Source organism: Streptomyces sp. NPDC053513, from assembly GCF_044544765.1.
Lineage (GTDB): Bacteria > Actinomycetota > Actinomycetes > Streptomycetales > Streptomycetaceae > Streptomyces > Streptomyces litmocidini.
Window position 1 is genome coordinate 110,625 of the sequence record NZ_JBITXP010000015.1, and the last position, 55,443, is coordinate 166,067.

Consider the following 55,443-nt stretch of genomic DNA (forward strand, 5'->3'; position numbering starts at 1 on the left):
CCACCGGTACCACGACGTGCCGCTCGGCCACCACTTCATCTTCAAGGCGCTGTCGCTGCGCATCAGCGACCCGGCCGCCCTCCGGGTCGGCTGCGGCCCGCTCGCGGTCGTCCTCGACGTGAAGGTCGTGACGCCCGCCGGCGGCCGCAACCCGCGCCGCTTCGACGCCCGCTTCGACATGGTGATCGAGGTCGGCGGCCGGGAGTGCGCCCGCGCCTCCGCCGGAGTCGTCGTGATCGACGGCGTCCGGTACGGACGGCTCCGGCAGCGCGGCCGGGCCGCCGGGACCGCGGCCGCGCCGCCCGGGACCTCCACGTACGGGACCTCCGCGTACGAGACCTCTCCGTACGAGACCTCCCCGTACGGGACTTCCGCGCACGGGACGGCCGCGGGCGCCGACGACGACCGGTACGTCCTGCGCCCCGTACCCGCCGCGGAGGAGCGGGCCAGGCCCGCCGGCGTCCGGGAATGGCGACTGCACGTCGACCCCGCGCACCCCGGCTACTTCGAGCACCCCTCGGACCACGTGCCCGGGATGCTGCTCCTGGAGGCCTTCCGGCAGGCCGCCCGGGAGACGGCGGGAGGCGCCGCGCTGACCACGCTGGACGCCGACTTCGCCGTCTTCGGCGAGCTGGCCGAGGCCGTGGCCGTCGAGGCAGCGCCGACGGAGGACGGCCGGGTGCGCCTCTCCGCCACCCAGGGCGGACGCGTCCTCGCCACCGCCGTCGCCCGCTGCGCCTGACGGCACGGCACCCCGTGCGGCCGCACGTCCCGCCGCCGCACGTTCCAGGCAAGAACGGACGAGCGTAGAAAGGCAGAAGGATGGAACTCCAGCACTTACGGGCCTTCCGCGAAGTGGCCCGGGAACTCAGCTTCACCCGTGCGGCCCACAACCTGCACTACTCCCAGCCCGCGGTGACCGCGCAGATCAAGGGCCTGGAAGAGGACATGGGGGCCTCGCTCTTCCAGCGGCGCGGCAACCGCTCCGTGGAACTCACGCCGGCCGGCGCGCGGCTGCGCCCGCTGGCGGAGCGGATCCTCGAACTCGTCGAGACGGCGCAGTACGAGATCGCCGACCCCGCTCCCTCCGCGGCGGCCCGCCGGACGGCCCCGCAGGCCGCCATGACCGGCCGTTTCGCCACCGACCGCCTCGCCACCGACCGCCTCGTCGACAGAGGAGGCAGAGCATGAGCATCGCCCCGGCCCGGGCCGCGTTCTTCGACGTGGACGAGACCCTGATCACCTGCAAGAGCATGGCCTGCGTCCTCGCCCGGTACTGGGGGCGCGGCGAGGTGGCCGCCCGCAGGCTCGCCGCGGCGCGCGCCTCCCTCCAGCGCCAGATCCGCGAGGGCGTGCCCCGCGAGCAGGTGAACCGCTCCTTCTTCCGCTTCCTCGCCGGCAGCCACCTCGACGACCTGGAGGCCAGCGGCCGGGAGTGGTACGAGAAGGCCCGCGCCGGCGGCCTGCTCCACCGCCCCGTGCACGAGGCGCTGCGCCGCCACCGGGACGCCGGCGACCTGGTCGTCCTCGTCTCCGGAGCCTTCTCCGCCTGCCTCGACCCGCTGGCCCGGGAGGTCGGAGCCGACCTCGTGGTGTGCACCGTGCCCGAGGTGACCTCGGCGGGCGTGCTCACCGGGGAGCTGACCGGCCCGCCCATGATCGGCGAGGCCAAGGCCGAGGCCGCCCGGCGGATCATGTCGGTCTTCGGCCTCGCCGCCGAGGAGTGCTTCGTCTACGCCGACGACGAGAGCGACCTGCCGCTGCTGCGCTCCGTCGGCCACCCGGTCCTGGTCGGCGACGGGCCGATCTCCGCCCCGCCGTCCGAGACGGCGTCCTGGTCCCGGCTGCCGGGCCCCGCGCCGGTGATCCCACCCGCCGCGCCGGCCGGCTCCCCGACCGGCCTCCCGGCGGCCGCGCGCCCCGCGCACGCCCCGGCGACGCGGGCGGCCTGAGGCCCCGTACCGGGGCGCGGACCCCTCCGCCGCCGCGGCCCACCACGGAAGCCCCGCCCACGGACCCGGTCCCGGTTCCGGCTCGGGCCCGCACGGAAGCCCCGCCCGTACGAGGGTTCCGCCCGTACGAGAGTCCCGACGCCACGGCGACTCCTGGGACCTGGGGAAGCGCCTGTCACGCGCGTGACTTCCCGTAACTTCCGTGACGTGCGTACTCCCCGCACTCCCCGCACTCTTGCGCATCCCCCACAGGCGCAAGCCCCGCCTGCGCAGCCCCACGTGCGCGACCCACCCGCGCGACCCCACCTGCGCAGACCCCACCCGCGCGACCCCGCTCGTGCGGCTCCATCTGCGCGACTCCACTCGAGTGCGACCCCACCCGCGCGACCCCACCCGTGCAGCCCACCCGCGCAACCCCGCTTGTGCAGCCCCACCTGCGCAATCCTGCTTGTGCGAGCTCCTCCGCGCAGCCCCACCTGTGCGAGCTCCCGCCGTGCGGCCCCACCCGCGCAGCCCCGCGCCGCCCTCGCCTCGCCTTGCCCCGCCCCCGCCCGGCTCAGCCGCTGCGGGAGCCCGACAACGCGGGCTCCAGGATGTCCCAGACCTCGCTCACCAGCTCGGCGGGACCCGTCGCGTCCGTCTCCGTCACCACGGCAGGCGCACCGACGAGGAGGGCGACGACGAGCCGGGCCAACAGGTCGGCCGGATGGGCGGTGCGGACCGAGCCCTCTCCCTGCCCCTTGCGGATCAGGCGCGCCACGATGTCGCAGAGCCTGCCGATGGGGGCGGGCGTGGTCCCCTCGGCGCGGGCGGCGTCCAGGACCAGGCGCAGGCCGGCGGCGAAGGGGAGGTCCTCGTGCACCCGGTGGGCGAGGTCGAGGAGCAGCCTCCGCAGGGTGGGCAGGGCCGCGCCGCTCTCCTCCGCCTCGCCGACGGCGGTGGCGAGGGCGTCGGTCCAGGCCGTCTCGAAGGAGCGGGTCAGTTCGCCGGCGAGGTCGGCCTTCGAGGAGAAGTGTCCGTAGAGAGCTCCCTTGGTCAGTCCGGTGCGGGCCGTGATGTCGGCCAGGTTCGTCCCCGCGAATCCGTGCAGGGCGAACTCGGCCGCTGCCGCGCCGAGCACCAGGTCATAGGTCATGCGGGCCCTGTCCTGTTGCCTCACCGAGCGTCCGCCTTCCTTCCGCTGTAGCGGCCCTCCATGTCTCTCATGACGGCCTCTCAGAAAATACCTTCCAGACAGAATCTTTTTCTACTCGCATCAGCACCACCACTGAACCTCCACGCAAGGAGTACGAGTCATGACTGTCGTCGACGCCCCGGTCGCCCTCGCCGCCGCCCCCTCCCTCACCCCCTCCTCCCTCACCCCCTACTCCACCACTCTCTCCTCCGCCCCCCTCGCCCATGCCCGGCTCCGGGCCGCCGCCGCGCGCCACGCCGAGGAGGCGGAGCGGACCGGCCTGCTCCACCCCGAGGCCGTCGAGGCGATGACCGCCGCCGGCCTCGCCCGGCACTTCGTGCCCCGCCGCTGGGGCGGCAGAGCCGGGGGCTTCGCCGAACTCCTCGACACGGTCGCCGAGACCGGCACGGCCTGCGCCTCCACCGCCTGGTGCGCGGTGCTGCTCGCCGCCCACGGCCGCCTCGCCGCGCACCTGCCGACCGAGGGGCAGCGCGAGCTGTGGGGCGACTCGCCCGACGTGCGCGTCGCGGCGGCGATCGTGCCCCCCGCCGGCCGGCTCGCCCGGGTGCCCGGCGGCTGGACCCTGTCGGGGGAGTGGGCCTTCGCCAGCGGGATCGAGCACGCCGACTGGGTGCTCCTCGCCTCCCTCGACCACTCGGGGGGCGGCGCCCCGGCGTACCGGGTCCTCGCGGTGCCGCGCGAGGTGGTCCGGATCCGTGAGACCTGGGACGCGGTCGGGCTCCGCGCCACCGGCAGTCACGGCGTCGCGGTCGACGGCGTCTTCGTGCCCGAGCACCGCACCTTCCTCCGCGAGGCCCTGGTGGCCGGCGTCGCCGACGCCGACGCGGCCCCCTGCCACCGGGTGCCCTACCAGCTGGTCGCCGCGCTCCTCTTCGCCGCACCCGCCCTCGGCGCGGCACGCGGGGCCCTGGAGGCCTGGACCCTGCTCGTCGGCATGCGCCGCCTGCCCGACGGGCGGCCGCTCACCGACGACCCGGCGGTCCAGCAGACCCTGGCCCGCTGCTCCGCCGAGATCGACGCGGCCCGCCTGCTCCTGGAGGCGGCCGCCGCCCGCGCCGACGGCCCGGCCCCGGGCCCGGCCGCCGTCGCCCTCAACCAGCGCGACGCGGCCCTCGCCGTCGACCTCCTCACCGGCGCGGTGGAACGCCTCCTGCGCACCGGCGGCGCCCGTGGTCTCGTCGCGGGCGGGGCCCTGGCGCGCGCCTGGCGCGACATCCACGCGATCGCCGCCCACGCCGCCCTCCAGCCCGCCCCGGCGGCCGCGGCCTACGCGGCGACGGTCTTCCCCTCGGGCGCCTGAGGCCGGGCGCCCTGCTTCCCGTACGGCCCCTCCCGTACGACCCTTCCCGTACGGCGTCGGCGTGGTGACGAACGGTGAGGCGGCGGGGCCGGAATGCTGGGGGCGTGGAAGAGCGGCAGCGGTACGACGTGTGGTCGGCCGGAGCGGCCTACGACCGGTACATGGGGCGCTGGAGCCGTCGTGTCGCCGAGCGGTTCGTCGACCGGCTCGGCGTCACCGAGGGGCTGCGGTGGCTGGACGTGGGCTGCGGCACGGGCCTCGTGACGGCCGTGGTGGCCGCCCGCTGCCGGCCCCGCACGGTGGTGGGGGTCGACCGTTCGGAGGCGTTCGTCGCCGAGGCGCGGGCCTCCGCCTCCCCGCCCGCGTGCTTCGTCGTGGCCGACGCGATGGCGCTGCCCGTACGCGACGAGGCGTGCGACGTGACCGTCAGCGGCCTGGCCCTGAACTTCCTGCCCTCGCCCGTCGAGGCGTGCGCGCGGATGGCACGGGCGACCCGGCCGGGCGGCCTGGTCGCCGCCTACGTGTGGGACTACGCCGAGGGCATGGGCCTCCTGCGGAGTTTCTGGGACGCCGCCGTCGAGACGGACCCGGACGCGGCCGCGCTGGACGAGGGGCGCCGGTTCCCCGTCTGCCGCCCGGAGGCGCTGCGGGCGGTCTGGGCGGCGGCGGGACTCGTCGACGTGTCCGTCGTCCCGATCGAAGTCCCCACGGTCTTCGCCGACTTCGCCGACCTGTGGGATCCCTTCCTGGCGGGCCAGGGGCCCGCCCCCGGTTACGTCGCCGCCCTCGCCCCGGCCGCCCGGACGCGGCTCCGCGACGCCCTGAGCGCGAGGCTTCCCAGGGAGCCGGACGGCTCCCTGGCGCTCACGGCCCGCTCCTGGGCGGTACGGGGCCGCAGACCCGGCCCGGGATGACCCGGGCCCGGCCGGCGGGTCAATACACCTAGGCCGCCTGGAGCGCGTCCACGACCACCATCCGCCGGACCCGGCGGGCCGGCAGGACCGAGGCCGCGACGCCCGTGAGGACCGTGGCCGCGAGGATGGCGAGGACCGTCAGGGCCGTGCTGCCCGAGGAGGCGAGGGCCTCCAGGGGCGAGACGTGGCCCGCCAGGACGGCGCGGGCCGCCAGCGTCCCGTAGACCAGGCCGAGGAGCGTCCCGGCGAGCGCCCCGGAGAGCGCGAGCAGTACCGACTCCAGGGTCAGCATCCGGCGTAGCTGCTCGCCCGCGAGGCCGATCGCGCGGAGCATCCCGAACTCGCGGGTGCGCTCCTCCACCGCCAGCATCAGGGTGGCGGCGACGCCGAGCGCGGCGATCGCGATCGAGAAGCCGAGCAGGACGGTGACCACGAGCATCATCCGGTCCAGCGTCGAGCGGATCAGGTCGGCGTCGGCACCGGTGTCCGCGATCCGGATCTCCGGGTGCGCGGCGAGCGCCCGGTCCACCGCCGCGCGGGCCGCGTCGTGGCCGGTGTCGCCGGCGGGGTCGAGGAGCACGGTGGAGACGGCGGCGGCGCCCGGCGCCAGCCGGTCGAGGGTGGCGCCGGTGACGTACACCGTGGCGTCCGGGGACAGGGAGGAGGGCAGTGCGGCCGCGCCGGGCACGGTCGTGAGCCGGGTGCCGGCGACGGTCAGCGAGGACCGCCCGGTGAGGGCGATCGCCTCGCCGTCCCGGAGCGCGCGGGCCGCGCCGACGCCCTCGGCGGCCGGGTTGAGTCCGGCCGGGTCGGCGGCGGCGACGACCTTCCTCCGGCCGTCGACGGTGAGGGTCGCGGTACGGACCGGGGTGACGGTCAGGCCGGGTTCGGCGCGCAGCGCGGCGATCGCGTCGGCGGGCACCCGGCCGGCGTCCGTGTCGAGGGCGAAGACGGCCGGCATGCGGTCCGCGAGCATGCTGTCCAGGCCGCCCTTCGCCGCCCCGATCGCGGTCACGGCGGACACGGCGACGGTCACGCCGACGAGCATCGCGGACGAAGCGGCCGCGGTACGGCGGGCGTTGGCCCGCAGCTGTTGCACGGACAGCCTGCCGACCGTCCCGAACGGGCGGCGCAGCGCGAGCCCGAGGAACCCGACGAGCGGCGGCAACAGATGCCGGGCGTACCGCAGTACGGCGAAGAACGTGAGGATCGCGCCGAGCGTCACGGCGAGCAGGGAGAGCGCCGAACCGCCGAACGCCCCGAGGCCGAGCAGCCCCGCACCGGCGACGAGCATCAGCACCGACACCGCCTCGCGGACGGCCCGGCTGCCCGGCTCCGGGAGGTTCGCCGCCCCGCTCGCGGCGAGCGCGGCGACCGGCGGCACCGCCGCCGCGGCCCGTGCCGGCTTGCGGACGGCCCACAGGGTGAGCAGGACGCCGAAGACTCCGGCGAGCCCGAAGGTCCAGGGGCCCGGCACGAGGGAGACCTCGATCGGCCCGAGGTCGGCGAACCCGTCCAGCGCGACCGTGCCGAGCGCGCAGGTCGCCGCGCCCGCCGCGAGCCCGGCGGCCGAGGCGAGCGCGCCGAGCAGGAGGCCCTGGCGGCGGATGATCCGGAGGAGCTGGTCGCGGTCGGTGCCGACGCAGCGCAACAGGGCGAGCTGGCGGGCGCGTTGGGAGAGGACGACGGAGAAGGTGTTGGTGACGACCATGCGGGCCACGGCCATCGCGATGAGGACGAAGGACAGCGCGGCGGTCATGACGATCGCGTACATGGTCCTGCCGCCCTGAGCGGCGTTGTCGACGGCGCCGGCGTGTGTGTACGCGGCCGCCTTTCCGCCCAGGGCCGCCCCGGCCGCCTTCGCCACCGCGAGCGCGTCGGCGCCCGGCGCGACGGAGAGGTCGAGGTGGGTGGCCCGTACCCCCGTGGCGTACGTCCTCACCTGCGCGTACGGAACGCCGATCGCGGGCTGCGAGCCGAGCGTCTGCGACCCGGAGGTGTCGAGCAGCCCGGTGAGCCGCACCTCCGTCGCGGCGCCGTCGGCCTTCGTCAGCCGCACGGTCCCGCCGGGCTCCGCGCCCACGCGCCCCGCGCTCTCCCGGTCGAGGACGACCTCGCCGGGGCCCTCGGGCCAGCGTCCGGCGGCGAGCCGCTGCCAGCGCAGAGCGGGGTCGGCGGCGATCGAGGTGACCAGGGCCCGGTCGTCGAGGGGACGCCCGGAAGGGGCGATCACGTTGGCGTGGCCCGCCAGGCGCTCCGCCACCGACGTCACCCCCGGCACCCGGGCGGCGCGCGCCGCCGCGTCGGCGGGCAGCTCGCCGCCGACCTGGACCGCGGCGTCGCCGACGTCGACGGCGGCGGACTGCTCGTACGACTGGACGAGCGCGCCCGCGCCGCCGACGGAGAGCACGAGGAACGCCACGCCGACGGCGACGGCCGAACCGGTCAGCACGAGGCGGCGCAGCTGGGCGCGGAAGTCCTTGAGGGTGAAGGCGAACAGCGATGGCGACATGACGTCCACGCTAGGAGGGGGAACGGCCCCGTCACGGCCCCACGAAGCAGGATCCGAACTCATCCCGAAGGGCTCACGCCCGCCCCCGCCCGTACCTCTCGGGTATGACCCCGGACATCGGAGGGGCGTGCGGCGACGACGAGGGCCCAGAAACTAAAGCAAGCACGCTTGATTGTTTCTGGTCCCGCTGGCATGCTCCTCCGCGAAGGCCCGTGACCGCCCGTCCCCCGAGGGGAGCGCACCGTGTCCGACCCCGTCGTCGTCCTCGACGACCTGCGCGACGAGAGCGATGAACTCGACCGTCTCGTCGGAGAGTTGAGCGGGGACCGGTGGGCCGCGCCCACCCCCGCGCAAGGCTGGACGATCGCCCACCAGATCGCCCACCTCGCCTGGACCGACCACGCCGCCCTCCTCGCCGTCACCGACCCCGACGCCTTCGCCGCCGAGACCGAGAAGGCCCTCGGCGCCCCCGACCGCTTCGTCGACGAGGGCGCCGAGGAGGGCGCGAAGCTGCCGCCCGCCGAGCTCCTCGCCCGCTGGCGCACCGGCCGCGAGCGGCTCCAGGAGGCCCTGCGCGCGGTCCCGCCCGGGGCCCGGTTCCCCTGGTACGGGCCGCCGATGAGCGCCTCCGCCATGGCCACCGCCCGGCTGATGGAGACCTGGGCGCACGGCCAGGACGTCGCCGATGCCCTCGGCGCGGTCCGGACGCCCACGGCCCGTCTCCGGCACGTCGCCTGGATCGGCCACCGCGCCCGCGACTACGCCTACCTCGTACGGGGCGTCCCGGCGCCCGCCGAGCCGTTCCGGGTCGAACTCGTGGCGCCGGACGGCGCGTTGTGGACGTACGGCCCCGAGGGTGCCGCCCAGCGCGTCACCGGCCCCGCCCTCGACTTCTGCCTCCTCGTCACCCAGCGCGTCCACCGCGACGACACCGCCCTGGTCGCCGAGGGCGAGGACGCCGAGCGCTGGCTCGGCATCGCCCAGGCCTTCGCCGGCCCGGCGGGCAACGGCCGCGCCCCGCACGGCACCCCCGCCGCCGAGGGGGACGCATGAAGGACATCCTCCGCATCGGCAACGCCTCCGGCTTCTACGGCGACCGCTTCGACGCCGTCCGGGACATGCTGACGGGCGGTGAACTCGACGTCCTCACCGGCGACTACCTCGCCGAACTCACCATGCTCATCCTCGGCCGCGACCAGCTCAAGGACCCGTCCGCCGGCTACGCGAAGACCTTCCTGCGCCAGATGGAGGAGGGCCTCGGCCTCGCCCACGAGCGCGGGGTCCGGATCGTCGCCAACGCGGGCGGTCTCAACCCGGCCGGCCTCGCCGACGCCCTGCGCGCCCTCGCCGCGAAGCTCGGCCTGCCCACCCGGATCGCCCACGTCGAGGGCGACCGGCTGCCCGCCCGCGACGGCGCCCTCGCCGCCAACGCCTACCTCGGCGGCGCCGGCATCGCCGCCTGCCTCGCCGCCGGCGCCGACGTCGTCGTCACCGGCCGCGTCACCGACGCGGCCCTCGTCACCGGGCCCGCGCAATGGCACTTCGGCTGGGGCCCGGAGGCGTACGACGAGCTGGCGGGCGCGGTCGTCGCCGGCCACGTCCTGGAGTGCGGCACCCAGGCCACCGGCGGCAACTACGCCTTCTTCCGGGGCCACGACGTGCGCCGCCCCGGCTTCCCGGTCGCCGAACTCCACGCCGACGGCAGCGCCGTCGTCACCAAGCACCCCGGCACCGGCGGCCTCGTCGACACCGGCACGGTCACCGCCCAGCTCCTCTACGAGACGGCCGGCGCCCGCTACCCCGGCCCCGACGTGACGGCCCGGCTCGACACCGTCCGCCTCACCCAGGAGGGCCCCGACCGGGTCCGGATCTCGGGCGTACGGGGAGAGGCCCCGCCCCCGACGCTCAAGGTCGGGCTCAGCCGGCTCGGCGGCTTCCGCAACGAGGTCGTCTTCGTCCTCACCGGCCTCGACGTCGAGGCCAAGGCGGAGCTCCTCCAGGAGCAGATCGCCGACGCCCTGGCCGAGAACCCGCCCGCCGAACTCCGGTGGGAGCTGGCCCGCACCGACCGCCCCGACGCCCCCACCGAGGAGACCGCGAGCGCCCTGCTCCGCCTCGTCGTCCGCGACCGGGACCCCGAGAAGGTCGGCCGGACCGTCACGGGGGCCGCCGTCGAACTGGCCCTCGCCAGCTACCCCGGCTTCCACGTCACCGCCCCGCCCGGCAAGGGCGCCCCCTACGGGGTCTTCGAGACCGCGTACGTGCCGGCCGCCGACGTCCCGCACACGGCCGTGCTCCCCGACGGGACCCGCCGGGAGGTCCCCGTACCCCTGAAGACGCGCGACCTGGAACCCGTACCCGACCCGGACCTTCCGCCGCCCCTCCCCGAGGGGCCCGTCCGGAGGGCGCCCCTCGGCCGGATCGCCGGGGCCCGCAGCGGCGACAAGGGCGGCGACGCCAACGTCGGGGTGTGGGTGCGGACGGACGAGGAGTGGCGCTGGATCGCCCACGCCCTCACCGTGGAGAGGTTCAGGCGACTCCTCCCGGAGACCGCCGGCCTGGCCGTCACCCGGCACCTCCTCCCCCACCTCCGCGCCCTCAACTTCACCGTCGCCGGGATCCTCGGCGAGGGCGTCGCCTCGCAGGCCCGCTTCGACCCCCAGGCCAAGGCCCTCGGCGAGTGGCTCCGCTCCCGCCACCTCGACGTTCCGGAGGAACTGCTGTGACCGTCCTCGCCTCCGCCCTCGACACCGGCGGACCGGAGTACGCGGCCCACCGCGCCGCCATGCTCGACAAGCTCGCCGCCCTCGACGCCGAGCACGCCAAGGCCCTCGCCGGGGGCGGCGAGAAGTACACCGCCCGCCACAGGAAGCGCGGCAAGCTCCTCGCCCGTGAGCGGATCGAGCTGCTCGTCGACCCCGACAGCCCCTTCCTGGAGCTGTCGCCGCTCGCCGCCTGGGGCAGCGACCACACCGTCGGCGCCTCGCTCGTCACCGGCATCGGGGTCGTCGAGGGCGTGGAGTGCCTGATCACCGCCAACGACCCGACTGTGCGCGGCGGCGCCTCCAACCCGTGGACGCTGAAGAAGGCGCTGCGGGCCAACGAGATCGCGTACGCCAACCGGCTGCCCGTCGTCTCGCTCGTCGAGTCCGGCGGCGCCGACCTGCCCTCCCAGAAGGAGATCTTCATCCCGGGAGGGGCGCTCTTCCGCGACCTCACCCGCCTCTCCGCCGCCGGCATCCCGACCGTCGCCGTCGTCTTCGGGAACTCGACGGCGGGCGGCGCGTACGTCCCCGGCATGTCCGACCACGCCGTGATGATCAGGGAGCGGTCGAAGGTGTTCCTCGGCGGGCCGCCGCTGGTGAAGATGGCGACGGGCGAGGAGAGCGACGACGAGTCGCTCGGCGGGGCCGAGATGCACGCGCGCACGAGCGGTCTCGCCGACCACTACGCCGTCGACGAGGCCGACGCGATCCGCCAGGCCCGCCGGATCGTCGCCCGCCTCAACCACCGCAAGGCCCACGAGGACCCCGGGCCGGCCGAACCCCCGAAGTACGACCCGGAGGAGCTCCTCGGGATCGTCCCCGGCGACCTCAAGACGCCGTTCGACCCGCGCGAGGTGATCGCCCGGATCGTCGACGGCTCGGACTTCGACGAGTTCAAGCCGCTGTACGGGGCCTCGCTGGCCACCGGCTGGGCACGGCTGCACGGCTACCCGGTGGGCATCCTCGCCAACGCGCAGGGCGTCCTCTTCTCCGCCGAGTCGCAGAAGGCCGCGCAGTTCATCCAGCTCGCCAACCAGCGCGACATCCCGCTCGTCTTCCTCCACAACACCACCGGCTACATGGTCGGCAAGGAGTACGAGCAGGGCGGCATCATCAAGCACGGCGCCATGATGATCAACGCGGTGTCGAACTCGAAGGTCCCGCACCTCTCCGTCCTCATGGGGGCCTCGTACGGCGCCGGGCACTACGGCATGTGCGGCCGGGCCTACGACCCGCGCTTCCTCTTCGCCTGGCCGAGCGCGAAGTCCGCCGTCATGGGCCCGCAGCAGCTCGCCGGCGTCCTGTCGATCGTGGCGCGGGCCTCCGCCGCCGCGAAGGGACAGCCGTACGACGACGAGGCCGACGCCGGGCTGCGCGCCCTCGTCGAGGCGCAGATCGAGTCCGAGTCGCTGCCGATGTTCCTCTCCGGGCGGCTCTACGACGACGGGGTCATCGACCCCCGCGACACCCGCACGGTCCTCGGGCTGTGCCTCTCCGCGATCCACACGGCACCGGTCGAGGGCGCGCGCGGCGGCTTCGGCGTCTTCCGAATGTGAGGCATCAGGTGATCAGTACCGTCCTTGTGGCGAACCGGGGCGAGATCGCCTGCCGGGTCTTCCGCACCTGTCGTGACCTGGGCATCTCCACCGTCGCCGTGTACTCCGACGCGGACGCCGACGCCCTGCACGTCCGGGAGGCCGACGCGGCGGTACGACTGCCGGGGGCCGCGCCCTCGGAGACGTACCTGCGCGGCGACCTCGTCGTCGCGGCGGCGCTCGCGGCGGGCGCCGACGCCGTCCACCCCGGCTACGGCTTCCTCTCCGAGAACGCCGACTTCGCGCGGGCGGTCACCGACGCGGGCCTGGTGTGGATCGGGCCGCCGCCCGAGGCGATCGAGGCGATGGCGTCGAAGACCCGCGCGAAGGAGCTCCTGGGGATCGCGCCCCTGGGCGAGGTGACGGAGGCCGACCTGCCCGTCCTGGTGAAGGCGGCGGCGGGCGGCGGCGGCCGGGGGATGCGGATCGTACGCGAACTGGCCGCGCTGGAAGGAGAGTTGCGGGCGGCGTCGGCGGAGGCGGCGAGCGCCTTCGGGGACGGCGAGGTGTTCGTCGAGCCGTACGTGGAGAACGGCCGGCACGTCGAGGTGCAACTCCTCTGCGACGCCCACGGCACGGTCTGGGCGCTCGGCACCCGCGACTGCTCCCTCCAGCGCCGCCACCAGAAGGTCGTCGAGGAGGCCCCGGCGCCCGGCCTGCCCGCCGCCCTGGAGGCCTCCCTCCTCGACACGGCCGTCCGGGCCGCCAAGGCCGTCGGCTACGTCGGCGCGGGCACCGTCGAGTTCCTGGTCGCCGACGGCCCCCGAGCTCTCGGCTCCGCCCGAGCAGGGGGGACCCCCAAGGCGCACTTCCTGGAGATGAACACCCGCCTCCAGGTCGAGCACCCGGTCACCGAGGAGGTGTACGGCGTCGACCTCGTCGCCCTCCAGCTCGCCGTCGCCGAGGGCCGCGCCCTGCCCGCCGAGCCGCCGTCCCCGCGCGGCCACGCCGTCGAGGCCCGGCTCTACGCCGAGGACCCGGCGCGCGGCTGGGCCCCGCAGACCGGCGTCCTGCACCGCTTCGAGGTCCCCGGGGCCGTGCCCCGCACCGAGGTCCCCGGCGGCGCGCGCGACGGCACCGGACCCGCTTCCGGCGGCGTGCGCGTCGACACCGGCTACGTCTCCGGGGACACGATCGGCGTCCACTACGACCCGATGCTCGCCAAGGTGATCGTCCACGCCCCGACCCGGGAGCAGGCGCTCCGGAAGCTCGCCCACGCCCTGGAACGGGCCCGGATCCACGGTCCCGTCACCAACCGGGACCTGCTCGTCGCCTCCCTCCGCCACCCGGAGTACGCCGATCCCGCCGCCCTCGACACCGGCTTCTACGAGCGGAACCTCGACGCCCTGACCGCGCCTCCGCCGGGCGAGGAGCACGCGGCCGTGGCCGCCGCCCTGGCCTCGGCGGCCTCCCGCGAGGGCCGCTTCGGCGGCGGCTGGCGCAACGTCCGCTCGCAGGAGGAGACGAGGACGTACGGCGACCACGAGGTCCGCTACCGGCCGACCCGGACCGGCGGCTACGAGGTGGTGTCCCCGGAGGGCGTACGGGTGCTGTCGGCGGCCCCGGACTCCGTACGGCTCGAAGTGGCGGGCGTGGCGAGGACCTTCGAGGTCACGGCCTACGGGGACACCGTCCACGCCGGCCGCCACCGCCTCACCGCCCGCCCCCGCTTCACCGACCCGGCCGACCTGCGGGAACCCGGCTCCCTGCTCGCCCCCATGCCCGGCACCGTCGTCCGGGTCGCGGACGGCCTCGCCGTCGGCGACCGGGTCGCCGCCGGGCAGCCCCTGCTCTGGCTGGAGGCCATGAAGATGGAGCACCGCGTCTCCGCCCCCGCCTCCGGCACGCTCACCGCGCTCCACGCCGTCCCCGGCCGCCAGGTCGAGGTCGGTGCCCTGCTCGCCGTCGTACAGACCGATGCACAGGAGGAAGACCCCGTATGAGCACCGACATCGAGCCGCAGGAACACACCGCGCTCCGGGCCGCCGTCTCCGCCCTGGGCCACCGCCACGGCCCCGGCTTCGACCGCGCCGAGCTCTGGGCCGAGGCGGGCAAGCTCGGCTACCTGGGCGTGAACCTGCCCGAGGAGTACGGCGGCGGGGGCGGCGGCATGGCCGAGCTGTCCATCGTCCTGGAGGAGGCGGGCGCCGCCGGGGCCCCGATGCTGATGATGGTCGTGTCGCCCGCGATCTGCGGCACGGTCATCTCCCGCTTCGGCACCGACGAGCAGAAGCGGACCTGGCTGCCCGGCCTCGCGGACGGGTCGAGGACGATGGCCTTCGGCATCACCGAGCCCGACGCGGGCTCCAACTCGCACCGCATCACGACGACGGCGACCCGCACGGAGGAGGGCTGGGTCCTGAACGGCCGCAAGGTCTTCGTCTCGGGCGTCGACATCGCCGACGCCACCCTGATCGTGGGCCGCACCTCCGACGCCCGCACGGGGAACCTGAAGCCCTGCCTGTTCGTCGTCCCGCGCGACGCGCCCGGCTTCGGGCGCCGCCACATCGAGATGGAACTCGACGCGGACGAGAAGCAGTTCGAGCTGACCCTGGACGACGTCCACCTCCCCTTCGAGGCGCTCGTCGGAGACGAGGACGCGGGCCTTCTCCAGCTCTTCGCGGGCCTCAACCCCGAGCGGATCATGACGGCGGCGTTCGCGATCGGCATGGGCCGGTACGCCCTCGCGCAGGCGGTGAGGTACGCGAAGGAGCGCCAGGTCTGGAAGGCCCCGATCGGCGCCCACCAGGCCGTCGCCCACCCGCTCGCCCAGGCGCACATCGAGCTGGAACTGGCCCGGCTGATGATGCAGAAGGCGGCGCGGCTGTACGACGCGGGCGACGACATGGGGGCGGGGGAGGCCGCGAACATGGCGAAGTACGCGGCGGCCGAGGCCTGCGTGAAGGCCGTGGACACGTCCGTCCACACCCTCGGCGGCAACGGCCTCACCAAGGAGTTCGGCCTGGCCCGCCTGATCACGGCCGCCCGCGTGGCGCGGATCGCCCCGGTCAGCCGGGAGATGATCCTGAACTACGTCTCCCACCAGACGCTGGGGCTGCCCAAGTCGTACTGAGGTCTCCCCGGCCGTCCCGGGTGGTACCGGGGTACGACCCGGGGGTTGGCTCCGGGGCGTGACGACGGGGCCGCCGAGGGGCCGCGAGGGTACGGGCATCCGCCGAACGACCCGAGGAGCCCGTCGATGTCCCCCTCGATGCCCCTGATCCGCAGGACCCTCCACACCGCCGCACGCGCGTTCCTGGCGCTGCCGGTCGGCCTCGCGGCGGTCGCGCTGACCCTGACCGGACAGCCGGGCCGGGCCGCCCGCCTGCGGGCCCGGCTCACCGGCGGCGCCGGCTGGACCGGTGGCCGGGTGCTGGGCAGGGCCGTGCTCGGGCTGCCGCTGGACGCGGCGGCCTTCGTCCTGATCGGCTACGCCCTGTTCAACTCGGTCCGGAACTTCGGCTACCCGATCTGGTACCTGGACACCGACTACCACCAGGCGTGGGGCGGCCCGACGATGGCCGGCGTCTGGGCGGTGCACGGCCTCGGCTGGCTGCTCTGCCTGGCGGTGCTCCTCCACTGGCCGGTCCGCTGGCTCGCCACCGGCCAGCGGGCCCTGGACCGGCGCCTGACGCACCAACTCGTCTGATTCCCCCTCCGGTTGTGAAGGACGCGTGTACGATCCCTGCATTTCGCTCACGTCCGAGCGCCATGAGCCACGGGAGAGACGCGCGTGTACCAGAACACCCACCCGTACCAGCCCCCGCCGCCGTGGACGCCGCCCCGCCGCTGGTGGCAGCATCCCGCCCTGGTCGTCACCCTGCTGGTGGTCTTCCCGCCGGCCGGCATAGCCCTGACCTGGCTGAGCCGCTGGAACGGCCGGACCAAGACCGTGGCCACGGTCCTGTCGGCCCTGTGGTTCGTCATCGCCCTCGCCGTCGACGACCCGAAGCGGAACGGCACGGACGCTCCGAGGCCCGCCGCGACGGTGACGGCCCCCGCGACCCCGACGCCCACCACGCAGAGCCCCGCCCCGACCACCGAGGCGCCCACCCCGTCGGCGACGCCCACCACCGTCGCGCCCACCCCGGAGCCGACCACCGCGGAGCCGACCACCGCCCCGCCCCGCACCTCCGCGCCGAAGCCCGCCCGCACCCGCACCCCGGCGCCGGCCCCCACCACCGAGGAGCCGGAGCCCGTACGGACCACGGAGGAGGCCCCCTCCGACGTCCACTACGCCAACTGCTCCGAGGTCCGCGCCGCCGGCGCCGCCCCCATCCACCGGGGAGAGCCCGGCTACGACAGCCACCTCGACCGCGACGGCGACGGCGTGGCCTGCGAACGCTGACCCACCGGCCATAAACCATGCAAGCACGCTTGATTGTTTTTCGGGGTACTGGCAGGGTCTCCCCAAGTCCCGTCCGCGACGGCGGTCCTGGCGATCACCTACCCACCTCCCCAGGGGGCAACGCATGGTGTTCCACAGCGAGTACGAGGCCGTTCCCACCCTCTCCCTGCCCATCCACGACGCCGTCCTCGGCGACGCCGCCGCGTACGGGGACGCCCCGGCCCTCGTCGACGGGGCCGGGGAACTGACGCTCACGTACCGACAGGTCGACGCCTTCCACCGGCGGGTGGCCGCCGGGCTCGCGGAGGCCGGGGTGCGCAAGGGGGACGTCCTCGCCCTGCACAGCCCCAACACCGTCCTGTTCCCGGTCGCGTTCTACGCCGCCACCCGCGCCGGCGCGTCCGTCACGACCGTGCACCCGCTGGCCACGCCGGAGGAGTTCGCCAAGCAGCTCCGCGACTCCTCCGCGCGGTGGATCGTGACCGTCTCCCCGCTGCTCGCCTCCGCCCGCGCCGCCGCCGAACTCGCCGGCGGCATCGAGGAGATCCTCGTCTGCGACCGGGCACCGGAGGGCGAGGGCGTCCGCTCGCTCCAGGATTTCCTCGCCTCCACCGCGCCCGTCCCCGAGATCGCCGTCGACCCCGACGAGGACGTCGCCGTCCTCCCGTACTCCTCCGGCACCACCGGCGTCCCCAAGGGCGTCATGCTCACCCACACCTCCATCGCCACCAACCTGGCGCAACTGGAGCCCCTGATCCCGATGGGCCCCGGCGACCGCATCCTCGCCGTCCTGCCCTTCTTCCACATCTACGGGCTCACCGCCCTCATGAACGCGCCCCTCCGCCGGGGCGCCACCGTCGTCGTCCTGCCCCGCTTCGAGCTCGACGGCTTCCTCGGCGCCATCCAGAAGCACCGCATCAACGGCCTGTACGTCGCCCCGCCGATCGTCCTCGCGCTCGCCAAGCACCCGGCGGTCGCCGACCACGACCTGTCCTCGCTGGAGTACATCGTCAGCGCCGCCGCCCCCCTCGACGCCGCCCTCGCCGAGGCCTGCTCCACCCGCCTCGGCCTGCCGCCCGTCCGGCAGGCGTACGGCATGACCGAGCTGTCCCCGGGCACCCACGTCACCCCGCTCGACGCCGCCGCGCCCCCGCCCGGCACCGTCGGCCGGCTGCTGCCCTCCACCGAGATGCGGATCCTGTCCCTCGACGACCCCGCGAAGGACGCCGCACCCGGCGAGGAGGGCGAGATCGCCATCCGCGGCCCCCAGGTCATGAAGGGCTACCTGGGCCGCCCCGACGCCACCGCCGCCATGATCGACGCCGACGGCTGGGTGCACACCGGCGACATCGGCCGCGTCGACGCCGACGGCTGGCTCTTCGTCGTCGACCGCGTGAAGGAACTCATCAAGTACAAGGGCTTCCAGGTGGCCCCCGCCGAACTCGAAGCGCTGCTCCTCACCCACGAGGGCGTCGCCGACGCCGCCGTCATCGGCGTCACCGACCCGGACGGCACCGAGATCCCCAAGGCCTTCGTCGTCCGCCAGTCCACCGCGCCCGGCCTCACCGCCGACGAGGTCGTCGCATACGTCGCCGCAAGGGTCTCCCCGTACAAGAAGGTCCGCGCCGTGGAGTTCGTCGACACCGTCCCCCGGGCAGCGTCCGGGAAGATCCTCCGAAGGCAACTGAGGGAGCGCGCATGACCCAGCCCCTGATCGACGTCACCGAGGAGCGGGGCGTCACCACCCTCGCCCTGAACTCCACGGCCACCCGCAACGCCCTCTCCGCCCCGCTCGTCACCGAGCTCGCCGACGCGCTCACCGCCTGCGGCAAGGACCCGGCGGTCCGGGCCGTCGTCCTCACCCACACCGGCTCCACGTTCAGCGCGGGCGCCGACCTGAAGGCCCCGCCCAGCCCGTACGCCTTCGTCGACCTGCTCCGGCAGGTCGTCGAGCTGCCGAAACCGGTCGTCGCCCACGTCACCCCCGGCAGCCACACCCGCGCCGGCGGCCTCGGCCTGCTCGGCGCGGCCGACATCGTCCTCGCGGGGGAGGGGGCCGACTTCGCCCTCACCGAGGTACGGATCGGGGTCGCGCCCGCCGTCATCTCCCTCACCCTCCTGCCGCGCCTGGACCCGCGCGCGGCCGCCCGGCACTACCTGACGGGCGAGCGGTTCGGCGTCCCCGAGGCGATCGGCATGGGCCTCGTGACCGCCGGCGACCAGGAGCTCCCCGGCATCCTCGACGCGCTGCGCGCCGGCTCCCCGCAGGGCCTGCGGGAGGCGAAACGACTGGTCACCGCTAGAGTCCTGGAGACCTTCGAACGCGACGCGGAGGACCTGGTGCAGAGATCGGCCACGCTCTTCGCCTCCGCCGAGGCGCGCGAGGGGATGACGGCCTTCCTCGAACGACGGGACCCCGCATGGCGGCTCTGACCGCACCCAGACCGGACCGGAGCGACCGCAACCCCAAGCAGGACAGGAGCCGCGCCACCCGGCAGCGGCTCCTGGAGGCCGCCGTGTCCTGCCTGGCCGAGCACGGCTGGGCGGGCTCCACGGTCGCCGTCGTCGCCGAGCGGGCCGGCGTCTCCCGGGGCGCCGCCCAGCACCACTTCCCGACCCGCGAGGACCTCTTCACGGCCGCCGTCGAGTACGTCGCGGAGGAACGCTCACAGGCCCTGCGGGCGGTCCCCACGGACGACCGCGAACAGGCCGTCGCCGCCCTCGTCGGCCTCTACACCGGGCCCCTCTTCCGGGCCGCCCTCCACCTGTGGGTCGCCGCCTCCGGCGAGGAACAGCTCCGCGAGCGGGTCACCGAGCTGGAGGCCCGCGTCGGGCGCGAGTCCCACCGCATCGCCGTCGAGGTCCTGGGCGCCGACGAGACCCGGCCCGGCGTCCGCGAGACCGTCCAGGGCCTCCTGGACATGGCCCGCGGCCTGGGCCTCGCCACCCTCCTCACGGACGACCGCGCCCGCCGGGAACGCGTGGTGTCCCAGTGGGCGCGGCTGGTGAGCGAGGCGCTCTCGGGCCGTTGACCGGCCGGTCAGCGGGCCCCGAAGCGTTCCGACCAGGCGGCCACGTCGGCCGTCGTGGCGTTGCCGCCGCAGACGACCAGGCCGAGACGGGCGTCGGGACCGACCTGTTCCAGGACGCGGCGGGCGGCGGGGAGGAGACAGCCGGCGGCGGGCTCCGCCCAGACCTTGGCGTGTTCGGCCAGGTCGAGGGTGCCGCGCACGGCCTCCGCGTCGGTCACCGTGAGCACGTCCTCGACCAGGGCCTCGGCGTGCGCGTACGTGAGCGCCGAGACGCTGGGGGCGGCCAGCGTGGACACCACCGAGGAGAGCTCGACCGGCACCGGGCTGCCCGTGGCGAGGGCCGCCGTCATGGCCTGGGCGCCCTCGGTCTCGACGCCCCAGATCCGTATCCCCGGGCGGCGGGCGCGCAGGGCGGTGGCGACGCCGGCGATCAGACCTCCGCCGCCGATGCTGACGAGGACGTCGGTCAGTTCGCCCGCGTCCTCGGCGAACTCCAGGCCGACGGTGCCCTGCGCGGCGACGACCAGCGGGTCGTCGAAGGGGTGGACGGGGGTGAGGCCCCCGGCGCGCAGCTCCTCCATGAGGGCGAACGCCTCGGGCGCGGTGTCGGTGAGGAGGACCTTCGCCCCGGCGGCCCCGGCCGTGTCCACGGCGCGGGCCGGGGCGGTCCGGGGCATGACGACGGTCGCCCGGACGCCGAGGACCCCGGCCATGACCGCGAGCGCGATGCCGTGGTTGCCGCCGCTGACTGCGACGACCCCGGCGTCCCGTTCGGCGGGGGAGAGCGAGAGCAGCTTGACGGTGGCGCCCCGCGCCTTGAACGAGCCGGTGCGCTGGAGGAGTTCCAGCTTCACGGTGACGTCCGCGCCGAGCAGCGCGGTCAGCCCGGGGCTCGGCAGGGTCGGGGTCCGTACGACGTGTCCGGAGAGGCTTTCGGCGGCGGCTTCGACGTCCGCGACGGTGATCAGCACGCCCCCCACTGTGCCGTACGTCCCCCGACCGGGGGCACCCGTCAGACGCCCGGGATCTCCCGCGCCCGGAAGGCGTCGCGCACGGCCGTCGCGGCCTGCGTCCCGTACATCTTCTGCGCCGTCGCGACCGTCGTCAGGGCCGCGTCCTCGAAGCTGGTGTCGGCGGCGAAGCCGAACTGCGCGTTCACGATGATCCGGTCGGCCGTGCGGGCGCCGAGCTTGTTCCGGATGTCGAAGAGCGCCCGGGACCAGATCTCGCCGTCCGCGTGGACCTCGCCCACGCGGTCCGCGTAGGTCTTGGTGCCGTCGACGCGGCGCAGGCAGTGCGGGGCCGCGCTGTAGCCGGTGGAGTCCCAGTCGGCGACGCAGGCCAGGTCGGCCTTCATCGGCCAGCCGTACTTCGTGACCGCGTTCGCGCCGACCTCCACGGCCAGGTAGTCGCCGAAGGCCTCGCCGATCGCGCCGGCCTCCGGGGAGGTGCCGAAACCGGGCACCTGGGCGTTGTGCACGGCGTGGCCGTACTCGTGGACGATCACCTCGGCGTCCTCGGCGTCGTCCACGCCGCCCTTGCCGAAGCGGATCTCGGCCTTCTTGTCGGTGAAGAAGGAGTTGTCGGCGCCCCACTGGTTGAGGCGGACCGGCTGCACCCGGTCGTTCGCCCCGCGCAGCTCGGAGCCGAAGCCGAGGCCCTGGAGGTACTCCTGCGCCTCGTTGACCCAGAAGTACGCCATGACCTGCTCGAACTCGTCGTCGGAGCGGTCGTACGAGGCGGCGTCGGCGGCCTTCGCGGGGTTGCCGGTCTCCGAGCGGACGGCGGCCCACTTCCCCGACAGGGCGCCGCTCGCGTCGAGGTTGCGCAGCGCGACGGTGGCGTACGCGGAGGCGGGGACGTCGCTCGCCGCGTCCTTGTGGTCGGCGAGGGACTGGTCGCCCGAGGACTGGACCGGGTTCACCATGAAGACGCGGGCCTGCGGCGCGGCGGTGGCGGCGGTGGCCCCCGCGGACGGGAGCAGCGCCGCGGTGGCGGCGGCCACGGCGACGGCGGCCGCGACGGCCGGGCCCCGGGAGGTGCGGCGGGTCATGGACATCCTCCTGCGATGGGATGCGACGACGGGAAGCTTGGCGTGCATGCGCCAGGCAGTGGCGGCGATCTTCGCGCAAGCCCGCCGTTTTGAACAGACTTTGAGCCATCCCGGCGCAGGACGTGACGGGGACCACAGTGGCCCGCCCGTCACCGCAGTACGCTGACCACATGCCTCTGCTCGTACGCCGTCGCCACGTGGACTACGTCCGCGTCACGAGCATGGGCTGTCGCCGCTCCGCCTGACCTTCCGGGGTACCACTCCACACCCCCGCGGTCCCTCGTACCGAGCCCCAGCCGACCGGCACCCGTGGCCCCCGCCCCACCCTCGGCGGCCGCCCCGGGCACCCGTATACCCCGCGGATGCATACATGACGAACAGCTCGTACTCCTCGCAGCTCCCCATCGTGGACCTCTCGGCCGCCGGCCGGGACCCGCAGGCCCGGAAGCTGCTCCACGCCCAGCTCCACTCGGCCGCCCACGACGTGGGCTTCTTCCAGCTCATCGGGCACGGCATCACCGAGGCCGAGACCCGGGCCCTCACCTCGGCCATGCACGCCTTCTTCGCCCTGCCCGAGGCCGACCGGCTCGCCCTCGACAACATCAACTCGCCGCACTTCCGCGGCTACACGCGCATCGGCGACGAGCGCACCGGCGGCGCCCGCGACTGGCGCGACCAGCTCGACATCGGCGCCGAGCGCCCCGCCCGCGAGCCCGGCCCCTGGGAGGCCCCCTACTGGTGGCTCGAAGGCCCCAACCAGTGGCCCGCCGCCCTCCCCGAGCTCCGCACGGCCGCCCTGCACTGGATCGACCGCCTCAGCGGCGTCGCCGAGCGGCTCCTCCACGAGCTGCTCGCCTCCATCGGAGCGCCCGAGGACTTCTACGACGACATCTTCGGCCCGCGCGCCCACCCGCACCTCAAGCTGGTGCGCTACCCGGGCAGCAGCGGCGAGGGCGACGACCAGGGCGTCGGCGCGCACAAGGACTACGGCTTCCTCACCCTGCTGCTCCAGGACCACGTCGGCGGCCTCCAGGTGCAGCGCGAGGACGGGAAGTTCCACGACGTGCCGCCGCTGCCGGGCGCCTTCGTCGTCAACCTGGGCGAGCTCCTGGAGGTCGCCACGAACGGCTACCTGATCGCCACGAACCACCGGGTGGTCTCGCCGCCCGGGGCGACGGAACGATTCTCCGTGCCGTTCTTCTACAACCCGCGCCTCGACGCCCGGATCGCGCCGCTCCAGTTCCCCTTCGCGGACCGCGCGCCCGGCGTCACGACCGACCCGGCGAACCCGCTGTTCGCCGAGTACGGACGCAACGAACTGAAGGGCAAGCTCCGCGCCCACCCGCTGACCACGGCCCGCCACCACGCGGACCTGCTGCTCTCGCAGGAGCAGCCGGCCCAGCTGGTCTGACGGACCCGCCGGCTCAGAAGAGCAGGTCGTAGGTGTTCCACCCGCCGCCCACGAGGCTGCGGGTGGAGCCGGGGACGACGGAGTACCAGCCCGTGTCGGGCCTGTGCACGGGTACGCCCTGGTAGAGCCAGAGCTTGCCGTCGCGGTCGCGGGCGACCAGGTCGGAATGACTGTCACGCCCGAGCTCCGCCGTACCTGCGAGGGCGGTGTAGGCGTTCCAGCCGCCGCCGACGCGCTGCCTCGGTGTGAAGGGCGCGCAGGGGGCGCAACCGGGGCGGTCGTACTTCCACAGCACGCCGTCCCTGTCGCGGCCCAGGATCCCCTGATAGCCGCCCTGCATGGTCAGCGCCGTGTAGGTGTTCCAGCCGCCGCCGACCCGCTTCCGCGGTGCGAGCGAGACCGTGTCGCCGTAGTTCCGCTCGTAGACCCACAGCACGCCGTCCCTGTCGCGGGCGACCAGACCGCCGTCGCTGTCGCCGACGAGGGAGGTGTAGACGTTCCATCCGCCGCCGATCCGCTCCCGTGGTGCGAACGGGGCGTCGGGCTTGCCGGTGCCCGCGTAGGACCAGAGCACCCCGTCCCGGTCACGGGCCACGAGGTTGCCGTTCCCCGCGGCGGTGGGGCTGTCCACCGGGACGACGGCGGTGTAGGCGTTCCAGCCGCCGCCGACGCGCTTGCGCGTCGCGAACGGCCGGGAGACGTCACCGGTGCCCTCGTACCGCCACAGCACGCCGTTTCTGTCCCGCGCGTGCAGGGCGCCGCGCTGGCTCGCGGGGGGCGTCCCGGGGACGAAGTCGAGGCGCACCGTCCCCTCGGCCACCACCGCGCCCGTACCGTCCTTCAGTTCGACCCGGGTGTCCGGACGGCCCAGGACCAACGCGGTCCGGTCCGCGTCCAGGGTGACGGCGTAGGCGAGGGTGCCCGCCGCGGTCACGGTCGGCAGGTCGAGGGACGGCGGATCCTTGTCCTCTCCGGCACGCACGTAGGGCATGTGCCACGCACACGCGCCGTACGCCACGCCGTTGACCGCGCAGGTGGAGCGGATCACGTCCTCGCTCACCGGCGAACCGCCCGCGCTCGCGACCAGCGTGAAGGGCAGGCGGAGCACGCCGGTCACCGGCCCCGTGACGCCCGCCGGCAGTGTGGCGGTGAACCGCAGCGTCACCGGCCCCTCCTCGCCCGCCGGAACGGTCAGCCGGCCGCCCTCCTGGACGACCGTGCCGACCTCGGCGGCCGTCCCGGCGGCCACCGCCGCCGGGGACGCGGCGAACGCCGTCGGCCCCCCGAACGTCACCGGCGCCAGGGCGGCGACCAACGCCGCCGCCACCACGGCCGTACGCACCCGTGCCACGTGAACCTCCTCGCCCCCCGGAAGCGCCCCTGCGCTTCCCCGTGCACCCGTTCGACACGGCGAGGTGGTGAAAGGTTGTGCCGACAGGCCTAGCCGGCGATGTCCGCGTACCCCTCGACCTCGCGCGGGTCCCGCTGGCCGGGGCCCGTGTAGCGGGCCGAGGGGCGCACCAGACGGCCGGTGCGCTTCTGCTCCAGGATGTGCGCCGACCAGCCGGCCGTACGCGCGCACGTGAACATCGACGTGAACATGTGCGCCGGGACCTCGGCGAAGTCGAGGACGATCGCCGCCCAGAACTCCACGTTCGTCGCGAGCACCCGGTCGGGGCGGCGGTTGTGCAGCTCCTCCAGGGCGGCCTTCTCCAGGGCCTCGGCGACCTCGAAGCGCGGCGCCGCCAGCTCCTTGGCCGTACGGCGGAGCACGCGCGCGCGGGGGTCCTCGGCGCGGTAGACGCGGTGGCCGAAGCCCATGAGGCGCTCGCCCTTGTCGAGGGCCTGCTTCACGTACGCGGTGGCGTCGCCGGTCCGCTCGATCTCCTCGATCATGCCGAGGACGCGGGAGGGCGCGCCGCCGTGCAGCGGCCCGGACATGGCGCCGACGGCACCGGACAGGGAGGCGGCCACGTCGGCACCGGTGGAGGCGATGACCCGCGCGGTGAACGTGGACGCGTTCATGCCGTGCTCGGCGGCCGAGGTCCAGTAGGCGTCGACGGCCTTGACGTGCTTCGGGTCGGGCTCTCCGCGCCAGCGGATCATGAAGCGCTCGACGATGGACTCCGCCTTGTCGATCTCGCTCTGCGGGACCATCGGCAGGCCCTGGCCGCGCGCCGACTGCGCGACGTACGAGAGGGCCATGACGGCCGCGCGGGCGAGGTCGTCGCGGGCCTGCTCGGCGGAGATGTCCAGGAGCGGTTTGAGGCCCCACACGGGCGCGAGCATCGCGAGCGCGGACTGCACGTCGACGCGGATGTCACCGGAGTGCACGGGGATCGGGAAGGGCTCGGCGGCCGGGAGGCCGGGGTTGAAGGCCCCGTCGACGAGCAGCCCCCAGACGTTGCCGAAGGAGACGTGGCCCACGAGGTCCTCGATGTCGACCCCGCGGTAGCGGAGGGCACCGCCCTCCTTGTCGGGTTCGGCGATCTCCGTCTCGAACGCGACGACTCCCTCGAGCCCGGGTACGAAGTCGGACATCAGGCAGCTCCTCTATCGATGATCGATCAACCGTGTGGGGCGATCGTGGGGAATCAACAGTCATCCAGCGGAAGAGTCTGTACGGTTCCGATGATGCGGGGAAGCGTGACATCCGGCACACTGCGCCGATCCGGCGAGAGAGGATTAACGCCCCGTGGTGCCGGGCAGACTGGGCCGCTGCGGCAGGATGGCCCTGTGACCGATCCCGTGACCGACGCCCTGGATCCCGCCGACATGCGCGAGCAGTACCGCACCACGGAACTGTCCGCGGCCGACCTCGCCCCCGAACCGATCGGGCAGTTCGCCCGCTGGTTCAAGGAGACCGCCGCGAACCCGGCGATCCACGAACCGAACGCGATGATCGTCTCGACGGCGACCCCCGAAGGCCGCCCGTCGTCCCGCACGGTCCTCCTCAAGCACTACGACGAGGCCGGCTTCGTCTTCTTCACCAACTACGAGTCCCGCAAGGGCAGGGAGCTGGCGGCCAACCCGTACGCCTCCCTGCTCTTCCCCTGGCACCCCCTGGCCCGCCAGGTCATCGTCACCGGCCGCGCGACCCGCGTCGGCCGCGACGAGACCGTCGCCTACTTCCGCACCCGCCCCCACGGCTCCCAGCTCGGCGCCTGGGCCAGCCCCCAGTCCGCGGTGATCCCGTCCCGCGCGGACCTCCTGGCCCGCTACGAGGAACTGGCCGCCCGCTACCCCGACCACGAACAGGTCCCGGTCCCCCCGACCTGGGGCGGCATCCGCGTGATCCCCGAGACGGTCGAATTCTGGCAGGGCCACGAGAACCGCCTCCACGACCGCCTGCGCTACGTCCACGAGACCGACGGCACGTGGCGGGTGGAACGCCTGGCGCCCTGACCGGTCCCCGGAAACGCAGACGACCCGTGAGTCTCGGCTCCGTCCGCCTAGGTTCGGACGGAAACCGGCCGGCCGGACTTGCCGGCGACTCACGGGTCGGGTGACTGCGTTGGTGTTCGGCAGAAGGCCTGCCGAGGTGCACAGAGTGCGACTGGCAGGCCTTAGCCCGCAGTCACCTCACGAGTCCGAAAAGAAACCATTTTTTCGGATCACCTCCTTTCGCGTGTACCCACACCCTACGAACGGTCCGTCCCTCGCTCAAGCGATTTATTCAGGTGATTCGAAACGAATGATTCGGGCGAAGGTGGTGTGCGCTGGGTCACGTTCCAGTTGAATGGTCCCAGCATGGGGGGTGCCTGGATGAGCGCATTCACAGAGGCCGCGAGCGGTGCCGTGTCCGTCCCGGGGGCGGGGGCCGATCTGCTGGCCGCGCTGCTCGACGGGATGGACGCGGCGCTCTGCGCGTTCGACGCCGACGGGACGATCACGCACTGGAACCGGGAGGCCGAGCGGATCCTCGGCTGGTCCGCCGCCGAGGCGGTCGGGCGGCGCGGGTTCGAGGGGTGGGCGGCGCGGAGCGCGGACGCCGAGGAGACCCTGGGCCGGCTGATGCGGGCCATGAAGGGCCCCGGCCGCCAGGTCCACGAGTTCGTGCTGCTGCGCAAGGACGGCGGGCGCGTCCTCGTACGGAGCCAGGCCGCCGGCGTGCGCGGCGCGGACGGCAGCCCGGCGGGCGTCTACTGCGCGTTCAGCGAGGTCCACGTCCAGCTCGACCTGGAGCGGTCCGTCGCCCTCAGCGAGGCCCTCTTCGACGACGCCTCCTGGGGCGTCGTCCTCGTCGACGCCGACCTGCGCCCCGCCATGGTCAACGCCCACGCGGCCCGCGCCTTCGGCACCGGCCGCACGGCCCTGCTCGGGCGGCCCCTCGGCGACGTCGTCGTGCACGGCGCGGAGGAGCTGGAGGCCGCCCTCCAGCACGTCCTGGCCGAGGGCACGCCGTCCGCGCCCGCCGAGGTGTGGGTGACGCTGCGGACCGGCGCGGAGGAGCGGCGCCGGTGCTGGCGCAGCGGCTTCCTGCTGCTGTCCTCGCCGATGGCCGAGGAGCCGGTGCCGCTGGGCGTGGCCTGGCTGTTCCAGGACGTCACGGAGGAGCGGCTCGCGGCCCGCGAGGCCGACCGGCTGCGGTTCCGGTGGAGCCAGCTGCACCGGGCGGGCGCGGCGGCCGCGGAGTGCGAGGACCCGGCCGAGGCGGTGACGGTCCTGCTCGACTTCGCGCTGGCCGGGTTCGCCGACCACGCCCTGGTGGACCGTCCGGCGGGGGAGCGGCGCCTCACGCGGACCCTGGCCACCCCGGCGGGCGCCGCCCCCGGCCCGTCCTCGCCCGTCGTGGGCGGCGGCATCCCGCTGCGGTACGGGCCCCGGCACCCGGCGCTCCAGGCCTGGGACCGGGAGGGCACGGTGCGGGCGAGCGCGGGCCGGACGGCCGAGGTGTGGGCGGAGGCCCACCAGTGGCCGGGGGACGCGGCGCACGCCCTGTGCGTGGTCCTGCGCTCCCGGGGCCGCACCCTCGGCGTCCTGACGTTCCTGCGGGCCGCCTGCCGCGCGCCCTTCGCGCGCGAGGACGTGGTCCACGCGGAGGCGGTGGCGTCCCGGGTGGCGACGCTCCTGGACCTCGGGGACGCCCTCTAGGCCCCGTACACCCACTTTTTTGTGGGTACTTGTCGGGGCCCGGCGCCCGGGAGAACCTGGTGGCGGCCCGGGAGGAGAGGGGAACGACAGGGCCTCAGGAGGCGGCCCGCGCCTCCTTCATCCGGTCCAGCCGGCGATGGCCCCAGTCCGACAACGGGCCGAGCAGTTCGGACAGTTCGCGCCCGAACCCCGTCAGCGAGTAGACGGTCTTCGGCGGCAGCACGTCGTGCACCTCGCGGTGCACGAGACCGTCCGTCTCCATCTCCCGCAGCGCCTGCGTCAGCACCTTCTCGCTGATCTCGGGGAGCCTGCGGCGCAGTTCGCCGGGCCGGTGCGGTCCCGACTCCAGCAGCCACAGCAGCGACGTCTTCCACTTGCCGTCGATCACGGCGATCGCGGCCGTCACGCCGCAGACGTTCGTGTCCTGGGCCTTGAGGCGGGTCATCCGCGTCCCTCTCCTTGGTCGGTCGTCTCCGTGTTCCACGTATGTGCAAGGGAGTTCAGTCATGTCTTCTTCCCCCCAGCCCGCCTCCGCCTCCGTCACCGTCCTCGGTCTCGGCCCGATGGGCCGGGCGCTGGCCGGCGCGTTCCTGGACGCCGGGGTGCGGACCACCGTGTGGAACCGCACCCCGGGCCGGGAGGGCGACCTCGGTGCGCGCGGCGCGGTCCTGGCGGCGAGCGCCGAGGAGGCGGTCGCCGCGAGCGCGCTGACGGTGATCTGCCTGGTCAACTACGACGCCACGGACTCCGTCCTGCGGCAGCCGGCCGTCACGGACGCGCTCAAGGGCCGGACGGTCGTCAACCTGAGCGCCGACGTCCCCGAGCGGGCCCGGGACACCGGCCGCTGGGCGGCGGAGCACGGCATCGGCTATCTGGACGGCGCGATCATGACCCCGACGCCGACCATCGGGACGCCCGCCGGGGTGTTCCTGCACAGCGGGCCCGAGCCGCTGTACCGCGAGCACCGGGCGGTGCTCGACGCGCTGGGCGGCACCCACACCCACCTCGGCGAGGACATCGGCCGGGCCGCCGCGTACGACGTGGCGCTGCTCGACATCTTCTGGACGTCGATGACGGGGTACGTGCACGCCCTCGCGGTGGCCCGCGCGGAGGGGATCTCGGCGCGGGAGCTCGCGCCGTTCGCGCAGGGCATCGGGGCGATCCTGCCGCCGCTGTTCCAGGAGTGGGCCGAGGACGTGGACGGCGGCTCGTACTCGGGCGAGGGCAATCCGCTGACCTCGGCCGTGTCGACGATGAGCCACGTGGTGCACGCGTCCGAGGGGCACGGCATCGACGCGAGCGTCATGCGCGCGGCGGAGGCCCTGGCGCTCCGGGCGGTGGAGCGGGGCCACGGCGCGGACGGCTTCACGCGGGTGACGCAGGTGATGGACCGCGCCTGACCGGCAACGAGGAGGTCCGGATGCTGCCGGGTTCCGGCATGGCCGGATCCGGCGGGGCGGAGTGACGATGGCCCCGCGTTCGGAGAACTCTGAGGGGGCCGTCATGGTGGCGTGGATGTTGGGTGTGTGTGCGCCTTTCGGCGTGCTGGCGATCGTGATGGGCGTGGTCGCGTTCCGTACGGGCTGGATGATCGCCCCGGCGCGCCGGACGGTCCGCCGGCCCCGGGTCTACGGCGTCGGCGCGATGGTGATGGGCGCGGGCGTCCTCACTTCGACGGCCGTCTACTTCGCCGTCCGGATCGGTGCCCTGCCGGGCCCGCCCTGGGGCGCGCTCGCCGGGAACGCCCTGGTTTTCGCCGGTGCCGCCTTCGTCGCGGCGAGCCGCCTGCGTCCGCGGCACGGACAGGGCCCGCACGGGCGGGCCCCGCGCCGGGCGGCGTAGGCCCTGGACCGGCCGGGCCTCAGCGCCGGTAGAAGATCCGGTCGCCGTACTCGTTCATCACGCGGCCGTTCCACTCGTGGCCGCCGTCGACGTTGCCGGAGCGCAGCAGCGGCGGCTCGACGCCGAGGCGTACGAGCTCCTCGGCGGCGGCGGCCATCGTGGCCTGCATGAGGGCGCAGGTGACGACGGTGGAGGCGGGGGCGAAGGGCGCTTCGATGCCCTCGTGGGTGAGCTCCGCGTCCCCGACGGCGATCTTCGAGTCGAGGACGATGTCGCAGTGGTCCTTGAGGTACGTCCCCGACACGTGCCGTGACTTCGTCTCCGTCGCGTACGCCACCGAGGTGACGCCGATGACGGTGAGGCCGAGGGCGCGGGCGTTCATGGCCATCTCCACGGGGAGGGCGTTGCGCCCGGAGAGGGAGATGATGATCAGGACGTCGCCGGCCTTGACGGGGGAGGAGTCGAGGACGGCTCCGGCGAGGCCGTCGACGCGTTCCAGGGCAGAGCCGAGGGTGGCGGGCATGACGTCGACGCCGACGACGCCGGGGACGGCGAGCAGGTTCATCAGGGCGAGGCCGCCGGCCCGGTAGACGACGTCCTGCGCGGCGAGCGAGGAGTGGCCGGCGCCGAAGGCGAAGAGCCGGTTGCCGTTCGCGACGGCCGCGGCGATCGCGGCTCCGGCGGCGGCGATCTCGGCGGAGTCCCCGTCGCGCACCTCCTGGAGCAGGCCGATCGCGGCGTCGAAGAACTGTCCGGCCAGCTTGCTCTCGCCCATCGCGGCGGCTCCCTCTCGTCGTGGCTGCCCTCGGCTCCCGTCGTGCGCGCGCGCCGAGGTCGCGGATCACGGTGCGGTCTGGACCATTGCTCTGTCAATACCGCGTCACCCCGGCGTGGCCCGGTTGTCGGTCCGATGCGCAACAATTGCGGCAGGGCCAGCGCACGACTCATCGAGGGGCACGTATGTCCGGACTGATCGACACGACGGAGATGTATCTCCGCACCATCCTCGAGCTCGAGGAAGAAGGTGTGGTCCCGATGCGCGCCCGGATCGCGGAGAGGCTCGACCAGAGCGGCCCGACGGTGAGCCAGACGGTGGCGCGGATGGAGCGCGACGGTCTGGTGGCCGTGGCGAGTGACCGCCATCTGGAGCTCACGGACGAGGGCCGGCGCCTCGCCACCCGGGTGATGCGCAAGCACCGCCTGGCCGAGTGCCTGCTCGTCGACGTGATCGGCCTGGAGTGGGAGCAGGTCCACGCCGAGGCCTGCCGCTGGGAGCACGTGATGAGCGAGGCCGTGGAGCGGCGGGTCCTGGAGCTGCTGCGTCATCCGACGGAGTCGCCGTACGGGAACCCGATCCCGGGCCTGGAGGAGCTGGGCGAGAAGGCGGAGGCCGAGGCCTTCCTGGACGACTCGATGGTGTCGCTCGCCGATCTGGACGCGAGCGAGGGCAAGACGGTGATCGTCCGCCGGATCGGCGAGCCGATCCAGACGGACGCCCAGCTGATGTACACGCTGCGGAGGGCGGGCGTGCAGCCCGGCTCGGTGGTGTCGGTGTCGGAGTCGCCGGGCGGTGTCCTGGTGGGCAGCAGCGGCGAGGCCGCGGAGCTGGACGCGGACATCGCGGCGCACGTGTTCGTCGCGAAGCGCTGACACCTTCCGGTACGTGATCGAGGGGCGCCCGTGCGGGCGCCCCTCCTTCGTGCGCCGCCGCCGTCAGACGTACGGGGCGAGCACTCCCCACAGGCCGAGCGCGAGGAGCGCGAGCGAGGCGGACGCGTAGAAGACGTGCTTCACGACGGTGGCGTAGAGCGGCTCGACGGCGACGCTGGTCGAGGGCGTCTCCGGGTCGTAGACGATGTGGATCTCCTGGGTGGAGCGGCCGGATCCGTAACCGGTGGTGTGCTCGTTGCCACTGGTGTCCGTGTACTTGTAGTAGCTCGCCCGCTTGCCGTTCGGGTAGTAGTGCCGGGCGGCGGCGACGGTGATGCCGCGACGGCGGAGGGTCGCCCGGGTCCTGATGCTGAAGAGGACGCCGACGCAGGACAGTCCGCCGAGGAGGGTCCCGGGCGCGGCGAAGAAGGCGGCGAAGCCCATCCCGGCGCCGTGGGTGGAGCCGGTCCACCACACGTAGCCGCCGAAGGCCGCGAGGAGGGTCAGCGCGCCGATCCACACCTGCCACACCTTGATCACGGCCCCGGTCTCCTCGGTCGTGACGAGGGCGCTTCCGGCCGGGTCGCGCTGCTCGGGCAGGGCGGCGGTCAGGGCGGTGAGGAAGGCGGAGGCGGCGTACGCGTTGCCACCCGGGAGCCGTCGGGTCACCCCGTCGGTCAGGACGATCAGCAGGGCCGTGTCGCCGTCGGCCCGGGCCTCCTGGACGGCGGCCAGCGGTATGTGCGTGACCTGGCGGCCCTCCGTCGTGGTCAGCCGGTCGGGCCGGAGGACCGTGTACTGGTCGCCCTTGCTGAGGACTTGTGGACTGAGCATGCCCCGATTGACGCATGGGACGTCCGGACGGTTGTAGGGGCGGGAGATCACGGATTCGGCTCGATCACGGAGCCGTATCGGTCAGGTTTCCGGGACCGAACGAACCGTCATGCGCCCCGTTTTACGCCGGAATCGCCACGCCCGCGCCCTTGTCGTGCCACGCTGGTGCGAGCGGGGCGATGAGCGGGTGCGGGGGTGGGGCATGAGGGCTGTGGACGACAGAGGGCCCCGGCGCCTTCCGGCGCCGGGGCCTGTCCTCCCCTGTGCTGACCTGGAGCCCCGAGCTCTCAAGGTCATTCCCCTCGGACCGTTTTTCCCCGAGCGGTCCGCCTCCCGCTCAAGATCTCCCCTCGGCAGGGCGCATCAACCCTTGAGGCCTGTCACTCGAACGAGGGGTGTTGGGTGGCAGGAGCGCATTTTCGAATGCGAGTTCGATAGTCTGGCGGGGTTCGACGGAAAAGAGGGGGTGCCGGATCCATGGCGCGACGACTCGACGTCACCGGGGCCGACGGCGTCCGGCTGACGGCCTGGGACCACACGGCCCCGGACCACACGGTCCCGGACCGTACGACGCCGACCCGCACGACCCCGGACCACACGGTCCCCCGCCCCGCGCGGGCCCCGCGGCCCCCGCAGGCACCGGAGGTCTCCGCTCCGGGGGTGTTACTGCTCCACGGGCTGATGGGCCACGCCGGCCACTGGGCCCCCGCCGTCCGCCGCCTCACCGGCGGCCACCGGGTCGTGGCCCTGGACCAGCGCGGCCACGGGGCGAGCGAGAAGCCCGTCGGCGGCCCCTTCACGCGCGAGGCGTACGTGGCGGACGCCGCCGCCGTCGTCGAGCAGCTCGGCCTCGGCCCGGTCACCCTCGTCGGGCACTCCATGGGCGCCCTGACCGCCTGGCAGCTGGCCGCCGAGCGTCCCGACCTCGTCCGCGCCCTCGTCATCTGCGACATGCGGGCCTCGGCCCTCGGCGCGGCCTCGCAGCGCGCCTGGCAGGACTGGTTCCGCGGCTGGCCCGTGCCCTTCCCGTCCCTGGAGGCCGTGCACCGCTGGTTCGGCGACGAGGACCCGTGGGTGGAGACCCCGAACCCGGCGCGGGGCGCCTTCTTCGCCGAGGTGATGACCGAGCACCCCGACGGCTGGCGCCCGGTCTTCGACCCGGAGCAGATGCTGACCTCCCGCGAGACCTGGGTCCACGACGCCCACTGGGACTCCCTCGCCCAGGTCCGCTGCCCCACCCTCGTCGTCCGCGGCCTGGACGGCGAGCTGGGCCGCGCGGAGGCCCAGGAGATGGTCCGGGTCCTGCCCCACGGGGCGTACGCGGAGATCCCGGACGCGGGCCACCTCCTCCACTACAGCCACCCGGAGGCCTGGAGCGAGGCGGTGGAGCCCTTCCTGAACGGGGTGTTGACCCCCTGACGGTCCAGGACCACCCCCGGCGACCCTCTCCCTTACCATGATCGCTCCATGACAACCGGCCGGAGGTCGACCCATGTCGGAGCTGTCCCGTCGCACGGTCCTGCGCGGTCTCGGAGCCGGAGCGGGCGTCGCCGTCGCGGCGCCCGGAGTCCTGGCGGGCACGGCGGAGGCGGCGGCGCCCGTCCCGCCCGCCCGGAACGGCGACAACCCCGTCGTACGGGAGAACGGCGCACCCGGCTCCGGCCGTTGGGCCGTCGGCTGCGCGGAGACCCGCGGGGTCGACCCGGTCCGTCCGCAGATCGCGGGCCGTCCCGACCGGGACTCCGTCGCTCCCGGTGAGACCCTCTGCCTCCGCGTCTCCCGGGCCGGCGCGACCGTGTCGGTCTACCGCGTCGGCCACTACGGTGGCGTGCGCGCCCGGCACCTCCTGACGGACACCGACGCCGGGACGGTCTGGACCCTGAAGGTCCCGGACGCATGGGTCTCGGGCCTCTTCCTCGCCGTCCTCACCACGCCCGACGGCTACCGCGCCCACGTCCACTTCGTCGTCCGGGAGCCCGCCCGCGCCTCGGGCGTCCTCCACCTCGTCTCCGGCAGGGCGGGCGCGGAGGCGAGCGTCGTGCGGTGGCTGGAGGAGGAGGGGTACGACGTCACGTACGCCACCGTCGGGGACGTCCGGGAGGGCCGCGTGGACCCGGCCCGGTACGGCGTGCTGACCCACATCGGGTCCCGCCCCGTCGCGGCCGGGGGCGCCCGGACCGTCGCCCTGCCCCGCCCGTTCGCGCTCAGTGAGCCGGGACGGATCGAGGAGGCGGCCCGCCGGGCTGCCTCCGAGGGCATCGAACGGGCCGTCAGCAGGTCCAGAAGCTGACGTCCGCGCCGATCCACCCCTTGAAGCCGCGGTCGTCGAAGAGCGTCACCCAGCCGTCGGCCGTCACTTCGAGCCGTACGGTCAGGGGCTGTCCCGTCACGAACGCCCCGGAGACCACGCCGACGAGCCGCTGCGTCCGGTTCGGCCGGGCGGGCACCGGCAGCTGGAACAGCTTCGCCCCGCTGGCCCAGGGCCCCTTGTCGACCCGGTCGAGCGAGAAGTGCAGGTGCACCTGGTCGCCGGCGATCCGGTACTGCGGCGCGTAGCTCGCGCTGTTCGGCGCGAGCACGGCGGTGTCGTAGGGGACCATCACCCACGGGTTGGTCTCCGGCCGGGGGAACCGGCCCGCGTTGAAGCGGCGCGCTCCGTCGGCCCCGCTCACGACGCCGAAGGCCAGGGTGGGCGGCGCCCCGGCGATCTCGTACACGCACAGCCCCTCGGGTTCGCGGCCCACGACCGAGGGGAAGGCGGTGAACGGCTCGTCCTGCACCACCTCGCCGGTGTCCCAGCGGGTGCAGGTCACCCGGGACTCCTCGCCCGGCAGGCCGTAGAGCGTGTAGATGTGGTCGCCGAGGCTCGTGTACCCCTGGAGGGACCGGCCGGAGGCCGAGAAGGGACGCGTGGCCAGCGGGGTGTACGTGCCGGCGACGACGGCGTCCAGGGCGTAGCGGTCGATGCCGCCGACCGCCTTGTCGGAGGAGACGTCGTTCGACTGCCAGCGGTAGATCAGCTCGCGCCGCGTCGGGTCGACCGTCGCCGACACCCGGTGGACCGAGCTGCTCGGCCGGGGCGCGTGGAAGGCGATGCGGGACGCCGGGAGGGTGGTGTCGGAGGCGTCGACGCTGCCGCCGGGGACGTACGGGATGCGGGCGACGGCCGAGGCCCAGTGGCCGTTCGGCAGGGCGTCGGTCCACAGGAAGACCGAGCCGCCGGTGTTCTCGACGCCTATGTTCGCCCCGTGGCCGGCGCGTTCGACGTGCATGGAGTCCACGACGTCGCCGTCGGCGGTGAGCCGCGTGACGAGGATCCGCTGCTGGTCCTGGTCGGTGACGTTCCGCTGGCACACGTACCAGTGCCGGCCGACGAGGTCCCAGAAGAAGGACTGGGCGACGCTGCCCGCGTAGGAGAGCTGGGCGGCGTTGAGGAGGACGGGCGGCGGGACGGCGGAGGCGAGTGTGATCATGCGGCAACCTCTCAAGATCGACAAGAGGGGCCGAGACTACGGCCCCGGCACCGGCGTCGGGCGGGAGGCCGCCAGGAAGCGGGCATTCCGGAAATGGGGCGCCCCCGCGGCGACGGGAGGGACCCGGCACGGTACGGTCCCTCCCACGGCGCGTCGAGCAGGTACGTCTCCGCGCCGGTTGGAGGGAACTCGATGCGCAATTCCATGCTGCGGCGCGTGGCCACGGTGGCCACGACGCTGGGGCTCACCTCGCTCGGCCTCTTCGGCGCGGGCGCGGCGCCGGCGCAGGCCGCGATCAGCGACTGCCCGTCCGGCTACTTCTGTGCCTGGAAGTCCGACAACGGCACCGGCACGATGTACAAGACGAACGCGAACCGGGCGACGCTCGGGACGTGGGACAACACGTTCAGGTCGGTCGTCAACCACACGAACAAGTTCGCCTGCCTCTACGACTCCCCGAACTACGACGTCAACAGCGGCACCTCCGTCTGGGCCCCGGACACGCGGGGCACGGAGTGGGGCTACCCGGGGAACAGCGTCAGCTCGATCAAGCTCGTCCCGACCGAGCGCGAGTGCGTCCTGCCCCCGTACCCGGAGTGGGGGGCGTACACCTCCCCGACGGCGGCGGGCTTCGGCGACATGAACGCCGACAGGAAGTCGGACGTCATCGTCCGCGACAAGGCCGGCCGCCTCTGGTACCTGCCCGGCGACGACACCGGGCGCCTGATCGGCACCGGTGGCTGGAACGCCATGAGCGCCCTCACCCGGCACGGCGACTTCACCGGCGACGGCCGCGAGGACGTCGTCGCCCGCGAGGCGTCCACGGGCAAGCTGTGGCTGTACCCGGGCACGGGCACCGGCGCCGTCGGCACGCGGAAGCTGATCGGCTCCGGCGGCTGGAACGCCATGGACAGGATCACCGCCTTCGGCAACCTGACCGGCGACGGCCGCTCGGACCTCGTCGCCGTCGAGAAGTCCACGGGCAAGCTGTGGCTGTACCCGGGCACCGGCACCGGCCTCGGCGCGCGGAAGCTGATCGGCTCCGGCGGCTGGAACGCGATGAACGCGCTGGTCGGCGCCGGTGACATGAACGGCGACGGCCGGCCCGACCTGATCGCCCGCGAGGCGTCCACGGGCAAGCTCTGGTTCTACCCGGGCACCTCGACCGGCGGCGTCGGCTCCCGCGTCCTGATCGGCAGCGGCGGCTGGAACGTCATGGCGTCGTTCCTCGCGGTCGGCGACTACAGCGGCGACGGCCGCAACGACCTGGCGACGATCACCACCAGCAGCTACGTCGGCGAGGGCTGCCGGGGCGTGGGCTGCCTGGTCCTCTACACGGGCAAGGGCACGGGCGCGCTGAACGCGGGCGCCCCGGAGGACGCCAACTGGATGGGTCTGAACGGCGCGTTCTGACCGGTGACCTCGACGAGGGCCTCCACCCCGGACCGGGGTGGAGGCCCTCGTCGTTCACAGCGCCGCGACGAAGGCGCCCCAGGCGTCGGGGGAGACCTCGAAGGTGGGGAGGGTGGTGTCCTTGGAGTCACGGACGTGGACGGAGTCGGGGCAGGAGGCGACCTCGACGCAGTTGCCGCCCTGGTCGCCGCTGTAGCTGCTCTTGAACCAGTTGAGGTCGGTGCTCATAGCTCTCGTGCCACCTGTTCGATGAGTCGTGCGGAGTCCTCCGGAGTGAAGGCCTGCGCCCGTAGTGCGCTGTAGCGGGCGAAGCAGTCCCCCACGTCCGGCTGTTCGCTGAGAAAGTACCTGCCGCCCTGTCCCTCGACATAGACGAGTTGCCCCCTGCGCTCCTCGGTCTCCAAGAGGATGAAGGGACCGTTGAGTCCGGCATGGGTCCACCGATTCTCCGGCATCACCTGGATGGTGACATTCCGCAGGTCGGCGCGCTCGCGTACGTGCAGAAGGTTCTTCCGGAGCACGTCCGGCCCGCCGAGCGGCTTGGTGAGGGCCGCCTTCTCCAGGACGAACGTCACCAGGGGTGCGGGCTTGCGGAAGAACATCTCCTGTCGTTTGATGCGGGCGGCGACTCCTGCCTCTATGTCCTCGTCCTCCAAGGCCGGGACGGCGCAGTGGAAGACGGCCCGGGCGTATTCCTCGGTCTGGAGGGGGCCGGGAATCAGATGCGTCTCGTACATGTGAATGCCCGCCGCCCTCGCCTCCTCCTCCAGGTAGTCCTCGAACCACGCGGCGACGCCGCTCGCCGTCACCTCCTCCGCGACCTCCAGAAGTGCACCTTGTGCACTCAGGAACGGGTCCGCGATCTCGACGAACCGCCCCCTGGGGCGCCGCTGCCCGCGTTCGATCATCGCCACCTGGGACTTGGAGTATCCGGTCTCCTTGCCCAGTGCCTCCTGCGAAACCCCGGCCCGCTCCCGGTAGAAGCGCAGAAGGGCGCCGAAGGCCTTCGCGGCTCCCTGGCCCTTCCTGTTCTCGTTGTTCACACCCGACCTCCCGAGTGCACAGTCCTGCACAACCGGACTGTGTCGCTGGTCACAGGAGACCACGGCCTCCAAGCTGGCCGCATGAATCTGCGCAAGTCGCTTGACAGCGTGCCCTCTTGGGTGCCCGCGTCCGGTCACGCCCTCCGTCACGCCGGGGTCCACTTCGATGCCGTACGGATCGGGGGTTTCCTCGGCGAGGACGTGGCGTACCGCCTGATGGAGTTCACGGACTTCCAGGCGGGACCGATCGTCCGTGAGGCGACGGGGGAGAGGAACCACTACTTCCTGTTGCCGCCGCAGACCGCCGCCGCGCACGCGTGGCCGGCTCCGGCGCGGGCGCTGAGCCGGAATGGGCGGGGACAGGCGTTCGTCGGGATTCCGGCGCTGCACGGGGTGACCTGGCCGCTGGACTGGAGGTCCCGGCCGACCATCGAAGATCCGTTCGTGGAGCCGGAGTTGTTGCATCGCATGGTGAAGTGTGCGCTACGGTGATCGCATCATCACGCTCCGTGAAAAATGGAGCGGCCCCCGGTGGTGCGCCAACACCAGGAATCCGAGGGCCTTCACTACCAGTGGATCTGGAGTCCACCAGAAATGCTTAGGCATGCTATCGCTCCGGTGCGGAGCTTCACCAAGGCTTCGAACGGTGTCGTGCGTCATCCGCGTCTGAACAGCGACGCGAAGATCCTCCTCCTCTACGTCCAGGGCCTCCCCGAGACCGACGCTGCCAAGCCGCTCGGGGAGCATGCCGCCGACCTGGGCATGCGCCCCCGGGCGTACCACCGGGCGAGGGAGTTCCTGACGGCGAGCGGGTACCTCCACGAGTGGAAGTGGCAGACCCATCGTGGGCATTGGATGACCGAGCAGCTGCTCTCGAACGTCACCCTCACGCGTGAGGAGGCGAATGCGATTCGGGCGGCGGCTCCGGCCGAATCGCGGGATGACGGGGGACCGACTTCCGGTTTTCGGGGTGTCCGGCACCCTGCACCTCAAAAACCGGTAGAAGAAGACGGAGAGAAGACTTCTCCCCACCCACCCACCGAAGAACCGGCGCCGAAGCCGAAGCCGGAAACGAAGCCGGATCCGGAAGCGGGCTCCACACCCGAAGCCGCCGAGGCCGAACGCCTGTTGCTGTCGCTCCGGCATCAGAACCGGGACCTGCTGCTCGGCGTCCGGGAGGCCCGTGGTCTGGCCGAGATGGCGGCGGAGTGGCTCCGGCGCGGGGTGTCCGTCGCGGACCTCCGGCACGCCCTGACGGCCCATCTGCCGCGTGGCGGCGTCCGTTCGGCGGCCGGGTTCCTGCGCCACCGCCTGACGGAGAAGCTCCCGGTCCCGCTGCCGCCCGCGAGGCCCCAGGAGCGTCCGGCGGAAGCCGCCCGGCCGGGCCTGGTGACCTGCGAGGGATTCGGCGGCGAGCACGTCTTCCGGCCGGTCGGCGACGAGACGCACTGCGGCAACTGCCGCATGGAACTGGCCCGTCGGGCCAACGGGATCCAGCTCCGGGAGCCCGCTGCCCGTCCCTCCTGGAGGACACGGGTCGACCAGGTGAGGGCCGAGGGCGCCGTTCCCGGCACGTGAACGAGGGCGGCGCCTCGGCTCCGCCCTCGGTGTCCGGTCCTGCTGCCGTGACTAGAGGCCGCCGACCTTGACGGGGAACTTCTCGATGACGGCCATCACCTTGGCCGGGTCGTCCGGGTGGACCAGCTCGACGGGCTTCTCCAGCTGGTAGAGGTCGCCCCGGGGCGGGAACTGGGTCAGCTTGGCGAGGAGGACCATCGGCTGCTTGGTGACCAGGATCAGAGGCTCTTCCTCGCCCCGCTCGACGACCAGCGTGAAGCTCGTGACCTCGCGGAGTTCGTACGCGGGCGGGAACTTCTGGGTCAGCGTCAGGGTGCTGGGCGCGTCGGTGTCGACGTCGTTCTGCTCGATGGTGAGGGTGCCGCCGTCCGGCAGCTCCGCGCTCATCCTGTGTCCGACGGTCCGCAGCCGGACGGAGTCCGTCGGGTTGTCGGGGTTGACGTCGACGCGGTGCTTGATGCCGCCCCGGAAGTCGGCGGTGAGGAGGGTGCCCTCGATCTGCATCGGGACGTTGACGGCGAGGCGGGAGCAGGGGATCTCGGCGCCGATCGGAGGGAGTCCAGGAGTCATCTCGATGGCCTTACGTAGGAGGGGGGTTACCCGGGCCATCCAAGGGGGTGCGCACCTGCCCCGCGCACGATTCACCCCATCGTGGGCCGGTCCCGCGCCGGAGGGCGGCGCGTCCCCGTTCAGTCGTCGCAGTCGATCGCCCCTCCCTCGACGTCCGCCGTCGCCTCGACGCGGAAGCCCGAGCCGGTGGCGAGCTCGGGGGGAACGGGGCCGCTCTCCCAGGCGAGGGTCGTGGGGGTGAGGGAGGAGACGGTCAGGATCGTGGGGGTCCCGTCCACGCTGCGGGTGAAGCACAGGTCGATCGGCATGTCGGGGACCGAGCGGCCGGTCGAGCCGGGGCGCCAGCCGTCGCGGGCCGCCGCCGTCCGGTAGTGCCGGATCACCTCGGCGGGGGTGCCCGAGAAGGCGTACGTGCGGTCGGCCTGGACCGAGGCGTAGCCGCTGTCCTCCCAGCAGCCCGCCTCGACGCCCTCGTACCCCCGGGGCTCGGTGGCCCCCTTCGGCGGCGTGTCGAGGAGGGCGATCGACCGGAGCTGCTCCACCCGTTCCCCGCTGCCCTCGCAGTCGGTGAATCCCATGGCGGCCGTGAGCGCCGAGCAGCCGCCGAGGCCCCCGGCGGTCAGGGCGACCGCGAGCAGCAGGGCCGTTCTCGTGCGGATCGTACGTATCGGCAAGGTCGTCTCCCTGTCGGATCCTGCCCGCGGGCCGGCGGGTGCGGTGACCGGGACCCGGTCGGTTCGGCGACCGGCCGGCCCCGTCAGTCCTCTCCGTCGGAGAACGACGCCGAGGCCGTCAGTCCCTCGACGAACGTCCGGAAGTCCCGGGCCAGCGGCAGTTCGCTCGCCTCGTCGGCGTCGAACCACGTGACGGACGGCTCCCCGTCTCCGCCGCACGTCCGGTAGTCGAGCGCGATCCACGTGTGCCCGTCGCCGGAGAGCAGGACCAGGGGCGACGGCAGCCCCCACTCCTCCACCAGGGACGGCGAGTCGAGGAGCGAGAGGTGCCGGCCGCCCTCCTCGGCGATGCCCATCAGCAGGTCGAACGGGACGTGGTCGTCGCTCCACGAGGTCGGTGCGCCCGTGGGGTACGCGTCCCACGCGTCCGCGACGACACCGCCGTCGCGGTCCCGCAGGAGGGCGAGCAGCGACGCCGGCAGCCGGACGCCGAGCCGGTGCTCGGCGTCCCGTACGGCCGCGTCGGTCAGCGGCGGCGGGTCCCCGTGCGGGTCCTCGCCCCAGAACGTCGCCCTCACCTCGTCGAAACGCGTCACGCGCGCATCCTAGGGAAGACCGCGCGCGATGGAGGACGGCGGGGAAACCGGCGGGGGCTCCGTACGGGCGCCGACCCGCCCGCCTACCCCTTGCTGACCGCCGCCAGGATCTCCGGCAGGCGTCCCGCCGTGCGCGGGGCCGCCAGTTTGAGGCCCGCGAGGACGAGGAGCGCGCCGTAGAGCGGGCCCGCCGGGAGGAGGAGCCACAGCAGGGACTGCTGGTCGGAGACGTGGAGGTAGATCGTCGCGGCGATGAGCGGGGCGCTCAGGACCGCCGCCGTGATCATGCCGCCGAAGATCGAGATCCAGGCCAGCCCGGCCTGTCCCGGCACCACGTTCTTGTAGCCGCTGTCCTGGGGGACCGAGTACGGGAAGCGCGCCGAGGTCACCGCGCCCGTCCCGACCATCGCGCCGAGCAGGCCGAACGCCAGGCCGAGGCCCTCGGGGAGCTTCGTCCAGTCGCCGAGGACGGCGGCCGTCACCACGGTCACGAACACCGTGTACGGCACGGTGACCGACAGCAGGGCCAGGGCCCGCGCCCGGAGTTCGGCGTACGCGTCGGCCGGCGTCGCGATGGTCTGCGCGACCATCCAGAACGCCGAGGTGTCCTGCCCGAACTGGTTGTACATCAGCATGCCGAGCATGCCGGAGGCGAAGCAGGCGAAGTAGATCGAGCCCGCGCCCTGGAAGGCGTTGAAGATCGGCACGATCAGGCCGATGGCGAGCGAGGTCACCCACGCCGCCTTCGTCTTCGGGTCGCGCCAGGCGTACCGCAGGCTGCGTTCCATGACGGCGCCGGTGCGCCCGGCCGGGAGGAGCCGGGCGAGCAGCCCCGTACCGCTCTTCCCGCCGGCCTTCGCGTCGGCGGCCGCGCCGATCGTGGAGCCGTCCGGCTCGACCATCAGCCGCACCAGGCTCCGCCGCCACCAGTACACGAGCGCCACGAGGGCCGCCGCGGTGAGCAGCAGCCGGGCCGCCGCCACCGCGTGGTCGCCCCGGCTCGCGGAGTCGACGGCGCCGATCGCGGCGGCCGGCGGCAGCCAGCCGACGACGGACGCCGCCGGCTCCAGGGGGCCCAGGCCCCCGGCCCGGCCGAGCCGCTGGGCGCCGAAGTTCACGAGCTGCATGCCGATCGCGATGACCAGACCGCTCAGCAGGGCCAGGTCCCGGCCCTTGCGGGAGGTGAGGAGCCGGATGTTGGCGGCGGCCACGGACCGGGACAGCGCCACGCACGTCACGGTCGAGAGCGGCACGGCGAGGACGGCGACGACGGTGCCGGCCGCGCCGTGCGCGAGGGACAGGGCCGCGCCCAGGGTCAGGAGGAAGGTGAGGACGGGCCCGACGCCCACGAGGGAGGCCACGAGCAGCGCCCGCACCAGCGGCCGGGGCAGCAGCGGCAGCATCACGAGCCGCGAGGGGTCCAGGGTCTCGTCACCGCTCGGGACGAACAGCGGCATGACCGTCCAGGACAGCGCGAGGACGCCGGTGACGAGGACCGCGACGGTGACGGCGGACGCGTGGCCCCGCAGCAGGACGAAGCCCAGCACCATGCCGGCGGCGAAGAGGGCGCCGAGGACGATCGACGTGATGTACGCGGCGGTCCGCCCGCCGGACTGCCGCAGCCCGTTCCGCAGCAGCGACAGCTTGAGCCGTACGAAGACGGACGTGAGGGACGGGGCGGCGGCGGAGGCGGTGGTGTCGGTGCTCATCAGCGGGCCCCGCCCGGGCCCGCCCCGCCGCCGAGCCAGTCCAGCGAGTCCCCGGCCGCCTCGCGGCCGTTCGCACCGACGAGCTCCAGGAAGGCCGCCTGGAGGGAGGGCGCGGAGCCCCGGACCTCGGCCAGCGTGCCCTGGGCCCGGATCCGGCCGGCCGCCATGACGGCGACCCAGTCGCAGAGGGACTCGACGAGCTCCATGACGTGGCTGGAGAAGACGACGGTCGCGCCGGAGGAGGTGTACCGCTCCAGGACGCCGCGGATGGTCTGCGCGGAGACGGGGTCGACGCCCTCGAAGGGCTCGTCGAGGAAGAGGACCTCGGGGTTGTGCAGGAGCGCGGCGGCGAGGCCGATCTTCTTCCGCATGCCGGTCGAGTAGTCGACGACCAGCTTGTTCTGCGAGCCGGTCAGGTCGAGGACGTCGAGGAGCTGTGCCGCCCGCTTGTCGACCTCGGCGCCGGGCAGACCGCGCAGCCGGCCGCTGTAGGCGAGGAGTTCACGGCCCGAGAGGCGCTCGAAGAGCCGCAGGCCCTCCGGCAGGACGCCGATGCGGGCCTTGACCCGGGCGACCGAGTCGGGGTCGGCCCACACGTCGTGTCCGGCGACGAGGATCCGCCCCTGGTCGGGCCGCAGCAGGCCGGTGATCATGGAGAGGGTGGTGGTCTTGCCGGCTCCGTTGGGTCCCACGAGTCCGATGAACCGGCCGGCGGGCAGGACGAGATCGATCCCGTTCACCGCGATCTGCTGCCCGAAGCGCTTCCACAGCCCCTCGACGCGCACGGCGGGCGCCGCACCTTCCCCCGGTGCGGCGCCCCTTCTGTCGAACGCTCCGTCAAATGCCTGGTCAGGCATGTTCCGTCAACCCTTCGGTGGTCCCCGTCATGCTTACGGGGACCACCCTACAAACGCGGTCGACGGCGCCTCCGGGTCACTGCGCGCGGCTGCGGGCCTCCGCCGCCTCCCGGCCGCACGCGTACGCGAGGGGGCTGATCAGCTCCTCCGCGTCCGGCAGCCAGCGGTTCGCCGGGGTGGGGCGCCGCGCCCACTGGACGGCGCCGAAGCCGCCGATCCGGGTGGGCGGGGCCGCCACGTAGTGGCCCTCGCCGCGCGTGGCGAGATCGATGGAGGCGGGGGCCCAGCCGAGCTTGCGGACGAGGTCCGGGACCTTGGCGGCGGCGCCGGGGAGCACGAAGAAGTACATGCGGCGGTCCGGGGTGCAGGTCACCGGGCCGAGGGTCAGCTCCATGCGCTCCATGCGGGCGAGGGCCAGGAAACCGGCCGACTCGGACACCTCGATCGCGTCGAAGGTGCGGCCGGTCGGGAGCAGGATCGACGCCTTCGGCGTCTTCGACCACATCCGGCGCGCCCCGACCCCGCTGCCGGTCGCCTGGGTCGACCAGTCGGGCCTGACGGCGTGGGCGCCGGGCACGGCGCACGCGTCGGCGCCGCAGGAGCAGCGCTCCCTGCCTTCGACGGCTTCCAGCCAGGTCCCGGGAAACACGTCCCAGTGCCGCTCTTCCGCGTACCGCACGGCGCTGTCCAGCAGCTGCTCGCCCCGCTGCTTGGGGATCTGTGCGGCTTCCGTGACTCCCATGGTCTCTTCCACGGTGAGCACAACTTCCCACGTCACCAGGGGTTACGGGCGCGGCGGTCGACGTGTTGACGCATCGATCCTGCACGCGGGGCGCATGGGTGCACTGGCGGGGGCGCGTGGCGGGCCGGGGAGCGGGGGTGGGTACGGAGAGGTGGGGGCGCCGGTCGCGGGACGGTTTCGTCCGCGCGGCCGACGTGTCCGGTTTCGCGTGTTCACATCTGCATTGACCGGATATCAACCGGGCAGTGATCTCTTCTCTGGTGATCACCGCACGGCCTCAGGGGGTATTCATGGCAGCCAGGCCACTCGTTCCGCGTCAGCTCAACGAACGGCTCCAGGCGCTCATCCAGGAAGCCGGCTGCTCCAACGCCGGCCTCGCCCGCAGGGTCAACATGGTCGGCGCCGAGCGCGGCCTCGACCTGCGTTACGACAAGACGTCGGTGGCGCGCTGGCTGCGCGGCCAGCAGCCGCGGGGCCGGGCGCCCGGCATCATCGCGGAGGCGCTGGGCCGCAAGCTGGGCCGCACGGTCACGATCGACGAGGTCGGCATGGCCAACGGCCGCAACCTCGCCGCCGGGGTGGGGCTGCAGTTCGCCCCGACCGTGCCCGGCGCGATCGAGCAGGTCTGCGAACTGTGGCGCAGCGACGTGGGACGCAGGGAGTTCCTGAACGGTTCGGCGGTCGCGGCCTCCGCCCTCGTCGAGCCCAGCAGGGACTGGCTGATCACGGGTCCCGACGCGCACGTGGCCCGGACGGCGGGGGCCCGCGTCGGGGTCGCGGACGTCGCGGCCGTACGGGAGACGACGGCCGCGCTGGTCGACCTCGACCGGCGCTTCGGCAGCGGCCACGTGCGACCGGTGGTGGTGCACTACCTCAACAGCGTGGTGTCGGGGATGCTGTCGGGCTCGTACCGGGAGGCGGTCGGACGGCAGCTCTTCGCGGCGGTCGCCCGACTGACCGAGCTCGCCGGGTACATGGCGGTGGACACCGGCGAACCGGGCCTCGCGCAGCGGTACTACATCCAGGCGCTGCGGCTCGCGCAGGCGGCGGGGGACCGGGGGTACGGCGGCTATGTGCTCGCCGCCTCGATGAGCCACCTCGCCGCGCAGCTCGGCAACCCGCGGGAGATCGCCCAGTTGGCGCGGGCGGCGCAGGAGGGGGCGCGCGGGAAGGTGCCGCCGCGCGCGGAGGCGATGTTCCTCGCGGCGGAGGCGCGCGGGCACGCGCTGATGGGCGACGCGCGCGCCTTCGAGTCGGCGGCGGGCCGTGCCGCGCGGGCACTCGACCGGGCCGATCCGGAGGCGGGCGACGACCCGGTGTGGATCGCCCACTTCGACGCGGCCTACCTCGCGGACGAACTGGCGCACTGCCACCGGGACCTGGGGCAGGCGGAGGCGGCGGCGCGGGCGGCGGAGGAGTCGATCGCCGGGCATCCGGAGTCACGGGCGCGGCGGCGCGCGATCGGCCTGGCGCTCCTGGCCTCGGCGCAGGTCCAGCAGCGGGAGGTGGAGCAGGCCTGCCGGACGGGCACGCAGGCGCTCGAACTCCTCGGCACGCTGCGGTCGTCACGGGGCGCGGAGTACCTGGAGGACCTGAGGGAGCGCCTGGAGCCGTACGCGGGGGAGGCGGTGGTGCGGGAGTTCGGCGCGCGGATGGAGCTGTACGCGGCGTAGGCGGCTCTCGACGCCCCGGCCCTTTTCGTGAACGGGTTGTGTAACCGGTCTCACACGTGTGTGCGGAGCCCTGTCGGCACCCGGTAGCGTGAGCCGACGATTCCGTAGGTTTATGGGTGGGAGTCCCGGTGACGCAGAACGGACAGGGTCCGGAGCATGGCGGCGGTCAGCCGTGGGGCGGCGCCTGGGGTCCCGCCGGGGGCCAGGCGGGCGGGCAGCAGGGCGGGCAGCCGCTGCCGCCCGCGCAGCCGCTGCCCCCGGAGGCGCCGCCGGGCGCCGCCGACCTGCAGTCCACCCAGTACCTGCCGCCGATACCCCCGCAGCAGGGCCCGCCGCAGCCCGGCTACGGCTACCCGGGGCCGGCCGCCCCGGCCGCCGCCGACATGCAGGCGACCCAGCACATCGCGCCGGTCCCGGGCGGGATGCCGCCGGTCCAGGGCGCGCCGCAGCCGGGGTACGGCTACCCGCCGCCGGCCGGGGCCTCGGACGCGACCCAGTACATCGCCCCGGTGCCGCCGCAGCAGGGCGGGGGCTCCGACACCCAGTTCCTCGGCACGGGCCCGCTCGCCCACCAGGGCCAGGGACCCGCCCCGGCCGGCGCCTCGGACGCGACCCGGTACATCGCCCCCGTACCGCCGCAGACGCCCGGTGAGCGGCAGCCGCCCGCCGAGTTCGACAGCCTCTTCCGTACGGAGGCCCCGCGGCCGCCCCAGCAGCCGCACGCGCCGCAGGGCTACCAGCAGCCGGCCCCGGCCCCGTACCAGCAGCAGCCCCAGCACCACCAGCCGCCGCAGCCCCCGCAGCAGCAACAGCAGTACGCCTACCAGGACGCCTACTACGACGACGAGCCCGAGCCGCGCCGCAGGTCGCCGCTCGCGCTGATCGCCGCCGTCGTCGTCGGCTGCGCGGTCGTCGGCCTCGGCGCCGGGATGCTGCTCAGCGGCGGCGACGAGGAGAAGGACCCCAAGACCCCCGGGCAGAACGTGGCGGCGAGCTCCGCCGCGCCCTCCACCGGGGCGCCCGCGCCCACGGAGAAGCAGGCCGACCCGGCGGAGCCGCAGGCGCAGGAGCTCAGCAAGCTGCTCGCGACCAGCAGCAGCAGCCGTCAGACGGTGATCAGCTCGGTCGCGGCCATCAACCAGTGCAAGGACCTCGACAAGGCCGCGGCCGACCTGCGGGGCGCCGCCGAGCAGCGCCGGGGGCTGATCACCCGGCTCCAGGCGCTGTCGGTCGACAAGATCCCGGACAACGCGGCGCTGACGGCGGCGCTCACCAAGGCCTGGCAGGCCTCGGCCGCCGCCGACGACCACTACGCGGCCTGGGCCGGCCAGATGAAGGGCAAGAAGGCCTGCAAGGGCGGCCACGCCCGGTCGACCAGCCAGAAGACGGCGGGGGACGCGAAGAGCGGCGAGGCCACCGACGCCAAGAAGACGGCGGCCGGGCTGTGGAACCCGACCGCCGCGAAGTACGGCCTGGAGAAGCGGAGCTGGTCGCAGCTCTGACCGGGCTCGGGCCCTGTCCGGCCCCGAACCGCCGGACAGGACCTACGGGGCGCTGAGGACGGTCTCGCCGACGTCGACGAAGCCGGGCTTCTGCGCCACGAGCCGACCCTGGCGGACCACCTGGAAGGTCACCTCGCGGTTGACGATCCGGGTGAAGCCGGGGGCGCCGAGCATGTCCTCGTACTTCCAGCGCAGGCTGGGGGTGAGGCCGCCGGTGTCGATCCGCTCGCCCCGGTCGAGGGAGTGGCTGATGTCCTCGGCCGTGATCGTGTCCTTCCGGAGGGCCTCGACGACCTCCTTGAGGACCGTGTAGGCGATCCAGGTGGTCTGGACGCCGGCGTCGGCCGGGTCGACCCGGTTGTCGGCGAAGGCGTACTCCTGGATGACCTTGCGCATCGGCGCCCAGCTCTTGTCGCCCGCCTCCGGGTACCAGCCGGTGACGAAGGCGCCCTCGAAGGGGCTGTGGGGGCCGCCGGTGCGGTCGATCACGGGCTGGTCGACGCTGCCGAGGACCGAGGAGATCCGGACGGCGTCCTTGTCCCGCTTCTCCTCCTCCTGCCCGGGGAGGCGGCGGAAGGAGTCGAAGAAGGTCTGGGTGCGCTCGCCGAGGACGGCGGTCACACAGCCCTTCTCGCCGCCCGCCCGGGTGCGGGCCCGGTCCGCCTGTTCGGTGTACTCGGCGGCGTCCTCCAGGGCCGGGATGTCGACGGCGCCCCGGTGACTCGCCTTGTGCAGGCCGGAGTCGAGGAGCTCGGGGAGCCTGTCCCCCGCGGTGGTGTCGGGGCGGACCAGGGAGACCCGGTCGCAGGAGCCGGCGAGCTGCATGCCGTGCCCGGCGACGAGGGCGGCCACTCCGCCGTTCACGGGATAGGAGAGCGGGCTGGTGAACTCGTCCTCCGCGATGCCGTAGCCGCCGATGTACGGGATGCCCGCGGCTTCCAGCGGGGCCATGAAGGCGCGGCCGTTCTGGCTGTACGAGCCGACGACGGCCACCGCCTTCTCGCGCACGGCCCGGCGGGCGCAGGCGGCGGCGCCCGCGGTGGTGTTCTGCTCGTTGCAGGTCAGGACGCGCAATTCGTGGCCGTCGATGCCGCCCCGGGCGTTGACCCAGCGGGCGTAGGTCTGTGCCATGGCGGGCATTCCGGGCATGTTGGTCGCCCGGGTCTGGTCGGGAGCCCAGGTCATCACCGTGACGGGCTCCCTGGAGCCCCCCGTGGCCCCAGGGAGCACGCCACACCCGGTGAGGAGCGACGCTCCGGCCGCCGCTGTCGTGACGTACGCGAGGAGTGAGGTCAGTCGCCTACCGGTCATGGGCATGCACATTTCCGCCTCATGGGTAACGCGGGAGTGTGCACGGTTCAACGGTGGGTGACGTGAAGGTGAATTGCGGGGGCGGGCGACCGGACGGGGGAGGGGGCGAGTCCGCTTACCGGACAAGGGAACGTACGATCGAAACGTGTCCAGTCCAGTCACCGGTCAGGTCCCCGGTTCGGTTAACTCTTCCCGTCGCGGCCGTCGCTCCTCCACCATGGGCGGCATGCCGCTCAACGACATGCCGTGGTGGCGCTGGCGCAGCAACGTGCGCTCGGCGCTGCACATGCTCTCCGACCCCGTGTTCCACGAGACCGCCTGGCTGGCCGGCCAGGAGGGGTACGGCGACGTCACCGACGCCGTCTACCGCCTCGTCGAGGACACCTGGCTCGACAACTGGTCCGCCGAGAAGTACGTCGGCGCGATCTTCCGGGACTCCGGCGAGGCCGCCCTCGTCGACGTCGCCGTCCTCCGGGTGCTGCGCATCATGCACCAGGTCGGACCGGACGCCCCCGTCACCGCGTACGTCGCCCACCCCGGCTGGCCGGAAGCCGTGCGCGCCGCCCGCGAGGCACACGTACGGATGGCGCGGGCCGACGGCGAGGACCCCGACACGCCCCCGCGCTCCCTCGACGTGCTGCGCATCATGACCCGGTCCTGAGGCGTTCCGCCTGACGGACGTCCGTCTCCCGGTCGGGCGTCGTATGGCAGGCTGGCAGGATGACCGACCAGTACGTCCTCACCCTCTCGTGCCCCGACAAGCAGGGCATCGTGCACGCCGTGTCGAGCTACCTCTTCATCACCGGCTGCAACATCGAGGACAGCCAGCAGTTCGGAGACCGTGACACGGGTCTCTTCTTCATGCGGGTCCACTTCTCCGCCGAGACGCCGGTGACGGTCGACAAACTCCGGGCGAGCTTCGCCGCCGTCGGCGACTCCTTCGCCATGGACTGGCAGATCAACCGCGCCGACCAGCCCATGCGGGTCGTCCTCATGGTCTCCAAGTTCGGCCACTGCCTGAACGACCTGCTCTTCCGGTCGCGGATCGGGGCGCTGCCGGTGCAGATCGTCGCGGTCGTCTCCAACCACACGGAGTTCGAGGAGCTGGTGGGCTCGTACGGGATCCCGTTCCGGTACATTCCGGTGACGAAGGAGAACAAGCCGGCGGCGGAAGCGGAACTCCTGGACCTCGTCCGCTCCGAGAACGTGGAGCTGGTCGTCCTCGCCCGCTACATGCAGGTCCTCTCCGACGACCTCTGCAAGCAGCTCTCCGGCCGGATCATCAACATCCACCACTCCTTCCTCCCCAGCTTCAAGGGCGCCAAGCCCTACCACCAGGCGCACGCCCGCGGCGTGAAGCTCATCGGCGCCACCGCGCACTACGTGACGGCCGACCTCGACGAGGGCCCGATCATCGAGCAGGAGGTCGAGCGCGTCGGCCACGAGGTGACGCCGGACCAGTTGGTGGCGATCGGGCGGGACGTGGAGTGCCAGGCGCTGGCGCGGGCGGTCAAGTGGCACGCGGAACGCCGAATCCTCCTGAACGGCCGCCGCACGGTCGTCTTCACCTGACCCCCCGGGGGGCGGCGCCCCCGCCGGGGCGGTGCCCCCGCCTACCTGCCGTGTGCCCGCGCTTGCCGGGGCGGTGCCCCCGCCTACCTGCCGTGTGCCCGCGCTTGCCGGGGCGGTGCCCCTGCCCGTGTGGGGCCCGCGCCCGGGTGGGCGGCTCCCACCTGCCCGTGTGGGCAATCGTCCCGCTGGGGCGGGACGGGTGGGCACACGGGACGGCGCCCTGAGCGGCGCCTCCGCGTTCCGCGCCTGAACCCGCACCCCAAGTGCGGTGCACCTAGGGGTGCGGGTCGGGGCACCAGCCTCGGGCGCCGGCAGGGCGCGGGTCCGTTGTGCCCACCCGTTCCGCCCCAGCGGAACGACTGCCCACAACGGGGTGGACGGGGGCACCGCACCGGCGGGTGCGCGCCCACAACGGGGTGGGCGGGGGCACCGCACCGGCGGGCGCAGCCCCCAACGGGGGCGCGGGGTGGAGGGCTACAGGCGGCTCAGGGACGCCGTGGCGGAGAGGACGTCCTTGATGGCCTCGCGGTCGCCGTCCTGTCCCGCCGCCGCCTCCTCCGGCGTGATGTGCCCCGCCACCAGCTGGCAGAACTCGACCCCGTCCATCGCCACCTGCGCCACCGCCCGCTCCGGCGAACCGATCGCCGCGGGGGAGTCCAGGGAGATGTACCAGTGGCCGCCGCCCGCGCCCTCCACCTCCAGGTGGAGCGAGCGGCCCGGCGCGCCCGCCGCGACGAGCTCCTTGGCGGGGCCGGCGAGCCCCGCCCGCCGCCGGTTGGCGAGGGCTCCGGGGAGCAGCCGGGCCGCGAGGTCGATCATGCCGTGGAGGTGCGGCCCGCTGGGCGGCGCGTACGGGTAGGCGACCGCGGTCGCGATGTCGTCCGCGTGCCGCCAGCACTCGAAGGCCCGCTCCAGGAGCGAGTCCTGGAGGGGCAGGGCGAAGTCCTTGTAGGTGACGGTCAGGTCCGCCACCCCTCGGCCCGCGAAGGCGATCGTCCGGATCAGCGTGTGCGACTGGTCGCGCCACGGTCCCCGGATGGACCGGTTCGGCGGCCGGTCGAGGGACGACCAGAACGTCTCCGTGCGTTCCGTCGGGGACAGCTCCGGCACGTCCGCGCAGCGGGTCCTCCAGGCCCAGCGCCGCCGTCACCAGGCCGTCCACCGCCAGGAGGTGGCCGATGACCCCGGCGACGGTGGCCTTGCGGCGCACGAGGCGGTCCTCCTCGTACCACTTGAGCCGTACCGGCGCGTGCCATTCGGACTCGCCGATGTCCCGCAGGAGCGCGTCGAGCCGGGCGGTCTCCGCGTCGTACGGAGTGACCCAGTCGGGGACGGGGATGCGGGCGGGCCGACGGCCCAGGCAGTTCTCCAGGACCCGGGAGCGGAGCAGCGGGTCGAGGTCCAGGTCGCGGTCCTCGTGGAGGAGCGTGACGGCGTCGCGGAGCCGGAGGGCCTCGTCGGCGCAGGGGGCGCACGCGGTGAGGTGGTTCTCGACGGCCCTGGTCTCGCCGGCGGAACACGCCGAGAGTGCCCAGGCCCCGAGGAGGGACTTGAGCACGTTGTGACTGAGGTCCGGTACTTCCGGAATGTCCGCACCGCCCGGTTCTTCCGAGCCTTCCGATATGCCCGGTGCTTTCGATCCCTCCAGTACCTCCGGTACTTCGTGTACCTCCGGTTCCTTCGTCTCCTCCATGTCCGTCTCTTCCGTCCCCGCCTCCGAAACCTGCGGCAGTCGCGTCGTCAGGTCCGCGTGGTCGTCGGCCGCACGGCGCGGTCCCGGTATCCGGGGCGCGCGTGCGACCTCGTCCGCGCCGTCGTCCGGCCCGGTCACCGCGGCCGTCCGTAGCCGGGCGGCGAGGACCCTTCGAGGGGGCGGGCCTGCGCGGAGGAGAGCAGCTGGAGTCCCAGCCGGAGGCGCCGGCGGGCCTCGTCCTCGGTGACGCCGAGGTCGGCTGCGGTCTGGCGGTAGTCGCGGCGCTGGAAGTACGCCAGTTCGAGCGCCTTCCGGAGCGGCGCCGGCATGGAGGTCACGATGTAGTCGGCGCGGGCGGCGACCGTGGCCCGGTGGACCTTCTGCTCCAGCTCCTCGGCGGAGCCGATCCCCGTCTCCGCGTACGCCAGGGCCTCGGCCTGCCGGAGCCGGTGCACGGCCTGCCGCTGGGTCAGCTTGGCGACCCACGAGCGCATGTTGCCCTGCTTCGGGTCGTAGGAGTCGGGGTTCTCCCAGATGTAGCCGAAGACCTCGCGGGTGACCTGGTCGGCCGCCGCGTCGTCGTCGAGGACCCGGTGGGCGAGGCTGTGCACGAGGGCGGCGAACCGGTCGTAGAACTCGCCGAGGGCAGCGGCCTCCCCGCGCGCCAGCCGCTGCTGCATCCTGCGGTCCCAGCGCGGTGGTGTGTCCATCGCCATGCGGCCCTCCGTTCCGGTTCTCCTCCAAAGTAGTGGGCCGCTCCGACAACGCACGCCTGTTTGCCGCAAGTGCGCCCTTGACGCGGATGCGGATGGTAAGGAAAGCGTCATCCCCGGGCCGAGGGGTTTCGACGCCTCCCGGCGGGGCAGGCGGCGTGCGTGACGACGATCGAGGTCGACGAGGACGAGCACGGCTCCTGGACGGTTTTCCGCGTCCGGGGGGAACTGGACCTGGTCACCTCCCCCGGGATACGCCGCCGCGTCCACGACGCCGTCGCGGGCGGCCGGCACGACCTGGTCATCGACCTGTCCGCCGTGCGGTTCTGCGACTCCAGCGGCGTCGGCGTGCTGATCGCGTCCCGCCGGCTGCTCCGCTCGTGCGGCGGCCGGCTCCGCCTGATCCTGCCGGAGCAGCGGGCGGACGGGGAGGGCCACGTCGGCCGGGTGCTGTCCGCGCTCGGCGTGCACCGCCTCTTCGACGTGTACGAGGACATGCCGGAGGCGCTCAGCGGGGTGCCGGACCAGCCGATCCCGAAGCCGCGCCGAACCGCTCCCTGAGCTTGTACTTCAGCACCTTGCGCAGGGTCTCGTTGCGGGGGAGCGCGTCCACCACCTCCAGCTGTTCCGGCAGCTTGTGGACGGAGAGCCCGGCCTCCCGCAGGAAGGCCGTGACCTGTGGAAGCCCGAGCGGGGCGGCGCCGGGGGGCTGTTCGACGACGGCGCAGACGCGTTCGCCGCGCTCGGCGTCCGGGAGGCCTATGACGGCGGCGTCGCCCACGTCCGGGTGCCGGTGGAGGAGGTCCTCGATCTCCTTGGCCGAGATGTTCTCTCCCTTGCGGATGATGATGTCCTTGACCCGGCCCGTGAGCACGAGGTGGCCGGTGGGCGTGAGGTGCCCCACGTCGCCGGTGACGAGGAAGCCGTCCTCGTCGAAGGCGGCGGCCGTCTGCGCCGGGTCGAGGTAGCCCCGGCAGACGGCCTCGCCGCGGAGCCGGACCTCGCCGTCGGCGGTGATCCGGATCTCCATGCCGGCGGGCGGGCGGCCCTCGGTCGTGGCGAGGTTCTCGGCGGTGTCGTCGGGGGCGCCCATCGTGATCATGGGGACCTCGGTCATGCCGTACCCGTGGGTGAGCTGGCAGCCCAGCTCCTTCCGCACCGCGTGGTAGATCCCGGGCGGCTTGGGCGCGCCGCCGCCCGCGAGCAGGCGGAGGGTGGGGATGACGGGCTTCCCGGGCCGTTTGCGCTGCTCGGCGAGGAACATCGAGTAGAAGGCGGTGGAGCCGCCGGCGACGGTCACGCCGTGCCGGTTGTACGCGTCGAGGGCCTCGGGCAGCGCGAACTGTTCGAACATCACGGCCGGGAAGCCGTACAGCAGCAGCATCACCGTGTAGTCGGGCCCGGCGATGTGCGCGTACGGGAAGGCCATCGAGCCGACGTCCTCGGCCGTCAGCTGGAGGGCGTGGGCGAGGCAGGAGCCGCCGGCGAGCAGCGAGCGGTCGGTGTGCAGGACGCCCTTGGGGTCCGAGGTGGTGCCGGAGGTCCAGTAGATCCAGCGGACGTCGGTGCCGGAGGCGGGCGGCGGGGGGAGGACGGCCGGGTCGCCGTCCGGAAGGTCCTCATAGGCCTCGAAGATCCCGCGCGCGCCGAGCCTCCTCGCCATCTCCGCATGGTCGAATCCACGCCATTTTCCGGGGACCGAGAAGAACTCGGCCTTCGACTCGCGCAGCGCGAAGCCGACCTCCTTGTCCCGGTAGAAGGGGATCACCGGGGACTGCACGGCGCCGAGGCGGGCGAGCGCGAAGGAGAGCACCGCGGTCTCGATGC

Annotated in this window: 52 protein-coding genes and 1 pseudogene (2 of these 53 running past the window's edge); 31 read left to right on the forward strand and 22 right to left on the reverse strand. The window is 73.7% G+C overall.

The features are described from left to right. From ACIGW4_RS24885 to ACIGW4_RS24895, 3 genes are all read left to right on the forward strand, one after another. A protein-coding gene (locus tag ACIGW4_RS24885) for a ScbA/BarX family gamma-butyrolactone biosynthesis protein (RefSeq protein ID WP_399582901.1) crosses the window boundary here: on the forward strand, positions 1-742 show its 3' portion. 293 nt of this gene lie to the left of the window's left edge; the window shows 742 of its 1,035 coding nt (coding positions 294-1,035); its start codon lies beyond the left edge, outside the window; the stop codon is at positions 740-742. An 80-nt stretch (positions 743-822) separates the two neighbouring features. Continuing rightward, positions 823-1,191 carry a LysR family transcriptional regulator gene (locus tag ACIGW4_RS24890; RefSeq protein ID WP_359591254.1) on the forward strand — a complete coding sequence of 123 codons (369 nt, stop codon included), beginning with the start codon at positions 823-825 and terminating at the stop codon, positions 1,189-1,191. Then, positions 1,188-1,952, forward strand: coding sequence for an HAD family hydrolase (locus tag ACIGW4_RS24895; RefSeq protein WP_399582903.1), 765 nt, complete (start codon positions 1,188-1,190; stop codon positions 1,950-1,952). The genes ACIGW4_RS24890 and ACIGW4_RS24895 overlap by 4 nt, the downstream gene beginning before the upstream one ends. Positions 1,953-2,508: 556 nt before the next feature. Here the strand turns inward: ACIGW4_RS24895 and ACIGW4_RS24900 are convergent. Continuing rightward, a complete protein-coding gene (locus ACIGW4_RS24900) occupies positions 2,509-3,087 on the reverse strand; it encodes a TetR/AcrR family transcriptional regulator (protein ID WP_123454362.1) in 579 nt (192 codons plus the stop codon). A gap of 160 nt (positions 3,088-3,247) precedes the next feature. Between ACIGW4_RS24900 and ACIGW4_RS24905 the strand changes: the two genes are divergently transcribed. Next, the gene (locus ACIGW4_RS24905; RefSeq protein ID WP_399582905.1) at positions 3,248-4,447 is read left to right on the forward strand and encodes an acyl-CoA dehydrogenase family protein; all 1,200 of its coding nucleotides are present in this window, start codon (positions 3,248-3,250) and stop codon (positions 4,445-4,447) included. 104 nt (positions 4,448-4,551) lie between these two features. After that, positions 4,552-5,361: a class I SAM-dependent methyltransferase gene (locus ACIGW4_RS24910; RefSeq protein ID WP_399582907.1), complete on the forward strand. Its 810-nt coding sequence runs from the start codon at positions 4,552-4,554 to the stop codon at positions 5,359-5,361. A gap of 28 nt (positions 5,362-5,389) precedes the next feature. Here the strand turns inward: ACIGW4_RS24910 and ACIGW4_RS24915 are convergent, their stop codons facing one another. Beyond that, positions 5,390-7,873, reverse strand: coding sequence for an FtsX-like permease family protein (locus ACIGW4_RS24915; protein ID WP_399582909.1), 2,484 nt, complete (start codon positions 7,871-7,873; stop codon positions 5,390-5,392). A gap of 243 nt (positions 7,874-8,116) precedes the next feature. On the opposite strand from ACIGW4_RS24915, the gene ACIGW4_RS24920 reads away from it, so the two are divergent. The 10 genes from ACIGW4_RS24920 (at position 8,117) to ACIGW4_RS24965 (ending at position 19,613) form a co-directional block, all read left to right on the forward strand. Further along, the gene (locus tag ACIGW4_RS24920; RefSeq protein WP_399582910.1) at positions 8,117-8,926 is read left to right on the forward strand and encodes a TIGR03084 family metal-binding protein; all 810 of its coding nucleotides are present in this window, start codon (positions 8,117-8,119) and stop codon (positions 8,924-8,926) included. Further along, entirely contained in the window at positions 8,923-10,599 is a 1,677-nt protein-coding gene (locus ACIGW4_RS24925; protein ID WP_399582911.1) for an acyclic terpene utilization AtuA family protein, read from the forward strand. Before ACIGW4_RS24920 ends, ACIGW4_RS24925 begins: the two co-directional genes overlap by 4 nt. Continuing rightward, positions 10,596-12,194, forward strand: a complete 1,599-nt coding sequence (locus tag ACIGW4_RS24930; protein ID WP_123454374.1) for an acyl-CoA carboxylase subunit beta — start codon at positions 10,596-10,598, stop codon at positions 12,192-12,194. Before ACIGW4_RS24925 ends, ACIGW4_RS24930 begins: the two co-directional genes overlap by 4 nt. Positions 12,195-12,202: 8 nt before the next feature. After that, on the forward strand, positions 12,203-14,176 hold the full coding sequence (locus ACIGW4_RS24935; protein ID WP_399582912.1) for an acetyl/propionyl/methylcrotonyl-CoA carboxylase subunit alpha: 1,974 nt from the start codon (positions 12,203-12,205) through the stop codon (positions 14,174-14,176). Next, positions 14,173-15,306: an acyl-CoA dehydrogenase family protein gene (locus ACIGW4_RS24940; RefSeq protein WP_123454377.1), complete on the forward strand. Its 1,134-nt coding sequence runs from the start codon at positions 14,173-14,175 to the stop codon at positions 15,304-15,306. The genes ACIGW4_RS24935 and ACIGW4_RS24940 overlap by 4 nt, the downstream gene beginning before the upstream one ends. A 126-nt stretch (positions 15,307-15,432) precedes the next feature. Next, the gene (locus tag ACIGW4_RS24945; protein ID WP_399582913.1) at positions 15,433-15,882 is read left to right on the forward strand and encodes a hypothetical protein; all 450 of its coding nucleotides are present in this window, start codon (positions 15,433-15,435) and stop codon (positions 15,880-15,882) included. 84 nt (positions 15,883-15,966) lie between these two features. Continuing rightward, positions 15,967-16,581 carry an excalibur calcium-binding domain-containing protein gene (locus ACIGW4_RS24950; RefSeq protein WP_399582915.1) on the forward strand — a complete coding sequence of 205 codons (615 nt, stop codon included), beginning with the start codon at positions 15,967-15,969 and terminating at the stop codon, positions 16,579-16,581. Positions 16,582-16,705: 124 nt separating this feature from the next. Then, the gene (locus ACIGW4_RS24955; protein WP_398713665.1) at positions 16,706-18,283 is read left to right on the forward strand and encodes an AMP-binding protein; all 1,578 of its coding nucleotides are present in this window, start codon (positions 16,706-16,708) and stop codon (positions 18,281-18,283) included. Continuing rightward, a complete protein-coding gene (locus ACIGW4_RS24960) occupies positions 18,280-19,014 on the forward strand; it encodes an enoyl-CoA hydratase family protein (RefSeq protein WP_123454381.1) in 735 nt (244 codons plus the stop codon). The genes ACIGW4_RS24955 and ACIGW4_RS24960 overlap by 4 nt, the downstream gene beginning before the upstream one ends. After that, positions 19,002-19,613 (forward strand): TetR/AcrR family transcriptional regulator, encoded by a 612-nt coding sequence (locus ACIGW4_RS24965; RefSeq protein ID WP_359591268.1) that lies wholly within the window; start codon positions 19,002-19,004, stop codon positions 19,611-19,613. The genes ACIGW4_RS24960 and ACIGW4_RS24965 overlap by 13 nt, the downstream gene beginning before the upstream one ends. 8 nt (positions 19,614-19,621) lie before the next feature. Here ACIGW4_RS24965 and ACIGW4_RS24970 read toward each other — a convergent pair whose 3' ends face one another. Then, positions 19,622-20,581 carry a threonine/serine dehydratase gene (locus ACIGW4_RS24970; protein ID WP_123457428.1) on the reverse strand — a complete coding sequence of 320 codons (960 nt, stop codon included), beginning with the start codon at positions 20,579-20,581 and terminating at the stop codon, positions 19,622-19,624. A 44-nt stretch (positions 20,582-20,625) separates the two neighbouring features. Further along, entirely contained in the window at positions 20,626-21,666 is a 1,041-nt protein-coding gene (locus tag ACIGW4_RS24975; protein ID WP_398713663.1) for a M4 family metallopeptidase, read from the reverse strand. Positions 21,667-22,036: 370 nt separating this feature from the next. Here ACIGW4_RS24975 and ACIGW4_RS24980 point away from each other — a divergent pair, with 370 nt between their 5' ends. After that, on the forward strand, positions 22,037-23,077 hold the full coding sequence (locus ACIGW4_RS24980; protein ID WP_123454387.1) for an isopenicillin N synthase family oxygenase: 1,041 nt from the start codon (positions 22,037-22,039) through the stop codon (positions 23,075-23,077). A gap of 13 nt (positions 23,078-23,090) precedes the next feature. Here ACIGW4_RS24980 and ACIGW4_RS24985 read toward each other — a convergent pair whose 3' ends face one another. After that, entirely contained in the window at positions 23,091-24,428 is a 1,338-nt protein-coding gene (locus tag ACIGW4_RS24985; RefSeq protein WP_399582919.1) for a hypothetical protein, read from the reverse strand. Positions 24,429-24,517: 89 nt separating this feature from the next. Next, positions 24,518-25,618, reverse strand: a complete 1,101-nt coding sequence (locus tag ACIGW4_RS24990) for a citrate synthase 2 (protein ID WP_123454392.1) — start codon at positions 25,616-25,618, stop codon at positions 24,518-24,520. A gap of 234 nt (positions 25,619-25,852) precedes the next feature. Between ACIGW4_RS24990 and pdxH the strand changes: the two genes are divergently transcribed. Continuing rightward, complete coding sequence (gene pdxH, locus ACIGW4_RS24995; RefSeq protein ID WP_398713738.1) at positions 25,853-26,482, forward strand: pyridoxamine 5'-phosphate oxidase; 630 nt, start codon at positions 25,853-25,855, stop codon at positions 26,480-26,482. Positions 26,483-26,842: 360 nt separating this feature from the next. Continuing rightward, positions 26,843-28,171 (forward strand): PAS domain-containing protein, encoded by a 1,329-nt coding sequence (locus ACIGW4_RS25000; RefSeq protein WP_399582921.1) that lies wholly within the window; start codon positions 26,843-26,845, stop codon positions 28,169-28,171. Between the two features lie 94 nt (positions 28,172-28,265). Here the strand turns inward: ACIGW4_RS25000 and ACIGW4_RS25005 are convergent, their stop codons facing one another. Continuing rightward, complete coding sequence (locus tag ACIGW4_RS25005) at positions 28,266-28,616, reverse strand: helix-turn-helix domain-containing protein (RefSeq protein WP_123454394.1); 351 nt, start codon at positions 28,614-28,616, stop codon at positions 28,266-28,268. A gap of 61 nt (positions 28,617-28,677) precedes the next feature. Here ACIGW4_RS25005 and ACIGW4_RS25010 point away from each other — a divergent pair, with 61 nt between their 5' ends. Together ACIGW4_RS25010 and ACIGW4_RS25015 are read left to right on the forward strand one after the other, a co-directional pair. Beyond that, positions 28,678-29,571 carry an NAD(P)-dependent oxidoreductase gene (locus ACIGW4_RS25010; RefSeq protein ID WP_399582923.1) on the forward strand — a complete coding sequence of 298 codons (894 nt, stop codon included), beginning with the start codon at positions 28,678-28,680 and terminating at the stop codon, positions 29,569-29,571. 124 nt (positions 29,572-29,695) lie between these two features. Then, positions 29,696-30,013 carry a hypothetical protein gene (locus ACIGW4_RS25015; RefSeq protein WP_399582924.1) on the forward strand — a complete coding sequence of 106 codons (318 nt, stop codon included), beginning with the start codon at positions 29,696-29,698 and terminating at the stop codon, positions 30,011-30,013. A gap of 19 nt (positions 30,014-30,032) precedes the next feature. Here the strand turns inward: ACIGW4_RS25015 and ACIGW4_RS25020 are convergent, their stop codons facing one another. Continuing rightward, entirely contained in the window at positions 30,033-30,788 is a 756-nt protein-coding gene (locus ACIGW4_RS25020) for an SIS domain-containing protein (RefSeq protein WP_123454400.1), read from the reverse strand. A gap of 185 nt (positions 30,789-30,973) precedes the next feature. Here ACIGW4_RS25020 and ACIGW4_RS25025 point away from each other — a divergent pair, with 185 nt between their 5' ends. Then, positions 30,974-31,663 (forward strand): metal-dependent transcriptional regulator, encoded by a 690-nt coding sequence (locus ACIGW4_RS25025; protein WP_123454402.1) that lies wholly within the window; start codon positions 30,974-30,976, stop codon positions 31,661-31,663. Positions 31,664-31,726: 63 nt separating this feature from the next. Here ACIGW4_RS25025 and ACIGW4_RS25030 read toward each other — a convergent pair whose 3' ends face one another. Next, a complete protein-coding gene (locus ACIGW4_RS25030; protein ID WP_399582926.1) occupies positions 31,727-32,497 on the reverse strand; it encodes a hypothetical protein in 771 nt (256 codons plus the stop codon). Between the two features lie 477 nt (positions 32,498-32,974). On the opposite strand from ACIGW4_RS25030, the gene ACIGW4_RS25035 reads away from it, so the two are divergent. Together ACIGW4_RS25035 and ACIGW4_RS25040 are read left to right on the forward strand one after the other, a co-directional pair. Further along, a complete protein-coding gene (locus tag ACIGW4_RS25035; RefSeq protein ID WP_399582928.1) occupies positions 32,975-33,916 on the forward strand; it encodes an alpha/beta fold hydrolase in 942 nt (313 codons plus the stop codon). A gap of 73 nt (positions 33,917-33,989) precedes the next feature. Next, positions 33,990-34,787 (forward strand): N,N-dimethylformamidase beta subunit family domain-containing protein, encoded by a 798-nt coding sequence (locus ACIGW4_RS25040; protein ID WP_399582929.1) that lies wholly within the window; start codon positions 33,990-33,992, stop codon positions 34,785-34,787. Here the strand turns inward: ACIGW4_RS25040 and ACIGW4_RS25045 are convergent. Continuing rightward, positions 34,768-35,970 (reverse strand): hypothetical protein, encoded by a 1,203-nt coding sequence (locus ACIGW4_RS25045; RefSeq protein ID WP_399582930.1) that lies wholly within the window; start codon positions 35,968-35,970, stop codon positions 34,768-34,770. The genes ACIGW4_RS25040 and ACIGW4_RS25045 overlap by 20 nt on opposite strands. 192 nt (positions 35,971-36,162) lie before the next feature. Between ACIGW4_RS25045 and ACIGW4_RS25050 the strand changes: the two genes are divergently transcribed. Then, positions 36,163-37,383 (forward strand): FG-GAP-like repeat-containing protein, encoded by a 1,221-nt coding sequence (locus ACIGW4_RS25050; RefSeq protein WP_399582931.1) that lies wholly within the window; start codon positions 36,163-36,165, stop codon positions 37,381-37,383. A 54-nt stretch (positions 37,384-37,437) separates the two neighbouring features. Here the strand turns inward: ACIGW4_RS25050 and ACIGW4_RS25055 are convergent, their stop codons facing one another. Both ACIGW4_RS25055 and ACIGW4_RS25060 read right to left on the reverse strand, forming a co-directional pair. Beyond that, entirely contained in the window at positions 37,438-37,611 is a 174-nt protein-coding gene (locus ACIGW4_RS25055; RefSeq protein WP_399582932.1) for a DUF397 domain-containing protein, read from the reverse strand. Further along, positions 37,608-38,426 (reverse strand): helix-turn-helix domain-containing protein, encoded by an 819-nt coding sequence (locus tag ACIGW4_RS25060; protein ID WP_399582933.1) that lies wholly within the window; start codon positions 38,424-38,426, stop codon positions 37,608-37,610. Before ACIGW4_RS25060 ends, ACIGW4_RS25055 begins: the two co-directional genes overlap by 4 nt. Before the next feature lie 81 nt (positions 38,427-38,507). Here ACIGW4_RS25060 and ACIGW4_RS25065 point away from each other — a divergent pair, with 81 nt between their 5' ends. Together ACIGW4_RS25065 and ACIGW4_RS25070 are read left to right on the forward strand one after the other, a co-directional pair. After that, a complete protein-coding gene (locus tag ACIGW4_RS25065) occupies positions 38,508-38,918 on the forward strand; it encodes a hypothetical protein (RefSeq protein ID WP_399582934.1) in 411 nt (136 codons plus the stop codon). A gap of 24 nt (positions 38,919-38,942) precedes the next feature. Continuing rightward, positions 38,943-40,004, forward strand: a complete 1,062-nt coding sequence (locus ACIGW4_RS25070; protein WP_399582936.1) for a hypothetical protein — start codon at positions 38,943-38,945, stop codon at positions 40,002-40,004. A gap of 51 nt (positions 40,005-40,055) precedes the next feature. On the opposite strand, the gene ACIGW4_RS25075 is transcribed toward ACIGW4_RS25070, so the two are convergent. The 6 genes from ACIGW4_RS25075 to ACIGW4_RS25100 form a co-directional block, all read right to left on the reverse strand. Then, positions 40,056-40,574: a hypothetical protein gene (locus ACIGW4_RS25075; protein ID WP_398710026.1), complete on the reverse strand. Its 519-nt coding sequence runs from the start codon at positions 40,572-40,574 to the stop codon at positions 40,056-40,058. A gap of 119 nt (positions 40,575-40,693) precedes the next feature. Continuing rightward, a complete protein-coding gene (locus ACIGW4_RS25080) occupies positions 40,694-41,248 on the reverse strand; it encodes a hypothetical protein (protein WP_399582937.1) in 555 nt (184 codons plus the stop codon). An 83-nt stretch (positions 41,249-41,331) separates the two neighbouring features. After that, positions 41,332-41,844 (reverse strand): SMI1/KNR4 family protein, encoded by a 513-nt coding sequence (locus ACIGW4_RS25085; protein WP_398710029.1) that lies wholly within the window; start codon positions 41,842-41,844, stop codon positions 41,332-41,334. 83 nt (positions 41,845-41,927) lie between these two features. After that, on the reverse strand, positions 41,928-43,553 hold the full coding sequence (locus tag ACIGW4_RS25090) for a transporter (protein ID WP_399582939.1): 1,626 nt from the start codon (positions 43,551-43,553) through the stop codon (positions 41,928-41,930). After that, the gene (locus tag ACIGW4_RS25095; protein ID WP_123454428.1) at positions 43,553-44,410 is read right to left on the reverse strand and encodes an ABC transporter ATP-binding protein; all 858 of its coding nucleotides are present in this window, start codon (positions 44,408-44,410) and stop codon (positions 43,553-43,555) included. The genes ACIGW4_RS25090 and ACIGW4_RS25095 overlap by 1 nt, the downstream gene beginning before the upstream one ends. A gap of 76 nt (positions 44,411-44,486) precedes the next feature. Next, positions 44,487-45,152 carry a bifunctional DNA primase/polymerase gene (locus ACIGW4_RS25100; protein ID WP_123457432.1) on the reverse strand — a complete coding sequence of 222 codons (666 nt, stop codon included), beginning with the start codon at positions 45,150-45,152 and terminating at the stop codon, positions 44,487-44,489. A gap of 290 nt (positions 45,153-45,442) precedes the next feature. Here ACIGW4_RS25100 and ACIGW4_RS25105 point away from each other — a divergent pair, with 290 nt between their 5' ends. Further along, a complete protein-coding gene (locus ACIGW4_RS25105; protein WP_399582941.1) occupies positions 45,443-46,825 on the forward strand; it encodes a transcriptional regulator in 1,383 nt (460 codons plus the stop codon). 128 nt (positions 46,826-46,953) lie between these two features. Then, the gene (locus ACIGW4_RS25110; protein ID WP_399582943.1) at positions 46,954-48,327 is read left to right on the forward strand and encodes a hypothetical protein; all 1,374 of its coding nucleotides are present in this window, start codon (positions 46,954-46,956) and stop codon (positions 48,325-48,327) included. Positions 48,328-48,369: 42 nt separating this feature from the next. On the opposite strand, the gene ACIGW4_RS25115 is transcribed toward ACIGW4_RS25110, so the two are convergent. Then, positions 48,370-49,638 (reverse strand): ABC transporter substrate-binding protein, encoded by a 1,269-nt coding sequence (locus ACIGW4_RS25115; protein ID WP_123457433.1) that lies wholly within the window; start codon positions 49,636-49,638, stop codon positions 48,370-48,372. Positions 49,639-49,855: 217 nt separating this feature from the next. Here ACIGW4_RS25115 and ACIGW4_RS25120 point away from each other — a divergent pair, with 217 nt between their 5' ends. Continuing rightward, on the forward strand, positions 49,856-50,299 hold the full coding sequence (locus tag ACIGW4_RS25120) for a hypothetical protein (protein WP_123454432.1): 444 nt from the start codon (positions 49,856-49,858) through the stop codon (positions 50,297-50,299). A gap of 59 nt (positions 50,300-50,358) precedes the next feature. Beyond that, positions 50,359-51,210, forward strand: coding sequence for a formyltetrahydrofolate deformylase (purU, locus tag ACIGW4_RS25125; protein WP_399582945.1), 852 nt, complete (start codon positions 50,359-50,361; stop codon positions 51,208-51,210). A 474-nt stretch (positions 51,211-51,684) separates the two neighbouring features. On the opposite strand, the pseudogene ACIGW4_RS25130 reads toward purU, so the two are convergent. Together ACIGW4_RS25130 and ACIGW4_RS25135 are read right to left on the reverse strand one after the other, a co-directional pair. Beyond that, a pseudogene (locus tag ACIGW4_RS25130) lies at positions 51,685-53,041 on the reverse strand (zf-HC2 domain-containing protein). Then, entirely contained in the window at positions 53,038-53,619 is a 582-nt protein-coding gene (locus ACIGW4_RS25135) for a sigma-70 family RNA polymerase sigma factor (RefSeq protein WP_123454438.1), read from the reverse strand. The pseudogene ACIGW4_RS25130 and the gene ACIGW4_RS25135 overlap by 4 nt, the downstream one beginning before the upstream one ends. Positions 53,620-53,778: 159 nt before the next feature. Between ACIGW4_RS25135 and ACIGW4_RS25140 the strand changes: the two genes are divergently transcribed. Then, complete coding sequence (locus tag ACIGW4_RS25140) at positions 53,779-54,177, forward strand: STAS domain-containing protein (RefSeq protein ID WP_123454440.1); 399 nt, start codon at positions 53,779-53,781, stop codon at positions 54,175-54,177. On the opposite strand, the gene ACIGW4_RS25145 is transcribed toward ACIGW4_RS25140, so the two are convergent. Then, positions 54,125-55,443, reverse strand: the 3' portion of a protein-coding gene (locus ACIGW4_RS25145; protein WP_399582947.1) for a class I adenylate-forming enzyme family protein. The gene runs 214 nt beyond the window's last position; the window shows 1,319 of its 1,533 coding nt (coding positions 215-1,533); the start codon falls outside the window, past its right edge — the gene reads right to left on this strand; its stop codon occupies positions 54,125-54,127. The genes ACIGW4_RS25140 and ACIGW4_RS25145 overlap by 53 nt on opposite strands.

Bases quoted from the DNA above. Each gene is read 5' to 3' on its own strand.
- ACIGW4_RS25090 (WP_399582939.1), bottom strand. From the start codon at position 43,553: ATGAGCACCGACACCACCGCCTCCGCCGCCGCCCCGTCCCTCACGTCC.
- ACIGW4_RS25065 (WP_399582934.1), top strand. From the start codon at position 38,508: ATGAATCTGCGCAAGTCGCTTGACAGCGTGCCCTCTTGGGTGCCCGCG.
- ACIGW4_RS24895 (WP_399582903.1), top strand. From the start codon at position 1,188: ATGAGCATCGCCCCGGCCCGGGCCGCGTTCTTCGACGTGGACGAGACC.
- ACIGW4_RS24940 (WP_123454377.1), top strand. From the start codon at position 14,173: ATGAGCACCGACATCGAGCCGCAGGAACACACCGCGCTCCGGGCCGCC.
- ACIGW4_RS24905 (WP_399582905.1), top strand. From the start codon at position 3,248: ATGACTGTCGTCGACGCCCCGGTCGCCCTCGCCGCCGCCCCCTCCCTC.
- ACIGW4_RS25040 (WP_399582929.1), top strand. From the start codon at position 33,990: ATGTCGGAGCTGTCCCGTCGCACGGTCCTGCGCGGTCTCGGAGCCGGA.
- ACIGW4_RS25095 (WP_123454428.1), bottom strand. From the start codon at position 44,410: ATGCCTGACCAGGCATTTGACGGAGCGTTCGACAGAAGGGGCGCCGCA.
- ACIGW4_RS24945 (WP_399582913.1), top strand. From the start codon at position 15,433: ATGTCCCCCTCGATGCCCCTGATCCGCAGGACCCTCCACACCGCCGCA.
- ACIGW4_RS25070 (WP_399582936.1), top strand. From the start codon at position 38,943: ATGGAGCGGCCCCCGGTGGTGCGCCAACACCAGGAATCCGAGGGCCTT.
- ACIGW4_RS25005 (WP_123454394.1), bottom strand. From the start codon at position 28,616: ATGACCCGCCTCAAGGCCCAGGACACGAACGTCTGCGGCGTGACGGCC.
- ACIGW4_RS25055 (WP_399582932.1), bottom strand. From the start codon at position 37,611: ATGAGCACCGACCTCAACTGGTTCAAGAGCAGCTACAGCGGCGACCAG.
- ACIGW4_RS25120 (WP_123454432.1), top strand. From the start codon at position 49,856: ATGGGCGGCATGCCGCTCAACGACATGCCGTGGTGGCGCTGGCGCAGC.
- ACIGW4_RS24890 (WP_359591254.1), top strand. From the start codon at position 823: ATGGAACTCCAGCACTTACGGGCCTTCCGCGAAGTGGCCCGGGAACTC.
- ACIGW4_RS25045 (WP_399582930.1), bottom strand. From the start codon at position 35,970: ATGATCACACTCGCCTCCGCCGTCCCGCCGCCCGTCCTCCTCAACGCC.
- ACIGW4_RS24990 (WP_123454392.1), bottom strand. From the start codon at position 25,618: ATGTCCGACTTCGTACCCGGGCTCGAGGGAGTCGTCGCGTTCGAGACG.
- ACIGW4_RS25020 (WP_123454400.1), bottom strand. From the start codon at position 30,788: ATGGGCGAGAGCAAGCTGGCCGGACAGTTCTTCGACGCCGCGATCGGC.
- ACIGW4_RS25025 (WP_123454402.1), top strand. From the start codon at position 30,974: ATGTCCGGACTGATCGACACGACGGAGATGTATCTCCGCACCATCCTC.
- ACIGW4_RS24900 (WP_123454362.1), bottom strand. From the start codon at position 3,087: ATGACCTATGACCTGGTGCTCGGCGCGGCAGCGGCCGAGTTCGCCCTG.
- ACIGW4_RS25115 (WP_123457433.1), bottom strand. From the start codon at position 49,638: ATGACCGGTAGGCGACTGACCTCACTCCTCGCGTACGTCACGACAGCG.
- ACIGW4_RS24955 (WP_398713665.1), top strand. From the start codon at position 16,706: ATGGTGTTCCACAGCGAGTACGAGGCCGTTCCCACCCTCTCCCTGCCC.
- ACIGW4_RS25000 (WP_399582921.1), top strand. From the start codon at position 26,843: ATGAGCGCATTCACAGAGGCCGCGAGCGGTGCCGTGTCCGTCCCGGGG.
- ACIGW4_RS25100 (WP_123457432.1), bottom strand. From the start codon at position 45,152: ATGGGAGTCACGGAAGCCGCACAGATCCCCAAGCAGCGGGGCGAGCAG.
- ACIGW4_RS24965 (WP_359591268.1), top strand. From the start codon at position 19,002: ATGGCGGCTCTGACCGCACCCAGACCGGACCGGAGCGACCGCAACCCC.
- ACIGW4_RS25030 (WP_399582926.1), bottom strand. From the start codon at position 32,497: ATGCTCAGTCCACAAGTCCTCAGCAAGGGCGACCAGTACACGGTCCTC.
- purU (WP_399582945.1), top strand. From the start codon at position 50,359: ATGACCGACCAGTACGTCCTCACCCTCTCGTGCCCCGACAAGCAGGGC.
- ACIGW4_RS24925 (WP_399582911.1), top strand. From the start codon at position 8,923: ATGAAGGACATCCTCCGCATCGGCAACGCCTCCGGCTTCTACGGCGAC.
- ACIGW4_RS25050 (WP_399582931.1), top strand. From the start codon at position 36,163: ATGCGCAATTCCATGCTGCGGCGCGTGGCCACGGTGGCCACGACGCTG.
- ACIGW4_RS25135 (WP_123454438.1), bottom strand. From the start codon at position 53,619: ATGGCGATGGACACACCACCGCGCTGGGACCGCAGGATGCAGCAGCGG.
- pdxH (WP_398713738.1), top strand. From the start codon at position 25,853: ATGCGCGAGCAGTACCGCACCACGGAACTGTCCGCGGCCGACCTCGCC.
- ACIGW4_RS24980 (WP_123454387.1), top strand. From the start codon at position 22,037: ATGACGAACAGCTCGTACTCCTCGCAGCTCCCCATCGTGGACCTCTCG.
- ACIGW4_RS25035 (WP_399582928.1), top strand. From the start codon at position 32,975: ATGGCGCGACGACTCGACGTCACCGGGGCCGACGGCGTCCGGCTGACG.
- ACIGW4_RS25075 (WP_398710026.1), bottom strand. From the start codon at position 40,574: ATGACTCCTGGACTCCCTCCGATCGGCGCCGAGATCCCCTGCTCCCGC.
- ACIGW4_RS24960 (WP_123454381.1), top strand. From the start codon at position 18,280: ATGACCCAGCCCCTGATCGACGTCACCGAGGAGCGGGGCGTCACCACC.
- ACIGW4_RS24915 (WP_399582909.1), bottom strand. From the start codon at position 7,873: ATGTCGCCATCGCTGTTCGCCTTCACCCTCAAGGACTTCCGCGCCCAG.
- ACIGW4_RS25010 (WP_399582923.1), top strand. From the start codon at position 28,678: ATGTCTTCTTCCCCCCAGCCCGCCTCCGCCTCCGTCACCGTCCTCGGT.
- ACIGW4_RS24975 (WP_398713663.1), bottom strand. From the start codon at position 21,666: ATGACCCGCCGCACCTCCCGGGGCCCGGCCGTCGCGGCCGCCGTCGCC.
- ACIGW4_RS25105 (WP_399582941.1), top strand. From the start codon at position 45,443: ATGGCAGCCAGGCCACTCGTTCCGCGTCAGCTCAACGAACGGCTCCAG.